The sequence below is a fragment of the Streptomyces sp. NPDC058741 genome (assembly GCF_042746715.1).
Classification (GTDB): domain Bacteria; phylum Actinomycetota; class Actinomycetes; order Streptomycetales; family Streptomycetaceae; genus Streptomyces.
Map to the genome: position 1 here is coordinate 113,122 of NZ_JBHYQH010000008.1, position 55,859 is coordinate 168,980.

Genomic DNA, 55,859 nt, shown 5'->3' on the forward strand with positions numbered 1-55,859 from the left:
GCCGGCGGCGCCGATGCCCACGCCGACGATGTCGTGTCCGGCACGCGCTCCGTCCACGGCCGATGCGATGGCGTCCACGATGCCCTCGGGCGTGCCCGGGGTCGGCACCTTGTGGGTCGAGAGGATGTTGCCTTCCTCGTCGACCACGCCGGCCGCGATCTTCGTGCCGCCGATGTCGACGCCGATGGTGAGTCCCATGAATCCCTCAGTTTCGGTCGAGCCCCGCTAGGGGCAACGGTACCCGAGGCCCTGGGGTCGGGTTCCTGTCGTCCGCACGCTGGGCACACCCGGCGGCCGTGCACCGGGTTCCGCTCGTCCGGGTCCGAGGGGATCAGTCGAGGTCGATGCGCTGCCCGGGACCGGTGCCGTCCCCGGGGTCGCGGCGTTCGTCCTCGTCGCGGGGGTCGTCGTGGTCGTCGCGGCCGGTCCAGCGGCGCTCCTGGCCCTGGACGGCGGAACGGTAGGCCGCGAGCAGTTCGCCGCCGGCGCTCGCCAGGTGGTCGAAGACGTCGGGGTTGCGTTCGATGACCGGTTCCACCGCGGCCCGGGCCTGCTGGACGACCTGCCGCACGGCCTGCTGGGCCGCCGGTCCCGCGACCGCGCCGAACAGCGGGGACTGCAGGGTGGACAGCTTGTCCGCGACGGCGTCGACGAGCTTCTTCAGCTCCTCCGCCGCGGAGCCGGGGGGCGGGCCGTAGCGGGTGCGGCGGCGGGCCTTCTCCGCTTCGAGGTCCTCGGCGCAGGCGGTCGCCCAGGCGTCGGCGTCGGTCACCCGCACCTCGTCGGCGGCATCTTCACGGGCGTCGCCGGACGGGGGGAGCTCTTCGCTCATGACGGACTCCTGACTACGGTTCGTCCCTCCGACGGTACCCGAACGGGCGTACCGGCCGCCGCGTCACCGGGTCTGCGGCCAGAGCCTCGGGTCGGGTGCGAAGCGGACGCGCAGTCCGCCGTCGCGCAGGGCGGCGCCGTCGACGGTGCAGCGGCGCAGCGCGGAGGGCAGCGGGACGATCCGGCGGAACGGGCCCGCGGTGACCACGAGTTCGTCGCCGCGACGCACCAGGTCGAGTTCCTCGCGTATGGCGCCGGGCAGGGGGATGTGCCAGACGAGCACGCCGTCCTCGGCGATCCGGTCGGCCACGGTCCACTCGACGGCGGGGGGCTCCCCGTCGGCGCCGGGGACGTCGAGGGCGGTGAGGTCGTCGGTGCCGCGCGGGTCGCGGCCGAGGTGTGCGACGGTGCGGACGTCGTGCGTCTGGCGCCACTGCTCGAGAGTCTTGCGCTGCTGGGCGACCGGTCCGGCCAGCCAGGCGTCCGGCGAGGCCTCGGGAAGGACGCGGTTGGCGATCACGAGGTCGGTGCCGAGGCCGCGCAGGGCGAGTCCGAGGCCCGCGGTGCGCAGGGCCTCGGCGCCGGCCGGGCCGGGCTCGGCGACCAGCCGGACGGCGGTGTCCCGGTCGGCGAGGAGCGCCTCGACGGCGGCCAGTTCGGTGTCCCAGCGGGCGGCCGTCTCGTACAGCCACTCGGCGGGCGTGGGGACACCGGCGAGCCGGCCCAGGACGGGGCGCAGGGCGCGGGCCGCCTGGCGTTCGGGCGGGAGCAGGCGGCGCAGGTAGCGGCGCAGCTCCCCGGGCAGCGCGAGCAGGGCGAGGGCCCGCGGGGCCGGGGGCAGGTCGACGACGAGGAGGTCGTGCCGCTCCGACAGCGCGGCGTCGCGCAGGGCGCGCAGCAGGGCGAGTTCCTCCGCGCCGGGCAGGGCGGTGAGCTCCTCCGCGTCGAGGCGGGAGGCGCCGAGCAGGCCGAGGGCGGAGGAGGCGCGGTCCTGCAGGGCGGTGAGGTCCTCGCGGAAGTCCCGGGCGGGGTCGGGGCGCCAGGCGGTGAGGTGCTCGGCGGCCTTGACCGGTACGGGCCCGGTCGGCACGCCGAGGGCTGCACCGAGGGAGTCGGCGGGGTCGGTGCCGAGCACGAGGGTGTCCGTGCCCCGCGCCGCCGCGGCCAGGGCGGTCGCGGCCGCGAGCGTGGTACGACCGCTGCCGCCGGGGCCGGTGATCAGGAGGGTGCGCATGGGTCCGAACGGTACCCGGCGTGCGACGGGGGACCCGGTGTCGCCGCCGGGACGGTCACACGCCGGACTCGACGCGCTTCTTCAGACCCGCCAGCGCCCGGTCGATGATGACCTTCTCCGCCTTGCGCTTGATCATGCCGAGCATGGGGATCTTGACGTCGACGGTGAGTGCGTACGTGACCTCCGTGCCGCCCGTGCCCGCCGGCTTGAGCAGGTACGTGCCGTCGAGGGAGCGCAGCATCTGGGACTTCACCAGCGTCCAGGACACCTCGTTGTCGCCGGTCCAGGTGTAGCCGAGGACCTGGTCGTCCTTGATCGCGCCGGCGTCCATGACGAGGCGGACCTGCTCGGCGCGGCCCTGCGCGTCGGTCTTGAGGACCTCCGCCTCCTTCACCTCGCCGGTCCAGTCCGGGTAGCGCGCGAAGTCGGCGATGACCGCCATGACATCGGCCGGGGCCGCCTCGATGGTGATGCTCGAGCTGGTGTGTTCCGCCATCGCTGTGGCTCCTCCAGATGCGGGCCGGTAAGAGGTCGTGGTGCGTGCGTGCAGCGTGAAGGCTACCGCGCACGGGACCGGCCGATCTCACCCGACCTGCGGGGTCGTCACCATTCCAGCGCCCACGGCGTGCCGGTCCCCGCGAAGTGGCCCACGTTCACGCATTCGGTCGCCCCGATCCGCATCCTGCGCACCAGTGGCTGGTGCACGTGCCCGAAGAGGGAGTAGCGGGGGCGGGTGCGGCGGATGGCGTCCAGCAGGGCCCGGCTGCCCCGCTCGAAGCGGCGCGCGACCGTGTCGTAGACCAGCTCGGGCACCTCGGGCGGGATGTGCGTGCACAGCACGTCGACCTCCCCGACCGCCTCGAGCTTGGCCGCGTACTCCTCGTCGCTGATCTCGTAGGGCGTGCGCATCGGCGAGCGCAGGCCGCCGCCGACGAAGCCGAAGACCCGGCCGCCGATCTCCACGCGCTGGCCGTCGACGACGGTCGTGCCGGGGCCGGCGTACTCCTGCCACAGACGCGGGATGTCGACGTTGCCGTAGGTGGCGTACGTCGGAGTGGGGAACGCGGCGAACATCTCGGCGTACTGCTTGCGGACCGCCTTCTCGATCACCGAGGCGCGGTCCTCGCCGACGCCGGCCCACAGCCGGGCGCCGAACGCGCGGGCCTCCTCGAAGCGGCGGGCGGTGCGCAGGGCGACGATGCGGTCGGCGTTCTCGACGCCGAACAGGTCGGGGAAGATCCCGCGCGAGTGGTCGGCGTAGTCGAGGAAGAGGACGAGGTCGCCCAGGCAGATGAGCGCGTCGGCGCCCTCGCCGGCCCGGGCCAGATCACGGGCGTTGCCGTGGACGTCGCTGACCACGTGCACGCGCGTCCTGCTGTTTCCGGCTGGTGTGGGTGCCATGGCGATCAAGGGTAGGCCGGGCGCCGCAGTCGTGAACAGTGGCGGCCCTACCTGCGGTTACTGGCCACTGATTCCGTGGGTGGACTACTGTGCGCGAAGAAGCACCCGATGTGTGACGCAGCGAACATCTCGACGCGACCCCCTGTCGGAGAAGCCATACCGGCGGGTAACGTCCGGGCAGTCCAGTCGTGCCCCGCATCTCAACAAGTGAATGCGGGAGCACCTGCCCGAGCCTTGGACCGCACCGTCGCAGCACACACCGTCGTGGCGCCGGCGCCCTGTGAGGAGCAGCAGTCTTGCGCGAGTTCAGCCTTCCGGCTTTGTACGAGGTCCCCGCGGACGGGAACCTGACCGACATCGTCCGCAGAAACGCCGCGCAGCACCCGGACGTCACCGTGATCGCCCGCAAGGCCGGCGGCGGCTGGCAGGACGTCTCGGCCACGGAGTTCCTCACCGAGGTGCACGCGGCGGCCAAGGGCCTGATCGCCGCCGGGGTCCAGCCGGGCGACCGGGTGGGCCTGATGTCCCGCACGCGCTACGAGTGGACGCTGCTCGACTTCGCGATCTGGAGCGCCGGCGCGGTGACCGTGCCGGTGTACGAGACCAGCTCGCCGGAGCAGGTGCAGTGGATACTCGGCGACTCGGGCGCCACCGCGTGCGTCGTGGAGTCGGGCGGCCACGCGGCCGCCGTCGAGTCGGTGCGCGACCGGCTGCCCGCGCTCAAGCACGTGTGGCAGATCGAGGGCGGCGGCGTGGACGAGCTGCGCCGGCTCGGCCGGGACGTCACGGACGAGACGGTCGAGGAGCGCAGCTCCATCGCCCGGGCCGACGACGCGGCGACCATCGTCTACACCTCCGGCACCACCGGCCGTCCCAAGGGCTGTGTGCTCACCCACCGCAGCTTCTTCGCCGAGTGCGGCAACATCGTGGAGCGGCTGCGCCCGCTGTTCCGCACGGGCGAGTGCTCGGTGCTGCTGTTCCTGCCCCTCGCGCACGTCTTCGGCCGGCTGGTGCAGATCGCGCCGATGATGGCGCCGATCAAGCTCGGCTGCGTCCCGGACATCAAGAACCTCACCGACGAGCTGGCCGCGTTCCGCCCGACCCTGATCCTCGGCGTGCCGCGCGTCTTCGAGAAGGTCTACAACTCGGCGCGCTCCAAGGCCCAGGCCGACGGCAAGGGCAAGATCTTCGACAAGGCCGCCGACACCGCGATCGCCTACAGCAAGGCGCTGGACACCCCCTCGGGCCCGTCCCTCGGCCTGAAGATCAAGCACAAGGCGTTCGACAAGCTCGTCTACGGCAAGCTCCGCGCGGTCCTCGGCGGGCGGGGCGAGTACGCCATCTCCGGCGGCGCCCCGCTCGGCGAGCGCCTGGGGCACTTCTTCCGCGGCATCGGCTTCACGGTCCTGGAGGGCTACGGCCTGACCGAGACCTGCGCCGCCACCGCGTTCAACCCCTGGGACCGGCAGAAGATCGGCACGGTCGGGCAGCCGCTGCCCGGCTCGGTGGTCCGGATCGCCGACGACGGCGAGGTGCTGCTGCACGGGGAGCACCTGTTCAAGGAGTACTGGAACAACCCCGGCGCCACCGCGGAGGCCCTGGCCGACGGCTGGTTCCACACCGGTGACATCGGCACCCTCGACGAGGACGGCTACCTGCGGATCACCGGCCGCAAGAAGGAGATCATCGTCACCGCGGGCGGCAAGAACGTCGCCCCGGCCGTGATCGAGGACCGCATCCGGGCGCACGCGCTGATCGCGGAGTGCATGGTGGTGGGCGACGGGCGGCCCTTCGTGGGCGCGCTGGTCACCGTCGACGAGGAGTTCCTGGGCCGCTGGTGCGCGGACCACGGCAAGCCGGAGGGTTCCACCGCGGCGTCGCTGTGCGAGGACCCGGACCTGCTGGCCGCGATCCAGGCGGCGGTCGACGACGGCAACGCCGCGGTGTCGAAGGCGGAGTCGGTGCGCAAGTTCCGCGTCCTGCCCTCCCAGTTCTCCGAGGATTCGGGCCACCTGACCCCGTCGCTGAAGCTGAAGCGGAACGTGGTGGCCAAGGACTACGCGCACGAGATCGAGGCGCTGTACGCGAAGTGACCCCTCGGGGCGCCCCCGGGATGCTCTAGAGCAGCTCCTCGAGGCGCTCCGCCAGCAGGTCCCAGCGCCATTTCTCCTCGACCCAGGCCCGGCCCCGCTCACCCATCCTGCGGCGCAGCTCGGCGTCGCCCAGGAGCGCGACGACGCGCTCGGCCGCGTCCTCGGGGGAGCCGCCCCGCACGACCCAGCCGGTCTCGCCGTCCAGGACCGCGTCGGGCGCGCCGCCGGAGTCACCGGCGACGACGGGCAGGCCCGTCGCGGAGGCCTCCAGGTAGACGATGCCGAGGCCCTCGACGTCGAGGCCGCCGCGACGGGTCCGGCAGGGCATCGCGAAGACGTCCCCGGCGCCGTAGTGGGCCGGGAGTTCGGACCAGGGCACGGCCCCGGTGAAGCGCACCGCGCAGGCGACGCCGGTCTCGTGCGCGAGGCGCCGCAGGTCCTTCTCGTACGGGCCGCCGCCGACGATCAGCAGCACGGTGTCCGGCTCGGCCGCCAGGATGCGGGGCATGGCCCGGATCAGCGTGTCCTGGCCCTTGCGCCGCACCAGCCGCGAGACGCACACCACGACCGGCCGGTCCGTCAGGCCCAGCCGGGCCCGCACCTCGTCTCCGCCCGACCCGGGGTGGAAGGTCTTCTCGTCGACCCCGGGCGGCAGTCGCACCATGCCTGCGGCCGCCTCCGGGGTCAGGGCGGTCGCGATCCGCGAGCGCGTGTACTCGCCGAGGTAGGTGATCGTGTCCGTGGAGTCGCCGACGCGGCGCAGCAGTCGCCGGGCTGCGGGCAGTTGCGCCCAGCCGGCCTCGTGGCCGTGCGTGGTGGCGACCAGCCGCTCGGCGCCGGCGGCGCGCAGTGCCGGTGCCATCAGCCCGAGCGGGGCGGCCGCCCCGAACCACACCGAGGTGCACCCGTGTTCACGCAGCAGCCCGACGGCCCGCCGGGTCGCGCCCGGGGTCGGCAGCAGCATGGTCGTCCGGTCCCGTACGACGGTGAAGGGCTGCTCGGCGTCGAAGGCGGCGGTCGCCTCGGCGCCCTCCCGGCCGCGTTTCCAGGTGGAGGCGTAGACGACGAGGCGCTGCGGATCCAGCCTCAGCGCCATGTTGTGCAGGAACGCCTGGATGCCCCCGGGCCGGGGCGGGAAGTCGTTGGTCACGATCAGGGTCTTGCGCACGCCGCCGACCCTACCGAACCGCCCCTCGCCGTCCCGCGGGGCGGCCCGTGTGGCACGCTCGCAACCGGCGGGTCCATCATGGCCCTTCGAGACGGCACGCGGACGGGCAGGGATCAGGTGGAGACGACGGGCACGAGGCGGTCCCTGGCGTGGCTGCCGGTGGTCTGGTGTCTCACGCGGCTGGTCCTGCTGCTGTTCGTGCTGAAGGTGTACGTTTTCCCCGGCCCGGACGTCACGAGCGACGTGCACGTCATCTACCAGGGCTGGTACGACGTCCTGCGCACCGGAACGTTCCCCCGGGAGGACGTCACCTGGCAGTACCCGCCCGCCGCCGCGCTGGCGATCCTCTCCCCCGGCCTGCTGCCCTTCTGGGACTACGCGACCGCCTTCTTCGCCCTGGCCTGCGCCACCGACCTGGCCGTGCTGGCCCTGCTGGCCCGGGCCGGCCGGCGCCCGGGCCGGACGCCGCGCGGCGCCTGGGTGTGGGTGGTCGGCGTGCCGCTGCTCGGCCCGACGGTGTACGCGCGCTACGACGTGATGGTCACGGCCGTGGCGGTCGCGGCGCTGCTCGCGGGCGCCCGGCACCCGAGGACGCTCGGGGCTCTGGCGGCCTTCGGGGCCCTGCTGAAGGTATGGCCCGCGATGCTGCTGCTGGCCGCCCGGCGGCGCAGCGCGTGGGTGTCGGCGCTGGTCACGGGCCTCGCGGTGACGGGCGTGTTCGTCCTGGCCATGCCGGGCGCGTTCGCCTTCCTGACCTTCCAGCGCGACCGGGGCACCGAGGTGGAGTCGCTGGGCGCGCTGGTCTTCCACGTCGCCCGGCACTTCGGCTGGGAGGGCACGGTGCTGCTGAACTACGGCTCGATCGAGTTCCTCGGGCCCTACGTGAGCGAGGTGAGCACGGGCGCGCTGTTCCTGACGGGGGCGGCCTTCGGCTGGCTGGTGCTGTGGCGGCTGCTGGCCCGGGAGTTCGAGGAGCACACCCTCGCCGACGCGGCCTTCGTGGCCGTGCTGCTGTTCACCACCACGAGCCGGGTGATCAGCCCGCAGTACATGGTGTGGCTGGTCGGGCTGGCGGCGGTGTGCCTGTGCCTGCCGGGCAGCCGGATGCGGCTGCCGGTCGCCTTGGTGCTGGTGGCGTGCTTGGTGACGGTCCTGGAGTTCCCGCTGTACTTCGCGAGCGTGGTGGCGAGCGACGGCCTCGGCCTGACCCTGCTGTTCGTGCGCAACGGCCTGCTGGTGGCCGCCTCGCTGATCGCGGCCCGGGCGCTGTGGCGCGCGACGGTCCCGGGCGCGGTCCCCGCTCCGCCGCCCTCCCGGCGGGCCCCCGCGGACGAGGCCCCGGTCTCCTCCTGAGGCGGCCGGCCGCCAGGGCATTCGCACCGCCCCGGGATCAGCCCAGCCGGTCGCGCAGGTGCTCCCGCCACTGCCGGGTGAAGGCCTCCGGCGTCGTCCCCAGCACGTCCCGCATCGCCTCCTCCACCGCCCCGCGGCGCTCCCGGTGCTCCCCGACCGCACGGTAGAAGTCCCGCAGTGCGGACTCGCCCCAGCGGTCGGCGATCATCAGGCAGGCCGTCCAGCCGCTCTCGTAGGCCCGGGCCAGGCGGCTCGCGTCGCCGGTGAAGCCGAAGTCCCCGTCGGCCGGGAGGGCGGCCGGGAGCTCTCCCCGGCCCACGGCACGGGTCAGTTCGGGGGCGGCGTCGGCGGGGGTGCGGCCGGCGGCGCGGTAGCCGGCCCAGTCGGCGTACCCCTCGGACAGCCACAGCGGGGTGGCGGGGGTGGTGTGGGCGCGGGTGGCGACATGGGCCGTCTCGTGGGTGACGACGACCTGCTCGCCGACGCTGCCGAGGAGGGCGAAGGCGTCCGGGTTGACGATGATCCGGTCGGCGGGCGTCCGGGCCCCGCCGCCCGTCTCGCCGGCGGTGACCGCCGCGATCCCGCGGTACGAGGAGGCCGGCGAGCCGAGCAGCCCCGCCATCCCCTCCAGCGACTGCGGCACGAGCACGACGACGCGCCGGCTCCAGGCAGTGCCCCACGCGTCCGACACGGCGGGCACGGCACGGTCGGCCAGGCCGGCGAAGTGGCGCAGCGACCGGGCGGACTGCCCGACGCCGAGAACAAGACTGCGCGTGCCCCGGACCAGCCGCACCTCTCCCTGGTCCCACAGCTGCTGCGCGGACTTCGTCGCGGGCCGGTCGGCGTCCACGGACCAGTGCCCGGCCGCGTCCCGGCTCAGCCGCAGGGTGCGGCCGGCGGTCACGGGGGCGCGGTCGTACCCGGCGACGCGGTAGCGCAGTTCCGCGTCGGCGGTGGCCGTGTCGCCGGTGCGGCGCAGCCCGGTGACGCGGTACGACCAGGCGGCCAGGGGGATCGTGCGCAGCCGGGGGAAGTCCGCCTCGCTCCCGGTGCGTCCGTAGGCCCGCTCGTCCCCGTCGAGGACGGCCGCCGCCCGCCGGTCCAGCAGCCGCTGGACGTCGGCCCCGGCGCTGTCGGCCGCGGACGGGCCGCCGCACCCGACCGGGGCGACGAGCAGCAGCACGAGCGCCACCACCGAGGACCCCGACCTTCGACCCGCCACGCTCCCGATCGTACGGGCGCGGGGCGCCGGTGGTCAGACCCTGGTGACCGACGTGACCGGCATCATCCCGACCGGGTCGTAGCGCACCGGCGCGCCGGGGTGGGGCGCGTGGATGACCTGGCCGTTGCCCATGTACATCCCGACGTGGCTGGCGTCGGCCCGGTAGACGACCAGGTCCCCGGGGCGCGCCTGGGACAGCGGGATCTGCCGGCCGGCGTGGCGCTGGGCCTGCGAGGTACGCGGCAGGGCGACCCCGGCCTGGGCGTACGACCACTGCATCAGGCCCGAACAGTCGAATCCGGTGGGGCCGTTGGCGCCCCAGACGTAGGGCTTGCCGAGGGCGCTGCGGGCGGCGGCGACGGCGGCGGCGCCGCGGCCCGAGGCGGCGGTGGCGCCGCCGAGGTCGGGCAGGCCGGTGCGCCCGGAGCGGGAGGCCCGGCCGTAGGCGCCGCGTTCGCTCTCCGGCAGGGAGGCGAGCAGGCGCCGGGCCTCGGCCAGCTTGTGCTCGACGGTCTTCTTGTGGGCGGCGACGGTCCTGCGGGTCCGTTCCAGTTCACGGAGTGCGGCCGTGGCCTCCTCGCGGTGCTGGGCGAGCTCGCGCAGGGCGTCCTGGAGGCCCTTCAGCTCCCCGGCCTGGCGGGCGGTGAGGCGGTCGAGGCGGGAGGCCTTGTCGAGGTAGTCGTCCGGGTCGTCGGAGAACAGCAGGGCGAGCGACGGGTCGAGGCCGCCCGAGCGGTACTGCGCGCCGGCCAGGGAACCGAGCGAATCCCGCAGGGAGTTGACGCGCTGCTGCTGCCGGGCGACCCGGTCCCGGGCGGTGCCGATCTCCTCGCGCAGTTCGTCGGCGCGCTCGTCGGCCGCGTTGTGGGCCTCGGTCGCCTTCTCGGCCTGCTCGTAGAGCCGGTCCACCGTGGCCCGGGTGTCGTCGTGCGGCGCGGCCAGGGCCGGAACAGCGCCCAGGGTGACGGCCGCGACGGACAGGAAGCTGACGGCGGCACCGGCGCCCCGGGCGAACCCGGGTGGTGCAAGGCGGCGATGGGACCCCACGGGAAGCCGCTCTCCTTCCGCTGGCGGACGGTGGAAACGCGCCAGACAGTAGCCCCGCGGCGGGGGACCGCCAACGACCGTCCGTGGGAGGTCACCAGGACGCCCCGCCGCTGACGCAGGTCAAGGGCAGGGCGCGGGCTCACGCGGGGCTGCCGTGATTCGCCCGTTCGGCGGATGCGGCGTCCCGGTCGAGGGGGCTGCGAGGAGGGTGGGTCAGACCCGGACTCCGAACATGAACGGGCCGCCGATGGTGTTCATCGACTCGTAGCGGACGACCGTGCCGGTGCGCGGGGCGTGGATGATCTGCCCGTTGCCGGCGTAGAGGCCCACGTGGTGCAGGTCGTTGAAGAAGAAGACCAGGTCGCCGACCTTGAGCTGGCTGACCGAGTAGATCTTGGTGCCGGCGCCGGTCTGGGCCTCGGAGGTGCGCGGGATCTGGACGCCGGCCGCGGCGTACGCCCGGGAGGTGAGGCCGGAGCAGTCGTAGGAGCTCATGCCGGTGGCGCCGTAGACGTAGGGCTTGCCGAGCTGGCTCTGGGCGAAGGCGAAGGCGGCGGCGGCGCGGCCCGAGCTGGGCGGGGTCTTGGCGGTGAGGGCGTCGCGCTCGGCGGTCCGGCTGGCGCGGTTCTCCTCTTCCTTGAGCTGCGCCTTCTCGGCGGCGGTGAGGGTGTTGAGCAGCTTCTGGGCGGAGGAGAGCTTGCCCTGGACTTCCTTCTTCTTCTCGCCCAGTTCGGCGCGGGTGGAGGCGAGGTCCTTGAGCTTCTCGGACGCCTCGGCGCGCTGCTGGGCGAGTTCGCGCTGCTTCTCCTGGACCTTCTTCAGCGCCTCGACCTGCTGGCTGCTCAACTGGTCGAGCGTGGAGGCCTTGTCGAGGTAGTCGTCCGGGTCCGAGGAGAGGAAGAGCTGGAGCGAGGGGTCGATGGAGCCGGTGCGGTACTGCGACGCGGCGGCCAGGCCCAGGCTGTCGCGCAGCTCGTTGAGCTCCTCCTGGCCGCGGGCGACGTTGTCCTGGATGGTGGAGATCTCCTTCTGGAGCTTCTCCTGCTTCTCCTTGGCCCCGTTGTACTTCTCGGTGGCGTGCTCGGCCTCTTCGTAGAGCTTGTCGACCTTCGCCTTGACCTCGTCCTTGCTCGGCTTCTCGCTGGGGGCCGCGTTGGCGGCCTGCGAGCTGAAGGCGACGGCAGCGGCGGCGGCGGTGGTCAGCACGGTCACACGTGCGCGGCTGGGCTGCTTCGGACGACGGTGGGACGCCACGGGTGAAAAGCTCCTTCTGGCCCCTCCGCCGTCTCTCCCGATGAGTGATCACCCGAGCGGAGGTTCGGGGCCTGACCCTAGTGACCCTCCTGTGATCAGTTCAAATCCTCAGATGAAAAATCGCGTCACAGGTGGCGAACTTTTTCCCGGGACTCACAGGCGGTGCACCGCACTTGACGCAACGTGGCCCACGGGTCCCATCAATTGGGGCATCCCGCCCGGATGTTGCGCATCGCCCGTAGGGTTCCTAGGCGCGCGAAAGGCGCTTGAGGAGCATCGCGGAAGCCACGGGCCGGGCGCCCGCGCGGGCCACCCCGTCGGCGACCTCGCGGTCGGTGGAGGCCACGATGACCGGGCGGCCCGGGGGTTCGGCGCGCACCAGCTGGCGGATGAGCTCGTCGGCGGTGACGCCCGGCTTGGAGAACAGCACCCGGACACCGCGCGGCGGCGCGAGCAGCACCGGCGCGGCCAGTTCCGCGCCGTCGAAGACGCAGGTCACCTCGGCGCCGCTCTGCGCCGCGAGCTGGGAGAGCTGGCCGAGCAGCCTGAGGCGCTGCTTCTCCAGCGGCATCTGCGGATAGCCGGTCTTGGTCACGTTGTAGCCGTCGACGACCAGATGGGCCTGCGGCAGCGCGAGCAGCTGGTCCAGGACCTGCGGATCGTTCTCGGACAGGGCGCGGGCGGCGATGTCCTTGGGGGACATCCGGCCCGGCTCGACGGCGTCGACGGTCTCGGCGGGCCGGATCGACACCGGCGGCAGGGCCAGCTCGCGGCGGAGCCCCTGGGTGGCGTCCAGCAGGGTGTCCAGCAGCAGTCGTACCCGCATGTCCTCGACGCTGCGGCCCTCGCGCGCAGCCCGGCGGGCGGCCTCCAGGGCGGCCTCGCTCTCGCCCAGCCGGGCCTTCAGGCGACGGGTCTCGCTCTCGGCGGCGGACACCTGGGCCTGGCCCTCGGCGCGGACGGCCTCGATCTCGCCCTGCATCTTGCGCAGGGCCGCCTCGCCGCGCTTGACGTCGCTCTGGGCGGCGCGCAGCTTGCGCTGCAGGGACTCGGTCTCCTTCCTTGTCGATTCCAGCTCCGTGCGCAGCCGCTCGGTCTCGGCGCGGGTGTGGTCGCGGGCCCGGGCGAGCTCGGCGCGCAGCCGCTCCAGCTCGGCCCGGCTCTCCTCGTCGGCGCGCTCGGCGTGGGCCCGCTGGGCCTCCTCGCCGGCGGCCGCCACGAGCTTCACCCAGCCCGGCGGCCGCAGTACGTAGGCCGCGGCCGCCACGTCGAGCGGATCCGCGGCCGGGGGCGGCGAGCCGGAGTCGAGGGCGCCGGTCAGTTCCGGCTGGCCCTCTCTGAGTTTCTCCCCGATGCGCTGGCGGAACAGCGGGTCGGTCTCCAGGGCCGCGGCCATGGCGTTGCCGGCGAACTTGGCGCGGCGGTTCGGGGCGAAGCGGGCGTACTGCCTCAGCTGCGCGGGCAGTTCGCCGACCGTCAGCGAGCCGAAGCCGTCGGAGACGATCTGCACCACCTTGCGGCGCACGCCGTCGGGCAGCGGACGGTCGAGCACCTCGGCGGCGCCGTCGCCCGGCCCCCCGCCCGTGGTCTCCACCATCCGTCACACCCCCATGCCTGTGCGGGCCCGGCTCCGCTCAGGAGCCGGCGCCCGGCCTGTCCACGAGTTCCACCTGGTCCACCGCGTTGCACCAGCGGCAGCGCACCGACTCGATGGTCTCACTGAGCACCTCACGCTCCTCGACCCTGGGCTCTCCGGCCAGGTCGAGATGGACGTACTCGACGACCTTCGACGAGCGGGTCACGTCGAACCGCGTGAGGTTGCCGCAGAGGGTGCAGCGCCACCGCGTCTCGGCGGTCGGGAGGGGAACCGTCATCGTGACCTGTTCTCTTTCCTTCTAGTGTCCGTGACGCCACCGGATTCCCCGGTGCGTGTGGTCCGTAACCCTACGGCCTGCCGGGTCCTCGCCGCCCACGCGTCCACGGCGGCGAGGCGGTCTGCACGGATGCGTCCGGTTACGTCATGCTCTGTGTCCATGATCAGCAAGTGGAGAGCGACGCTCGTCCGGGCCGGCGGATCGGTCGGGGGTGCGACGGCGCCGGTGACGTACACCCTGATCGCCCTGTGCTGCGCGGCCTTCCTGGCCGGACCCGCCTCGGGCCTGAATCCGGCGTACGGCTCGGGCGACGAACTGCTCGGAGCGCAGCGGGCCTACTTCCGCCGCTGGGGCGTGATCCCCGCAGAACTGTTCGACGGCTCCGAGGGGGCGGGCGTCTCCGCCCTCACCCCGGTGACCGCTCTGTTCGTCCACGGCAGCTGGGTGCATCTGCTCGGCAACATGCTCTTCCTCTACGTCTTCGGTGCGATGACCGAGGAGCGGATGGGCCGGGTGCAGTTCACCCTGTTCTACGTCGGCTGCGGCTACCTGGCCCTGCTGGGCTACGCCGTCGCCCACGCGCACTCCGGGCAGTCCCTGGTCGGAGCCTCGGGGGCGATCTCGGCGGTCCTCGGCGCGTTCCTGTACCTGTTCCCCAGGGCCCGGGTGACCAGCCTCCTGCCGTTCCTGTTCTTCCTTCCGGTGCGCTTCCCCGCGTGGATCGTGCTGCCGTTCTGGGCGGCGCTGCAGTGGCTGGCGGCCGGGCGGGCCTCGGACGGGCCGGGCGTGGCCTACCTCGCCCATCTGATCGGGTTCGGCCTGGGCTTCGGCTACGCCTCGGTCCGCTACGGCCGCCCGACCGGCCCCACTAGAGTGAAGGCCGCCCCTGCTCCGGCCCCCGAGGGAGAGAACCAGCCGTGATCACCGCGATCGTCCTCATCAAGACCAGCGTGGACCGGATCCCCGAGATCGCCGAGTCGATCGCGGCGCTGGACAACGTCAGCGAGGTCTTCTCCGTCACCGGCACCTACGACCTGATCGCGATGGTCCGGGTCAAGGAGCACGAGGACCTGGCCGAGGTCATCCCGGGCCGGATCAGCAAGATCCCCGGTGTCGAGGGCACGGACACGCACGTGGCCTTCCGCACGTACTCGCAGCACGACCTGGAGGCGGCGTTCTCGATCGGCCTGGACAACTAGGCCCGCCCCCGAGTGCAGGATCCCGGATGAGGAGTTCTTCGTCCGGGCTTCATGCCGCTGTCCGGGTCGCGTCCGCGGGATCGGGCCCATGGGCATCCACCCGTCGTGTGGCCGCCCTGTCCTCGGTCGTGCTGATCCCGCTCCCGGGCCCCCGTCTGCCCCCGGCGGCCGGAAGGGCTCAGGCGGAGGTGTCCGGCACGCAGCGCCCGTCCTCGGTGCGGTAGGTCCAGCGCGCGCCGTCCGTGACGAGCTCCCGCACGGCCCGCACGAACCGCTCCACGTGCTCGTCGGGGGTGCCCGCGCCGAAGCTGACCCGGATCGCGTTGAGCGACTTCTCACCGGGCCCGGCCTCGGGGGCACCGCACGCGCCCTGCGTCTGCGGGTCGCTGCCGAGCAGCGTGCGCACCAGCGGGTGGGCGCAGAACAGCCCGTCCCGCACGCCGATGCCGTATTCGGCGGACAGGGCGGCGGCGAAGTGGGAGCTGTTCCAGCCCTCGACGACGAAGGAGAGCACCCCCACGCGCGGCACGTCGTCCCCGAACAGCGACAGGAACCGCACCTCGGGCACGTCCGCCAGGCCCTCCCGCACCATGCGGAGCAGCTGCCGCTCCCGGGCGACGAGGGTGTCGAAACCGGCCTCGGTCAGCGCCCTGCAGGCCGAGGCGACGGCGTAGGCGCCGATGACGTTGGGCGACCCGGCCTCGTGACGGGCGGCGCCGTCGTGCCACTCGACGTCCACTCCCCCGTCCGCCCGACGGCCGACCCTGCGGCTCGCGCCGCCGCCCGCGAGGTACGGCTCGGCCTCGCGCAGCCAGTCGGCCCGCCCGGCCAGGACACCGGAGCCGAACGGCGCGTACAGCTTGTGCCCGGAGAAGGCGACCCAGTCGACGTCCAGGTCCGCGACCGACACCGGGTGGTGCGGGGCCAGCTGCGCGGCGTCCAGGACGATCCGCGCACCGTGCGCGTGCGCGGCCGCCGCGAGCTCCCGTACGGGCCACAGCTCGCCGGTGACGTTGGAGGCGCCGGTGACGCAGACCAGGGCCGGCCCGTGGGGGTCCCGGGCGGCGAGGGCGCGCTCCAGGGTCTCGACGGCCCGGCGGGGGCTGTCCGGGGCGTCGAGGAAGGTGACGCGGGCGCCGCGCCAGGGCAGCAGGGAGGCGTGGTGCTCGGTCTCGAACACGAAGACCTGGCAGTCCGCCGGGAGCGCGGCGGCGAGGAGGTTGAGCGAGTCGGTGGTGGACCGGGTGAAGACCACCTGGTCGCCGTCCCGGCAGCCGAGGAACTCGAAGACGGTGCGGCGGGCGTTCTCGAACAGGTCGGTGGAGAGCTGGGACAGGTATCCGGCCCCCCGGTGGACGCTGCCGTAGTAGGGCGCGTAGGCGGCGACGTCGTCCCAGACGCGCTGGAGCGCCGGGGCGCTGGCGGCGTAGTCGAGCGCGGCGTAGGTGACCTCGCCGCCGGTGACGAGCGGCACGGTGACGTCCCGTCCCAGAACGGGCAGCGGGGCACGAACGGACTGGACGGCGGCAGCGGTGGAGACGGACATGGCTGAACTCCCGTGAGGGCGAAGGGTGAAGAGAAGAGAAGGGTGCGGAGGCGGGGCTCTGCGGCCCTAGCGCATTCGCTTGCTCACGGGAGACTCCTCGACGACCAGGACCCCTGGTGTGGCGAGGGGTCCGCGCTTGCCGTGGACCTTGCTGACCACGGCCTGGTCTTCACCCGGGGCACCCCGCCACGGACGGAGGGTTGCCGGACAGTCGGCCGGGGCCTCATGACTGTCACTCATGACCTGGTACAGGAACGTACGGGAAGTGATCGGCGTCCCGCAACCCGGTCCGGATCGCGGGACGCACCTCACGCTGCGGGGGTCACGCGTTGCTGGCGGCCACCCAGCGCTCCAGCACCCGCCTGGCGGCACCGGAGTCGACCGACTCGGCCGCCCGCGCGATCCCGGCGCGGATCTGCTCGGCGAGCGTCCCGGTGCCCGGTTCCAGCGCCACCACGGCGGCCGCCGAGTTCAGCAGGACGGCGTCGCGGACGGGGCCGGTCTCGCCGTCCAGCAGCCGCCGGGCGACCTCCGCGTTGTAGGAGGCGTCCGCTCCCCGCAGGGCCGCCACGGGGACCAGGTCGATGCCCACGTCGCGCGGGTCGAAGGCCTCCTCGGCGACCTTGCCGTCCCGGACGATCCACACGCGGGACGTGGAGGTGGTGGTCAGCTCGTCGAGGCCGTCGTCACCCCGGAAGACCAGGGAGGAGTTGCCGCGCTCGGCGAAGACGGCGGCGACGATCGGCGCCATGCGCGGGTCCGCCACACCGACGGCCTGGGCCCGGACCTTCGCGGGGTTGGTCAGGGGTCCCAGCACGTTGAAGATCGTCCGGATGCCCAACTGCCCGCGCGCCGCGCCCGCGTACCGCATCGACGGGTGGAACTTCGCCGCGAAGCAGAAGGTGATCCCGGCCGCCTCGGCCACCGCGGCCACCCGGTGCGTCGGCAGTTCCAGGTTGACGCCGAGCTTCTCCAGGACGTCGGACGCCCCGGACGCCGAGGACGCCGCGCGGTTGCCGTGCTTGACGACCTTGGCGCCCGTGCCGGCGACGACGATCGCCGACATCGTGGAGATGTTGACGGTCCTGGCGCCGTCGCCGCCCGTGCCGACGATGTCGACGGCCGGGCCGGGCACCTCGATCACGTTGGCGTGCTCGTACATCGCCCGGACGAACCCGGTGATCTCCTCGACGGTCTCCCCCTTGGCGCGCAGTGCCACCACGAACCCGGCGATCTGCGCGTCCGTCGCCTCGCCCCGCATGATCAGGTCCATCGCCCAGGCGGTGTCGTCCGCGGTCAGGTCCCGGCCCTCGAGCAGACCGTTCAGCAGCAGGGGCCAGGAGCGGCCCGCCGCGGTGTCGCCTCCAGCGGGGGTCACAGCGCTCATAAGCCGCTCCAGGGTCAGGCGTCCCGCACCGCGGGACAAGAGTCTCGACGTGGTCCACCCTATCCAGCCCGGGGCAGGGCGAAGGGCCCCGTCCGAACACCGGACGGGGCCCCTCGTGTGGCGTGGCGAAGCAGTGATCAGTGGTGGCCGTGACCGCTCGTGATCTCCCTGTACTCCTCGACGGTCGGCTTCGGGATCTGGGAACCCTCGCCGTAGTAGGCGTCGCTGAGCCTGGCACGCAGCTTCTCGGAGGCCTTCAGCTTGCGCTCGACACCGTTCTCGTCGACCGCCGGGCCGAGCTCGGCCGGCTCGTACTGCTCGTGCGCCGTGAGCGTGTACATCTGCTCCTGGCTGAGCGGCTCGTGCACCTCGATGAACTCACCGTGCGGCAGGCGCTTGATGATGCCCGACTCGCGGCCGTGCAGCACCTTCTCCTTGTCCCGGCGCTGCAGGCCGAGGCAGATCCGCTTGGTGACGATGAACGCGATGACCGGTCCGAGGAAGAAGCCGATCCGGACGAACCAGGTGACCGCGTTGATCGACAGGTGGAAGTGGGTGGCGACGATGTCGTTGCCACCGCCGATCAGCATGATGATGTAGGCGGTGACCCAGGCGACACCGAAGCCGGTGCGCGTCGGGGCGTTGCGCGGCCGGTCCAGGATGTGGTGCTCGCGCTTGTCCCCGGTGATCCACGACTCGATGAACGGGTACAGGGCGATGATCGCGAGGAACACGCCGAAGAGCACCAGCGGGATGAACACGCCCAGGACGAGCGTGTGGCCCCAGAGGTTGATCTCCCAGCCGGGCATGGCCCGGATCAGGCCTTCGGCGAAGCCCATGTACCAGTCGGGCTGGGCACCGGTCGACACCTGGTCGGGCCGGTAGGGGCCCAGGACCCAGATCGGGTTGATGGTGGCGATGCCGGCGAGGGCCGTGATGAAACCGAAGACCAGGAAGAAGAAGCCTCCGGCCTTGGCCATGTAGACCGGCAGCAGCGGCATGCCGACGACGTTCTTGTTGGTCCGGCCGGGGCCCGCGAACTGGGTGTGCTTGTGGTAGAAGACCAGGATCAGGTGGCCGACCACGAGCCCGAGCATGATGCCCGGCAGCAGCAGGATGTGGATCGAGTAGAACCGGGCGACGAAGTCGGTGCCCGGGAACTCCCCGCCGAACAGGAACATCGAGATGTACGTGCCGACGATCGGCACGGACAGGATCGCGCCCTGCGTGAAGCGGACACCGGTGCCGGAGAGCAGGTCGTCCGGGAGCGAGTAGCCGGTGAAACCGGTGAACATGCCCAGGACGAACAGCAGGAAGCCGAACAGCCAGTTGATCTCGCGCGGCTTGCGGAACGCGCCGGTGAAGAAGACGCGCATCATGTGCACGAACATGCCGGCGAGGAAGATGATCGCCGCCCAGTGGTGGATCTGCCGGATGAGCAGACCGCCGCGGACGTCGAAGCTGATGTCCATGGTGGAGGCGAACGCCTCGGACATCAGCTGCCCCTGGAGCGGGACGTAGCTGCCGTGGTACTCCACCTCGTTCATCGACGGGTGGAAGAACAGCGTCAGGTACACACCCGTGAGGATGATGATGATGAAGCTGTAGAGGCAGATCTCACCGAGCATGAAGGACCAGTGGTCCGGGAAGATCTTGCGCATGTTGGCCTTGGCCAGGGAGTAGATCCCCAGGCGGCCGTCGGCCCAGTCGGCGACCCGCTCTCCGGCGGGCGCCTTGCGGCGTGTCTGTGCAGTACTCATCCGCGCTCCCAGAAAGCAGGGCCGACGGGCTCTTCGAAGTCGCCGAGCGCCTCGAGGTAGCCCTCGTCGTTCACGCCGATGCGGAGTTGCGGCAGGGCGTGACCGGCGGGACCGAAGATCACTCGGGCACCGTCGGCGAGGTCGAAGGTGGACTGGTGGCAGGGGCAGAGCACGTGGTGCGTCTGCTGCTCGTACAGGGAGATCGGGCAACCGACGTGGGTGCAGATCTTCGAGTACGCGACGATGCCCTCGTGCGACCACTCGAGCTCGCGCTTGTCCTTGATGTTCTCCGGCTGGATCCGGACGATCATCAGAGCGGCCTTGGCGATCTCGTTCTGGAAGTCGTGGTCGTCCTCCTCCAGGCCCTCGGGCTTGGCGAAGGTCAGCGAACCGACCGCGACGTCGGAGGGGCGCAGCGGCTCGTTGGTGTTCATGTTGACGAGCAGCTTGCCCTTGGACCACAGGGTGTGGCGGAGCTTGGTGCCGGGCAGCGGGCCCAGGTCGCGCAGCAGCACGATCCCGGAGAGCGGCACCAGCGTGAGCGCGCCGAGCATGGTGTTGCGGATCAGCTTGCGGCGGCCGAGCGCCGACTCCTTGGCACCCTGCTTGAAGTCCGCGAAGACCTTCTCGCGGACCTCGGGCTCCGCCTCGATCGGGTGGCGCTCGTCGGCGATCTCCACGTCCGACATCAGGGTGCGGGCCCAGTGGACGGCGCCCGCGCCGATGCAGAACAGCGCGATGCCGAGGGTGAGGCCCAGCGCGAAGTTCAGCGCGCTGATGTGGCCCAGCGGGAAGATGAAGACCGACTTGTCGACGGGGATCGCCACGAACGCGGCGATGAAGGCGACGGCGGCCAGCATCGACACCGTGAACAGCAGGGCGACGGTGCGCTCGGACCGCTTGGCGGCCCGCTCGTCGACGTCCTGGATCCGGTGCTCGTGGGGCGGCAGGCCCGGGTCGGCGAACGGGTGCTTCTCGTCCGCCACGCTCACCACGCCGTGCTCGTCACGGCCTGCGGAGTGCGCGGCGGGCAGGTTCTCTTCTGGAATGTCTTGGCTACTCATGACTTCTTGGCCTTTGCGGTCCGGGCGGCGACCCACACGGCGACGGCGATCAGTCCGCCGAGACCGAAGATCCAGCCGAACAGACCCTCGGCGACCGGCCCGAGACCGCCCAGCTCGAGGCCGCCGGGGCTCTCGGTGTTCTCGCCGTTGACCGCGTCGAGGTACGCGATGATGTCCTTCTTGTTCTTCTCCGACAGCGTGCTGTCGGGGAAGGACGGCATGTTCTGCGGGCCCGTCAGCATGGCCTCGTAGATGTGCTTGGGGTCGACGCCTTCCAGGGAGGGCGCGTACTTGCCGCGCGTGAGGGCGCCGCCCTTGCCGGTGAAGTTGTGGCACTGCGCGCAGTTGGTGCGGTACAGCTCACCGCCCTTGGCGATGTCGGCGCCCTCGGGGCTGTACTGCTCCTCCGACGGAATGGCCGGGCCGGCGCCCAGCGAGGCGATGTACGCCGCGAGCTGGTCGATCTCGGCCTGCGAGTAGATGTTCTTCTTCTTCGGGACCTGCGGGCCCTGGGAGGTGGCGGCCGGCATACGGCCCGTCGCCACCTGGAAGTCGACGGCCGCGGCACCCACACCCACCAGGGACGGCCCGTCGGAGGTGCCCTGACCGCCGGTGCCGTGGCAACTGGCGCAGCCGACCGAGTAGAGCTTCTTGCCCTCCTCGATGGCGAGGGACTGGGCGGATGTGTCGGCCTCGGCCTTGCTCGTGGGTGCGAACACGGCGTACAGCCCCCCGCTGAAGACCAGCGCGAGGATGAGGACGACGAGTGCCGCCATCGGGTGGCGTCGTCGTGCGGAGAGCTTTTTCACGGATTACCCCGGTGTCAGGATCTTCTGCGTCGATGCTTCTGGGTTGCGCGCCCGGGCGGGCGCGTGGAGGGCCCGGCTACTTGATCATGTAGATCGTGGCGAAGAGGCCGATCCAGACGACATCGACGAAGTGCCAGTAGTAGGACACGACGATCGCGGCGGTCGCCTGCTCGTGGGTGAACCTCCGCGCCGCGTAGGTCCGGCCCAGGACCAGCAGGAAGGCGATGAGACCGCCCGTCACGTGCAGGCCGTGGAAGCCGGTGGTCAGGTAGAACACCGAGCCGTACGGGTCGGACGAGAGCGACAGGCCCTCGTGCTTGACCAGCTCCGTGTACTCGAAGACCTGACCGCCGACGAAGACGGCACCCATGATGAAGGTCACGATGAACCACATCCTGAGCTTCTTCACATCACCGCGCTCGGCGGCGAAGACGCCGAGCTGGCAGGTGAGGGAGGAGAGCACCAGGATCGTGGTGTTCGTCGCCGAGAACGGGAAGTTCAGGGCGTCGGCCTTCTCGTGCCAGAAGTCAGGCCCGGTCACCGATCGCAGGGTGAAGTACATCGCGAAGAGGGCCGCGAAGAACATCAGCTCGGAACTCAACCAGATGATGGTTCCGACGCTGGTGAGGTTCGGCCGGTTGACCGACGGGTGCGCGTGCCCGGTTTCTACTGTCGTTGCTGTCGCCACGACCGACATTATGTCGGTCGCTTATCCCGCCCTCACTCCGGGGGGTCCCGTTCGGAGTGTCTTTGCCGGTCGTACCGCTGTTGACGTGGTGTTCAAGGGAGTAGCATCCGGCCCAACGGGCCTGTCCTTACGACGCTGACGTCACGGAGGAACAATGCAGCCGACCGCCACGGTGCTGGTCTACAGCGACGACTCCAACACCCGAGCGCAGGTGCGGCTCGCGACCGGCCGGCGGCCGGCCCCCGACGTCCCGGTGGTGGAGTTCGTGGAGTGCGCGACCCCGGCGGCGGTGATCAAGGAGCTGGACCGGGGCGGCATCGACGTCTGCGTGCTGGACGGCGAGGCCGTGCCGATGGGCGGCATGGGCGTCTGCCGGCAGATCAAGGACGAGGTGTTCGACTGCCCGCCGGTGCTCCTGCTGATCGGGCGGCCGCAGGACGCCTGGCTGGCGACCTGGAGCCGCGCGGAGGCGGCGGTGACCCTGCCGGTGGAGCCGGTGGAGTTCGCCTCCGCGCTGGCCTCCCTGCTGCGGGAGAAGGCGGCCCTGCGCGCCTGAGAACCCGGTGCTGCCCGTGGTGTGGCGCCTGCGGGGACGTGGGGGTGTTCGTGCGGTTCCCCGTGCCTCCGGGCGGGTCAGACGCTCTGAGGCCTCAGGCGGGCCCTCTCGGCCTGTCCGGGGCCGTCCGGGGTGCCGAGCAGGGCGCTGCCCGTGCGCCACTTCGCCCAGTCGAGGTTCCAGTCGCCGAAACCGTTGCCGAAGGGGGTCATCATGTCCCCGCCGGAGTTGACGACCTCGACGATGTCGCCCACGCGGATGTTGTCGTAGAACCAGGCGGCGTTCTCGGTGCTCATGCCGGTGCAGCCGTGGCTGACGTTGGCGGCGCCCTGGGAGCCGACGGACCAGGGGGCGGCGTGCACGTACTCGCCGCTGTTGGTGACGCGCACGGAGTGGTGGACGATCAGGTCGTAGAAGTCCGAGGCGCCGATGCTGGCGCTGGTCATGCGGACGGTGCCCTCCTTGGCTAGGACGACCTTGACGCCGTTGCGGGTGTCGTAACCGGGCTTGCCGGTGGTGACGGGCATCTCCCTGACGACCTCGTCGTTCCTGTAGAAGGTCATCCGGTGGGCCGCGGCGTCCGTCACGGCTATGACCTTGTCTGCGGTGGTGATGGTCAGGGGCTTGGCCTTGCCGCCCCACATCCGGTCGCCGATCTTGATGCCCTGCAGGTTGCTGCGGACCTGGACGGTGGCCCGCGCGGGCCAGTAGTCCTTCGGGCGGTAGTGCAGCTTCTTGTCGTCCACCCAGTGCCAGGCGCCGTCGGTGGCGGGCGTGGAGGAGACCTTGAGGCCGCGTTCCACGACGGCCCGCTGCGCCTTGTCCTTGACGGGCCGGCTCAGCTCGGCCGTGATGGGCTGGCCGACGCCGTAGGTGCCGGTCTCCGGGCCGAAGGTGACGTCCAGGCGCTTCTTGGCGGCGGGCTTGCCGGTGTCGAAGGTGAGGACCTTGCGGCCGGGTGCCCCGTCCCCGTCCTCGGTGCTCACACGGACCGTGTAGGTGGCGTTGGCGGCGAGCGGGGAGGTGCTGTGCCAGCGCCCGCCGTCCGCGGCGAGTTCGCCCGCCACGTGGCGTCCTGAGGCGTCGTAGGCCGTGACGTCGGTGATGCGGCCGTCGGAGTCCTCGACCACTTCGAGCGGCTTGTCCGGGTCGGCTTTCCTGTGGTCGCCGTCGGGGGCGTTGAAGGAGATCTGGTCCGCCGCGTCGTAGGGGCGGGCGGCGAGCGGGTTGCCGTCGGAGCCGCAGGCGGTGACGCCCGCGCAGAGGGCGGTGACCAGCAGCGTGCAGCTGACGACGGTGCGGGGGCGGGAGATCGCTGTGTGGCTCATGACCTCACGCTAGGAAGGCTCGTCAACAGCGGCACGCCGACCGACTCGAACGAGTGACATTCTTTGCGGCGTACGCAGGACACGGACAGGGGCCCGGACGCTCCTCTCGGAGTGTCCGGGCCCCTGCGGCGCGCGGCGTGTGCTACTGGGTGCGGTTCTCACCGCGGTAGTACTCGAAGACCCAGCCCCAGATGCCGATCAGGATGATCGGCAGCGAGAAGTACAACAGCCACCAGCCTACGGCGACGGCCAGGAAGGCCAGGGCGCCACCGATGGCCAGGGAGAACGGCTGCCAGCTGTGCGGGCTGAAGAACCCGACCTCGCCGGCGTCGTCCGCGACGTCCGCCTCCTTGTCGTCCTGCGCGCCGACGTCCACCCGCTTGGCCGTGAAGCCCAGGTAGAAGCCGATCATGATCGCGAGACCGAAGGCCAGGAAGAGGGCCGTGGTGCCGGCCGGCTCCTTCGACCACACGCCATAGACGATCGCCATGACGAGCAGGAAGGCGCTCAGCCACATGAACATCTTGCCCTGGATCTTCACTTGCCGGCCTCCTTGCCGCCAGCGAGGGCCTTGTCGCCGTGGCCCACGTTCTCGAGCTGGTCGAGAGCAGCGATCTCAGGGTGGTGCAGGTCGAACGCCGGGGATTCGCTGCGGATCCGCGGCATGGTGATGAAGTTGTGCCGCGGCGGCGGGCAGGAGGTGGCCCACTCCAGGGAGCGGCCGTAGCCCCACGGGTCGTCGACGCCGACCGGCTTGCCGTACTTGGCCGTCTTCCACACGTTGTAGAAGAACGGCAGGATCGACATGCCGAGCAGGAACGAGCTGATCGTCGAGATCGTGTTCAGCGCGGTGAAACCGTCGGCCGCCAGGTAGTCGGCGTAGCGGCGCGGCATGCCCTCGGCGCCCAGCCAGTGCTGGACCAGGAACGTACCGTGGAAGCCGATGAACAGCGTCCAGAAGGTGATCTTGCCGAGGCGCTCGTCCAGCATCTTGCCGGTGAACTTCGGCCACCAGAAGTGGAAGCCGGAGAACATCGCGAAGACCACGGTGCCGAAGACGACGTAGTGGAAGTGCGCCACCACGAAGTACGAGTCCGAGACGTGGAAGTCCATCGGCGGCGAGGCGAGGATGACACCGGTCAGACCACCGAAGGTGAAGGTGATCAGGAAGCCGGTGGCCCAGAGCATCGGCGTCTCGAAGGACAGCGAGCCCTTCCACATGGTGCCGATCCAGTTGAAGAACTTCACACCGGTCGGGACCGCGATCAGGAACGTCATGAAGGAGAAGAACGGCAGCAGCACACCGCCGGTGACGTACATGTGGTGCGCCCACACCGTCACCGACAGGCCGGCGATGGCGATGGTCGCGCCGATCAGACCCGTGTAACCGAACATCGGCTTGCGGGAGAAGACCGGGATGACCTCACTGATGATGCCGAAGAACGGCAGGGCGATGATGTACACCTCGGGGTGCCCGAAGAACCAGAAGAGGTGCTGCCACAGCAGTGCGCCGCCGTTGGACGGGTCGAAGATGTGCGCGCCGAACTTGCGGTCCGCCTCCAGGGCGAACAGGGCCGCGGCCAGGACCGGGAAGGCCAGCAGGACCAGCACACCGGTCAGCAGCACGTTCCAGGTGAAGATCGGCATGCGGAACATCGTCATGCCCGGAGCGCGCATGCAGATGATCGTGGTGATGAAGTTGACCGAGCCGAGGATGGTGCCGAAGCCGGAGAAGGCCAGGCCCATGATCCACATGTCGGCGCCGATGCCCGGGGAGCGGACCGCGTCCGAGAGCGGGCTGTAGGCGAACCAGCCGAAGTCGGCCGCGCCCTGCGGGGTGAGGAAGCCGGCCACCGCGATCAGCGAGCCGAACAGGTACAGCCAGTAGGCGAACATGTTCAGCCGCGGGAACGCCACGTCGGGCGCGCCGATCTGCAGCGGCATGATCCAGTTCGCGAAACCGGCGAACAGCGGCGTCGCGAACATCAGCAGCATGATCGTGCCGTGCATCGTGAACGCCTGGTTGAACTGCTCGTTCGACATGATCTGCAGACCGGGCCGGGCGAGCTCGGCGCGCATGACCAGCGCCATCACGCCACCGATCACGAAGAACGCGAACGACGTGGCCAGGTACAGCGTGCCGATCGTCTTGTGGTCCGTGGTCGTCAGCCACTTGACCACGACACTGCCGCGGTTCTGGCGCCGGACCGGCAGCTCGTCCTCGTAGTGGGACCCAGCTGCCGCGGCACCCTTGGGGTCATTCAGGATGCTCACAGTACGTTCGACTCCCGGTTCTTCTCAGGTCCCGCCTGCTCGATGCCGGCGGGAACGTAACCGGTCTGCCCCTTCTTCACGAGGTCCTTGAGGTGCTGCTCGTAGCGCTCGGGGGAGACGACCTTCACGTTGAACAGCATCCGCGAGTGGTCGACACCGCAGAGCTCGGCGCACTTGCCCAGGAAGGTGCCCTGCTTGTTGGGGGTCACCTCGAAGGCGTTGGTGTGGCCCGGGATGACGTCCTGCTTCATCAGGAACGGCACCACCCAGAAGGAGTGGATGACGTCACGGGACGTCAGGACGAAGCGGACCCTCTTGCCCTCGGGGAGCCAGAGCGTCGGACCCGGGTTGTTCGTCTGCGGGTTCCGGGTGCCCGGGGTACCGCAGTCGTAGGTGCCGCCGGCGTTGGCCGGGAAGTCCTTCTTGAACCGGTCCGGGATCGCGTCCAGGTCCTTGGAGGTCTTCGCGTCACCGGACGTGCCGGCGACGGGCTCGATGTAGTTGAAGCACCAGCTCCACTGGAAGCCGACCACGTTGACCGTGACGTCGGGCTTCTTCTTGAGGCTGAGCAGCTCGGACTCGTCGCGGGCGGTGAAGTAGAACAGCACCGAGACGATGATGAGCGGGACCACGGTGTACAGCGCCTCGATGGGCATGTTGTACCGGGTCTGCGGAGGTACCTCGACCTTGGTGCGGCTGCGCCGGTGGAAGAAAGCACTCCACAGGATCAGACCCCACACCAGCACGCCGACGGCGAGCGCAGCCGCCCAGGACCCCTGCCACAGGGAGAGGATCCGCGGAGCCTCTTCCGTGGTCGGGGTGGGCATACCAAGGCGGGGGAAGTCTTCCCAGTTGTACGAGCAACCGGTGGCTGTCGCCAAGACCAGGCCCGCGGTCAGTGCCTGCAGCAGCTTCCGCCGCATCGGGCGCCGCGGCGAGCGGTCGGAGCCGTTGGGACTCACGTAGCGCCTTCCCGAGAGTCTCGCCCGCGCGGTTCGGCTGCGGCCTGGCCTTCTCGCTGGTCGGTCGCCGCCCTGCGTCGGGCAGGGGTTTGGATGTTTATGCGGACCAAACCCTAGCCGACGCCTTCCAGGGGTTCTCCAGGAGGGGTGCCTACGAGGAGAGGTGGTTCGCTGGTTTGGCGGCCGAGGCCCTCGTCGTGGCCCGTCGCGCCGTTCGACACCCCCTTCGGGGACGTCTTCCCGCCGGACGTTCTAGCGTTGCCGTGTGGCCTACTTCGACGCTGCTTCCAGTTCTCCCCTTCATCCCGTCGCCCGGCAGGCTCTGCTGGCCTCGCTCGACGAGGGGTGGGCGGATCCGGCCCGCCTGTACAGGGAGGGGCGGCGGGCGCGGATGCTGCTCGACGCGGCGCGGGAGACGGCCGCGGAGGCGGTGGGGTGCCGGCCGGACGAGCTGACCTTCACCTCGTCCGGGACCCGTGCCGTGCACACCGGCATCGCGGGGGCGCTGGCCGGGCGGCGCCGGGTCGGGCGCCACCTGATCGTGTCAGCGGTCGAACACTCTTCGGTACTCCATTCGGCGGAAGCGCACGAGGCGGGCGGCGGATCGGTCGGCCGGGTGCCGGTGGACCGGGCCGGGGCCGTGGACCCCGGGGCGTACCGGGACGCCCTGCGCGTGGACACCGCGCTGGCGTGCCTGCAGTCGGCCAACCACGAGGTGGGCACGGAGCAGCCCGTCGCGGCGGTGGCCGAGGTGTGCCGGGAGGCCGGGGTGCCGCTGCTCGTGGATGCCGCGCAGTCGCTGGGGTGGGGGCCGGTGGAGGGCGGCTGGTCGCTGCTCACGGCCAGTGCGCACAAGTGGGGCGGGCCTTCGGGGGTCGGGCTGCTGGCCGTGCGCAAGGGGGTGCGGTTCGCCGCGCAGAGGCCGGCGGACGAGCGGGAGTCGGGGCGGGCGCCCGGCTTCGAGAACATCCCGGCGCTCGTGGCGGCGGCCGCGTCGCTGCGGGCGGTGCGCGCGCAGGCGGCCGAGGAGGCCCGGCGGCTGCGGGAGCTGACGGACCGGATCCGGGCCCGGGTGCCGCGGCTGGTGCCCGACGTCGAGGTGGTCGGCGACCCGGTGCGGCGCCTGCCCGGGGTCGTCACCTTCTCCTGTCTCTACGTCGACGGGGAGGCGCTGCTGCACGAGCTGGACCGGGAGGGCTTCTCCGTCTCGTCCGGATCGTCCTGCACCAGCAGCACGCTGACGCCCAGCCATGTCCTGCGGGCGATGGGGGTGCTGAGTGAGGGCAATGTGCGGGTCTCGCTCCCGCCGGGGGCCGCGGAGGAGGACGTGGAGAGGTTCCTGGCCGTCCTCCCCGGGGCGGTGGCGGCGGTCCGCGAGAAGCTGGGGGCGCCGGCCGGCTCCGCCGTGGCCCGCGAGCAGGACGTCCTGGTCGTGGACTCCCTGGGCAAGCGCTGCCCGATCCCCGTCATCGAGCTGGCCAAGGTCATCGGTGACGTGCCCGTGGGCGGTCTGGTCCGGGTGCTGTCGGACGACGAGGCGGCGCGGCTGGACATCCCGGCGTGGTGCGAGATGCGGGACCAGGAGTACGTGGGCGAGGAGCCCGCGGAGCGGGGAACGGCGTACGTGGTCCGCCGGGCGGGCTGAGGGCGCCGGGGGCCGGGGCGCGGGGAACCGCGCGACCAGCCCCCACGCGCCCGTACCCGCCGGCGGCGGCCGTCAGGGCAGATGCGCCTGCACTTCCGTCGCCGCCTCGTCGCCGTAGGCCTTCGTGAACCGCTCCATGAAGTGCCCGCGCCGCAGCTGGTACTCCTGCGTGCCCACCGTCTCGATGACGAGCGTCGCCAGCATGCAGCCGACCTGCGCGGCACGCTCCAGGGAGACGCCCCAGGCCAGGCCCGAGAGGAAGCCGGCGCGGAAGGCGTCGCCGACGCCGGTCGGGTCGGCCTTGCGCTCCTCGTCCGGCGTACCGACCTCGATCGGGTCCGCGCCGTCCTGCTCGATGCGCACGCCGCGCGCGCCGAGGGTGGTCACCCGGTGGCCGACCCGCGCCAGGATCTCGGCGTCGGTCCAGCCGGTCTTGGTCTCGATCAGGCCCTTCTCGTACTCGTTGGAGAAGAGGTACGTCGCCCCGTCCAGCAGGATGCGGATCTCCTCGCCGTTCATCCGGGCGATCTGCTGGGAGAAGTCGGCGGCGAACGGGATCCGCCGGGAGCGGCACTCCTCGGTGTGCCGGAGCATCGCCTCCGGGTCGTCCGCGCCGACGGAGACCAGGTCGAGGCCGCCGACGCGGTCGGCGACGGTCTTCAGCTCGATGAGGCGGGCCTCGCTCATGGCACCGGTGTAGAAGGAGCCGATCTGGTTGTGGTCGGCGTCGGTGGTGCACACGAAACGGGCGGTGTGCAGCGTGCCGGAGATGCGCACGGAGTCGGTGTCGACGCCGTGCCGCTCCAGCCAGGCCCGGTACTCGTCGAAGTCCGCGCCCGCGGCGCCGACCAGGATCGGCCGGGTGCCGAGCTGCCCCATGCCGAACGCGATGTTCGCGGCGACGCCGCCGCGGCGCACGTCGAGCCTGTCGACGAGGAAGGACAGCGAGACCGTGTGCAGCTGGTCCGCCACGAGCTGGTCGGCGAAGCGGCCGGGGAAGGTCATGAGGTGGTCGGTGGCGATGGAGCCGGTGACTGCGATGCGCACGGCGTGGATTCTCCTGGGGGAGGCGGACCTTGACGCTTCACGCTATCGGGTGGGGAGGCCGCCTTGAAGGCAGTGAAACTACCCGATAGTAGATCTTTCTTCGTGGGCTCGTGCGTGCCTACGGTGCCGCTATGACGAACATCAAGGTCCAAGCCCCCGTTCCCGTCGACCTCGAAGGCGACCTGGCGTCACTGCCGGGCTTCGGCGCACGGATGGCTCCGCACTGGGCCGCGCCCGCCCGGACGGCCTCCCGGCCCGTCTCCCCGGCCCTGATCCACGGCGTGACCGTGCCCCCGGCGTCGGCACGGCTGCTGGACTCCATGTCGGACTACGGGGACTGAACGGCGCACACGCGGGAACCGTGAGCTCCCCCGCTGCGTCCCATCGCCGTCCCCCGTGAAGGGGAGGCGGGATACGACCCACCAGCGGCCCGAATCCGACCGGGCCGGGTCCCCTGGGACAGCTGTGCAGCCGAAGGAGCGATGCGGTGAACACCGAGCGACCCGATCACGACGACGACCCCAGGGAAGCGGGCGCCGCCGGAACCGCCGACGCGCCCGAGGGGCCCGAGGGGGAGGAGCGACGCTCGACGGGGGCCGAGGCTTCGGACGCTGCTCCGGCATCGGATGCGGCGCCGGAGACGGCGCCGGAGTCGGGTTCGGAGGCTGGGGTGTCGGCGGGGGCCGGTGAGGGTGCGGGCGATGAAGCCGCCGACGCCGGGGCCGGTGAGGCCGGGCGCGACGATGCCGCCGAGGCCGGTGCGGCCGGCGGCGACCAAGCCGACGACGCCGGGGCACGTGAAGCGGCCGAGGCCGACGCCGGTGCAGCCGGCGGCGACGAAGCCACCGGGGCAGCCGAAGCCGGGAAGGGCGGCGCCCCCGCCGCGGCCGAGGAACCCGGCCCCGCGCCGGAGCCCGGCCCGGCCCCCCACCACGACGACGAGGACCCGGCACGTCACCCCGGCGGGCGTTCCAGGACGCCCGCGATCATCGCCTCCGTCGCCGCCGCCGTCCTGCTGATCGGCGGTGGTGGGGCCTGGCTCGCCTCCCACGCCTCCGGGGGGTCCGGCGGAGGCACGTCGTCCGGCGCGCCCGGCTCGGGCGGCACTCCCCCGCCGCTCGCCCTCGACGGCTACTCGGACTCGACGGCGGACGACGGCGACGGCATCGCGCCCGGCGAGCCCAACCCCTACGGCGCCACCTACCGCCTCGGCGGCCCGCTGCCGACCGGTCCCCGTGACGCCCCGGTGTACGGGGCCCGGGGCGAGGTCACCGAGGACGACGTGGCCCGGCTGGCGAAGGCGCTCGGGGTCGAGGGCGTGCCGGTGGCGCAGGGCGAGGTGTGGAAGATCGGCGGCCAGGACGGCTCGGGGCCCGCCCTGCAGGTGAACAGGCAGACGCCGGGCACCTGGACGTTCAGCCGTTACGCGCCGGGCACCGACGACTGCAAGGGCGTCGGCTCCTGCAAGGCCCCGCGATCCGGCGGCGAGCCGGTGAGCGAGGACGAGGCGGAGAAGGCCGCCGCTCCCGTGCTCGAGGCGGTGGGTCAGGACGAGGCGAAGCGCGACGCGAGCCAGGTGCTGGGCGCCCAGCGGGTGGTCAACGCCGATCCCGTGGTCGGCGGACTGCCCACCTACGGCTGGACGACCGGGGTCACGGTCGGCTCGGACGGCGCGGTCGTCGGCGGGAGTGGCCGGCTGAAGTCGCCGGTCGAGGGCGACACGTACCCCGTGGTCACCGCGCAGAAGGCGCTGGACCTGATGAACGGGCAGCACAAGGGCGACCACCGGAGGGGCATCGGCGGCTGTGCCCGCCCCGTGCCGCTGCAGGACGGGTCCGGGCAGCAGCCCTGCGACTCGCCGAGCGGCATGCCCGACAAGGATCCCCGGAAGGACACGGTGACGGTCGAGGGCGCGGTGTTCGGTCTGGCGGCGCACGTCGTGGACGGGCGCCAGGCGCTGGTGCCGTCCTGGCTGTTCGAGGTGACGGCGCCGGGCGCCACGGACCCGTTCACGGTGACCTACCCGGCGGTCGACCCGAAGTTCCTGGGCTCCCCCGAGCGGGGCGGGCCGGGTGACGAGCCGACGTCGAAACCGCAGCCGCGGGACGTGAAGGTCGAGGGCCACCGGGCCGAGGGCGCGGAGCTGACCGTCACGTTCACGGGCGGGGTGTGCGCCGACTACGACGTGCGGACGAGCGAGAAGGGCGACGAGGTGACCGTCACGGTGACCTCCACCCCGTGGCCCGACAAGGTCTGCATCATGATCGCCAAGAAGTTCGAGAAGACCGTGCCGCTGGACGGGCCGCTCGGTGACCGCCGGGTCGTGGGCTCGGACGGCAGGACGGTGCCGCTGGCCAAGGAGGGCGCGCGGCTGCCGGCGCCGCCGACGCGGGAGCGGTAGGACCGCGGCGGCACCCGACCTCGCCCAGCACGAAGGCGGCGGCCCCTTGCGGGGACCGCCGCCTTCGTCGTGTTCGCTGCCGCGGGGGCTGCCGGCGGCTCAGCTGAAGGAGTCGCCGCAGGCGCAGGAGCCCGTCGCGTTGGGGTTGTCGATGGTGAAGCCCTGCTTCTCGATGGTGTCCACGAAGTCGATCGTGGCGCCGCCCAGGTACGGGGCGCTCATCCGGTCGGTGACGACCTTCACACCGCCGAAGTCCTTCTCGACGTCGCCGTCGAGCGAGCGCTCGTCGAAGAAGAGCTGGTAGCGCAGGCCGGAGCAGCCGCCGGGCTGGACGGCGACGCGCAGCGCGAGGTCGTCGCGGCCTTCCTGGTCGAGCAGCGCCTTGACCTTGGACGCGGCCGCGTCGGTCAGGATGATGCCGTCGGTGACGGTGCTGGTCTCGTCCGATACGGACATCTACATCTCTCCCGGGTTGTACGGAGACTGCTTGGCGACGGGTGCAACCGGCGGGGCCTCGGATTCATTCCGGGACCGGGCGCTCGGTCTCGGCTCCTTTTCATGCTCGCACACGCGCTGGGAACCCGAAAACGGCTCTTTCCCCGCCTTCCGGGAATGAACGGCGGCCCGCCGGGATTCACGTCACACCGACGCTATGGCCATCGTCAACGTGACGTGAAGCGGTTATGATAGATAGCGTCAAAACGACGAAAAGTCGCGGAACAGAAAGGGTGCGTGTCGTGACCACCGCCCAAACCCAGGAGCTCGACGTACAGCCGACGCCCCTCGCCCTGCTGCTCCTCGGCCGCGAGGCCGACCCGAGGAGCGAGCGCGGCGTGGAGTGTCCCGGCGACCTGCCCTCGCCGTCCGACCCGGACCTGGTGGAGCGCGCCCGCAAGGCGAAGGAGAAGCTCGGGGACAAGGTCTTCGTGCTGGGCCACCACTACCAGCGCGACGAGGTCATCCAGTTCGCCGACGTCACCGGGGACTCCTTCAAGCTGGCCCGGGACGCCGCGGCGCGTCCGGAGGCCGAGTACATCGTGTTCTGCGGTGTGCACTTCATGGCGGAGTCCGCGGACATCCTGACCTCCGACGACCAGAAGGTCGTGCTGCCCGACCTCGCCGCCGGCTGCTCGATGGCCGACATGGCGACGGCCGAGCAGGTCGCCGAGTGCTGGGACGTGCTCACCGAGGCCGGCACGGCCGAGCAGGTCGTGCCCGTCTCGTACATGAACTCGTCCGCCGACATCAAGGCGTTCACGGGCAAGCACGGCGGCACGATCTGCACCTCGTCCAACGCCAGGCGCGCCCTGGACTGGGCCTTCGAGCAGGGCGAGAAGGTGCTCTTCCTGCCCGACCAGCACCTCGGGCGCAACACCGCGGTCCGCGACATGGGCATGTCCCTGGAGGACTGCGTCGTCTACAACCCGCACAAGCCGAACGGCGGCCTGACCGCCGAGGAGCTGCGGGCGGCGAAGATGATCCTGTGGCGCGGCCACTGCTCGGTGCACGGCCGGTTCAGCCTCGACTCGGTGAACGACGTCCGCGAGCGCATCCCGGGCGTGAACGTCCTGGTCCACCCCGAGTGCAGGCACGAGGTCGTGGCCGCGGCGGACCACGTCGGTTCGACGGAGTACATCATCAAGGCCCTGGAGGCCGCGCCCGCCGGCTCCAAGTGGGCCATCGGCACGGAGCTGAACCTGGTCCGCCGCCTGGCGAACCGTTTCGCGCCCGAGGGCAAGGAGATCGTCTTCCTCGACAAGACGGTCTGCTTCTGCTCGACGATGAACCGCATCGACCTCCCCCACCTGGTCTGGACCCTGGAGTCCCTGGCCGAGGGCAACCTCGTCAACCGCATCGAGGTGGACAAGGAGACGGAGGCGTTCGCGAAGCTGGCGCTGGAGCGGATGCTGGCCCTGCCGTAGCGGTCCGTCCGCACCACGAGGGCCCACCCGGACTCCGGGTGGGCCCTCGCCGTCGAACCGCTGGTCAGAGCTGAGCCGGCTCCGGCTCCCGTGCGGGCTCGCCCTCGGTCGGCAGGCCCTTCTTCGCCGCGCGCTTCTTCGCCCGGCGCTCCTTGCGGAGCTCGACCATCGCGTACAGCGTCGGGACCAGCAGCAGGGTGAGGAGCGTCGACGTCACCAGACCGCCGATCACGACCACGGCCAGCGGCTGGGCGATGAAGCCGCCCTCGCCGGTGATGCCGAGGGCCATCGGCATCAGGGCGAAGATCGTCGCCAGGGCGGTCATCAGGATCGGGCGCAGCCGGTGCCGGCCGCCCTCGATCACGGCCTCGACCACGCCGTGGCCCTGCTCGCGGTACTGGTTGATCAGGTCGATCAGCACGATCGCGTTGGTCACGACGATGCCGATCAGCATCAGCATGCCGATCATCGCGGGCACGCCCATCGGGGTACCGGTCGCCACCAGCAGGCCGATCGCGCCGGTGGCGGCGAACGGGATGGAGACGAGCAGGATCAGCGGCTGGATCAGCGACCGGAAGGTGCCGACCAGCAGCATGAAGACGATCGCGATGGCGGCCAGTATCGCCAGGCCCAGGTTGGCGAACGCCTCGTCCTGGTCCTCGGAGACACCTCCGATCGAGGCCGTGGCGCCGTCCGGGAGCTTCAGCGCGTCGATCTCGGACTGCAGCCGGGCGCTGACCGCGCCGGTGTTGTCGCCGGTCGGCTTCGCGGTGATGGTGGCCGCGCGCTGGCCGTCGATGCGGGTCATCGACACCGGCCCGTCGACCAGCTCCACCGTGGCGATGTCGCCGAGCCTCACCTTGCCGCCCAGGCGCAGGTCCTGGAGCTGCTTCAGCGTCCGGGCGGGCTGCGCGGAGCGGATGACGACGTCGCGCTCGGTGTCGTCGAGGACCGCCTTGGCCGCCGGGGTGCCGCGGACGGCCTGGGCGACGACGACGCCGAGTGTCTGGTCGTCGAAGCCGGCCGCGGCCGCCTTGTCACCTGCCCTGACCGAGATGCGCGGCACGCTCTGCGCGAGGTCGCTGGAGACGTCCGTGACGTCGTCGAGCGAGGCGACGGCTTCGCGGACCTCCTCGGATGCCCGGCGCAGCACGTCGGCGTCGGCGGCCTTCACGACCACGCTGAGGTCCTGGGCGCCGAAGCCGTCACCGGCGGTGAGGGTGGTCGTGCCGATGCCCTTCAGCCCGGCCAGGCCCTTCTCGATGCGGTCCTGGACGTCCTCGGCCGACGCCGAGTCCTCCAGGCTCACCTGGTAGGACGCCTGGTTGGTGTCCGTGCCACCGCCGAAGGCGGCCATGAAGCCGGACGAGCCGATGGTGACCTGGTAGTCCTTCACGCCCTCGGTGCCGGCGAGCAGCCGCTCGACCTTCCGGGCCTGGGCGTCCGTCGCCGCGAGGCTGGTGCCGGGCTTCAGCTCCTGCTTGACGGTGAGGACCTGGACCTCGCCCTGGTCGAAGAAGTTCGTCTTCAGCAGGGGTGCCATGCCGAAGGTGCCGGCCAGGACGACGACCGCGAGGGCCACGCTGGTGAGGCGGCGGCGGGTCGCGAACCGCAGGACCGGGACGTAGAGGCGCTGCAGGCGGCTCCTGGCCTCCTTCTCCTCGGCCACCCGGCGGGCCTCGGCCGCGTCCTCGGGGGTGCCCTTCGGGGGCCGCAGGAACCAGTACGACAGGACCGGAACGACCGTCAGGGAGACCAGGAGGGACGCCAGCAGGGCGGCCGTGACGGTGAGGCTGAACGAGCCGAACAGCTCGCCCACCACGCCGCCGACCAGGCCGATCGGCAGGAACACGGCGACCGTGGTGAGCGTGGAGGACGTCACCGCGCCCGCGACCTCGCGGACGGCGTCGAGGATGGCCGACCTGCGTTCCTCGCCGTAGCCGAGGTGGCGCTTGATGTTCTCCAGGACCACGATCGAGTCGTCGACGACGCGGCCGATGGCGATGGTGAGGGCGCCCAGGGTGAGGACGTTGAGCGACAGGTCGCGCGTCCACAGCACGAGCAGCGCGAGGACCACGGACAGCGGGATGGACACCGCCGTCACGAGGGTGGAGCGGACCGAGGCCAGGAAGACGAGGATCACCAGGACCGCGAAGAGCAGTCCGAGTCCGCCCTCGGTGGTCAGGCCCTTGATGGACTTCGACACGGCCGGGCCCTGGTCGCTGACGACCGTGAGGGTCGCGCCGGAGCCGAGGTCCTCGCGCAGGCCGGGGAGCTTTTCCTGGACGGCGTCGGAGATGGCCACCGCGCTGCCGTCGCGGTCCATGGTCACGGCGACCGCGAGGCTGGGCTTGCCGTCGGTGCGGGTGAGGGAGTCGGCCGGGGCCTCCTGCTGCTTCACCTCGGCGACGTCGCCGAGGCGCACCGGCCGGCCCTTGCCGGGCTCGCCCTTGACCATCAGGTCACGGATCTGCTCGATCGAGGTGAGGCCGCCGCCGACCTGGACGGTGCGGTTGGCGCCGTCCTCGTCGAAGGAGCCGGCCGGGACGGTCGCGCCGCCCGCCTTCAGGGCCTCGGCGAGGGACTGCGAGGTCAGGCCCGCCTTCGCGAGCTCGGCGTCGTCGGGCGTGACGGTGACCTGGAGGTCGCGCACCCCGTCGACGGTGACCTGGCCGACGCCGTCGATGCTCCTGAGGTCCGGCACGACCGTCCTGTCGAGCTGGTCGGCCAGGGCCTGCTGGTCGCGGTCGGAGGCGGCGGCGAGGACGACGGTCGGGATGTCGTCCGTCGAACCGGCGACGACCTGCGGGTCCACGACGTCGGGGAGCTGCGCGCGCACCCGGTTGACGGCCTGCTGGACGTCGGCGACCAGTTGCTCGGTGTCGTTGCCGTAGTCGAAGGACGCCATGATCACGGCGTTGCCCTCGCTGGCGGTGGAGGTGACGCCGCTGATGCCGTCGACCGCCTCGAGACCGTCCTCGATGGGTTCGACGACCTGCTTCTCGACCACGTCCGGGGACGCGCCCTGGTACGGCGCCAGCACGGACACCATGGGCAGTTCGATGGTGGGCAGCAGCTGCTGTTTGAGCTGGGGTATGGCGATCGCCCCGAAGACGAGCGCGATGATCGACATCAGCCCTATCAGGGCCCTTTGCGCGAGACTGAATCTCGACAGCCAGGACATGGGTCAGGGTCTCTCTTCTGTTCAACGGCAGAAGCGGCAGCGCGCGCGGATGAGCGCCCGCCCTAACACCCTGGGCCATGGCGGACGGCGCCCCGTAAGCCCCAGGTCCCGTTCCTCGCCCGGCGCCTACTCCGGGCGCAGTACGCCCGGGCCGGGCTCACTCCACCCTCGGACGGACCAGCCCGGTCTCGTAGGCGGTGACCACGAGCTGGGCGCGGTCGCGGGCACCCAGCTTGGCCATGGCCCGGTTGACGTGCGTCTTCACCGTCAGCGGGCTGACCTCCAGCCGCTCGGCGATCTCGTCGTTGGAGTGGCCGCCGGCGACCAGGACGAGCACCTCGCGCTCCCGGACGGTGAGCGAGTCGAGCCGCTCACCGCGGGCCGGGTCGCGGTCGCCGTCGGCGGGGTCCTCCTGGGCGAGGAAGCGGGCGATCAGGCCGGTGGTGGCCGCCGGGGACAGCAGGGCCTGGCCCCCCGCGGCGATGCGGATGGCGTTCAGCAGTTCCTCGGGCTCGGAGCCCTTGCCGAGGAACCCGGAGGCGCCGGCGCGCAGCGACCGTACGACGTAGTCGTCGACCTCGAACGTCGTCAGGATGACCACGCGGACGTCGGACAGCTCCGGGTCGGCGCTGATCATGCGGGTCGCCGCGAGTCCGTCGGTGCCGGGCATGCGGATGTCCATGAGGACGACGTCGGCGCGCTGCTCCTTGGTCAGCCGCACCGCCTCCGCGCCGTCGGAGGCCTCCCCGACCACCTCCATGTCGGGCTCGGAGTCGACGAGCACACGAAAGGCGCTGCGGAGCAGCGCCTGGTCGTCGGCGAGCAGGACACGGATGGTCATGCGGGGTCCTCCCCGGTCGGTGTGCGGCTCTTGACGGGCAGGATCGCATGGACGCGGAAGCCGCCGCCGTAGCGGGGACCGGTGGTCAGGGTGCCGCGCAGGGCGGTGACGCGCTCGCGCATCCCGAGCAGGCCGTGGCCGCCGCCGGCGGCCGGGGCCTCGTCCTCGCCGCCGCCGTCGTCGAGGACGGTGATCTCGATGCCAGGTCCGACGCGGACGACGCTGACCTCGGCCTTGGCCCGGGACCCGGCGTGCTTCTGCACGTTGGTGAGGGCTTCCTGGATGATCCGGTAGGCGGCCAGGTCGACGGCGGCGGGCAGGGTGGTGTCCTGGTCGGCTCGGGCGACCTCGATGTGCAGGCCGGCGTGGCGGAAGGTGCCGGTGAGTTCGTCGAGGCGGTCCAGGCCGGGAGCCGGTTCGGTGGGGGCCTCGGGGTCGCCCGACTGCCGCAGCAGGCCGACGGTGGCGCGCAGTTCGTTGAGCGCGGAGCGGCTGGCCTCACGGACGTGCCCGAGGGCCTCCTTGGCCTGGTCGGGGCGCTTGTCCATGACGTGCGCGGCGACGCCGGCCTGCACGTTGACCAGGGCGATGTGGTGGGCGACGACGTCGTGCAGGTCCCGGGCGATGCGCAGGCGCTCCTCGGCGACCCGGCGGCGGGCCTCCTCCTCGCGGGTGCGTTCGGCGCGTTCGGCGCGTTCGCGGATGGCCTGGACGAAGGCGCGGCGGCTGCGGACGGCGTCCCCGGCGGTGGCGCCGATGCCCGTCCAGGCGAGGATCGCGAGGTTCTCCTGGGCGTACCAGGGCAGGCTGCCGGCGGCCATCGCCGAGCCGGTCAGCACGGTCGTGGTGAGCAGGCCGACGCGCCAGGTGGTGGGGCGGTCGGTGGTGGAGGCGACGGTGTAGAGGGCGATGACGGCGGACATCGCGACCGGGGCGCGGGGGTCGCCGGTGACGGACTCGGTCACGGAGAAGGCTCCGGTGAGGGCGAGGACCGTCAGGGGCGCGTGGCGGCGGAAGGCCAGGGCCGCGGCGCCGAGGGCCATGAGGAGGAGGCTGAGGAGGTCCGGTGTGCGCAGGACCCAGCTGACGCTGTCGCGGTGCCGTGGTTCCATGAAGGAGCCGGCGACCATGCAGACCAGGACGGCGGCGGACAGGGCCGCGTCCACGGCCAGCGGGTGCGCCTTGGCCCGGCATCTGGCCCGCGCGAGTGTGCTCACGGGGGTTCACGGTAGCCGGGGTGGGTGTGCGGGGGTATGGGACGGGGGCCGGAAGGCCGGGCGGCACGAGGCCCGGGGTCAGGGACCCGGGTCAGGAACCCGGGATCAGGCCGTCGTCGCTGAGGAGCTCCCGGACGTCCTCCAGGGTGGCGTCCGGGGACGGCAGGATCAGCTCCGACGGCTCCAGGGAGTCGTCGGGGAGGGGGTCGCCCAGGTCGCGGACCCTCGTCAGGAGGGCCTGGAGGGTGCGGCGGAAACCACGGCCGTCGCCGTTGTCCATTTCCGCGAGGAGCTCGTCGTCCAGCTTGTTCAGCTCGGCGAGGTGGCTGTCGGCCAGCCTCACCTGGCCCTCCCCCATGATCCGTACGATCATGTCGCCCTCCTAGGCGTGGACCCCTACTGGCCGTCTACTGCTTGTCGAAGCGCGGAGTGTCCTGCGGCTGCTGCCGGGACTGCTGCTCGCCGGTGCCGCCCTCGATGGCCTGCTGCCCGCCGCCGGTGCCCCCGGCCAGCTCGGCCTTCATACGCTGCAGCTCCAGCTCCACATCCGTACCACCGGAGAGCCGGTCCAGCTCGGCCTGGATGTCGTCCTTGTGCATGCCGGACTGGTCATCGAGGGCGCCGGAGGCGAGCAGCTCGTCGATGGCGCCGGCGCGGGCCTGGAGCTGGGCCGTCTTGTCCTCGGCGCGCTGGATGGCCAGGCCGACGTCGCCCATCTCCTCGGAGATGCCGGAGAAGGCCTCGCCGATCCGGGTCTGCGCCTGGGCGGCCGTGTAGGTCGCCTTGATGGTCTCCTTCTTCGTGCGGAAGGCGTCGACCTTGGCCTGGAGCCGCTGGGCCGCGAGGGTGAGCTTCTCCTCCTCGCCCTGGAGCGTGGCGTGCTGGGTCTCCAGGTCGGTCACCTGCTGCTGGAGGGCGGCCCGGCGCGAGAGCGCCTCGCGGGCCAGGTCCTCCCGGCCGAGCGCGAGCGCCTTGCGGCCCTGGTCCTCCAACTTGGTGGACTGCGACTGCAGCTGGTTCAGCTGGAGCTCCAGGCGCTTGCGGCTGGTCGCCACGTCGGCGACGCCGCGGCGCACCTTCTGGAGCAGCTCCAGCTGCTTCTGGTACGAGTAATCGAGGGTCTCGCGCGGGTCCTCGGCCCGGTCCAGGGCCTTGTTGGCCTTCGCGCGGAAGATCATCCCCATACGCTTCATGACACCGCTCATGGGCTTCGCGCGCCCCCTTCTGACCGACTCCGGCTCGAGCTCCTGCGACAGAACCCACAGTACGGGCCCTGCATCCATTACCGCACTGTTCGGGGACGGATGCGCTCATCCCCGAGGACGACTGCGTGCGCTGCCGCTCCGGCGTAGGGAGTAGGTGGTCCCCGGGGTCGCCGGGGGTCCTCGTCCCGTGGGAACGGGCGGTGCGTACACAACGTCCCCTCTGTCCCCTTACTGACGTCTGGTGTTGCCGGATCGTTCCCCACGGGGCTTCGGTCCATGCCGGGAAGCCCTTACCCTTGGGTTTTGTGTTTCGTAGCCGTGCCAAGGACGAGAAGGACCGGGCCGCCGACAAGGCGCCGGTGACCGACTCCAGTCAGCCCCGTCACCCCGAGGCCCCCAAGGGCCGCCCCACGCCCAAGCGCAGTGCGGCCCAGTCGCAGCGCCGCAGCGTGGCCAACACGTCGACGACGCGCAAGGACGCCGCCAAGCGGCAGCGCGAGGAGCGCCGTGCCGCGCTGGAGCGGCAGCGCCAGGCGCTGGCCTCCGGCGACGAGCGGTACCTGCCCGCGCGGGACAAGGGACCGGTCCGCCGGTTCGCGCGCGACTTCGTCGACTCGCGGTTCAACATCGCGGAGTTCTTCCTGCCCATGGCGGTGGTCATCCTCGTGCTGAGCATGGTGCGGGTGGCCTCGCTGCAGAACATCGCGCTGCTGCTGTGGCTCGTGGTGATCGTGCTGATCGTGCTCGACTCGTTCGTCACGGCCTTCCGCCTGAAGAAGCAGCTGAACGAGCGCTTCGCCGGGGAGAACAAGCGCGGCGCCATCGCCTACGCCCTGATGCGCTCCCTCCAGATGCGCCGGCTCCGGCTGCCGAAGCCGCAGGTCAAGCGCGGAGAGCGACCCTGACCACGACGTCGTTGCCCGGGGATGCGGCACCGGCCCGGCCGGCCGAGCCGGGCGGGCTGCGCGATGTCGTCCGCCAGGAACTGGTGACGCGTCAGCTGGACGAGCAGATCGTCGGGCGGTTCCCGGTCGGGCGGCGGCTGCGCGTGCTCGATGTGGGGATGGGCCGGGGCACGCAGGCGCTGCGGCTGGCACGGGGCGGGCACCAGGTGACCGGTCTGGAGCAGGACACGACGATGGTCGCCGCCGCCCGGGAGTACCTGGCGGGGGAACCTGAGGGCATCCGCAAGCGGATGCGGATCATCGAGGGCGACGGCCGGGACACCGGCGTGCACTTCCTGCCGGGCAGTTTCGACGTGGTGCTGTGCCACGGCGTGCTCATGCACGCCGAGGAGGCGGATCCGCTGCTGGCGGGGCTGGCCCGGATGCTCGCGCCCGGCGGGCTGCTGTCCCTGCTGGTGCGCAACGGGGACGCGCCGGCGATGCGGCCGGGGCTGTCCGGCGACTGGGCGGGCGCGCTGGCCGCGTTCGACACGGGACGGGCCGACCGGCTGAAGGACCTGACGGCGACGCTCGCGGGGATCGGGGCGCCGCTGCACGCCTGGTACGGGGTGCGCGTGTTCACGGACACCGCGCGGGACGGCGCGCCGGTCCCGGCCGGCCTGGAGGCGCTGCTCGCCGTGGAGGACAAGGCCGGGCGGACGGATCCGTACCGCGGGGTGGCCGCGCTGCTGCACCTGTGCGGCGTGCGGGGCTGACTCCGCGGAAGGGGCTGACCCCACGGAAGAGGGGGTGGGCGGGGGCCGCCGGCCCCCGCCCCGGGCTCACGCCTCGGCGGCGTGCAGGCTCATCGGCCCGTAGATCTCCGTGGCGTCCTCGAACAGCCGCACCTGGTCGGCGCCGCCCTCCTGCAGGGCCTTCCAGTGCTCCCCGATCCAGGACTCGGCGTCCCCCTGGGTGGGGAACTCCTCGGGCGGCACCGCGGGCTGGACCTCCGTCCCGTCCGTCTTCTCGAACCGCCACGACCATGCCGCCATGTACGCCTCCCATGTGTGTGAGCACCCTGCACAGCGAAAGCCGGATCTTGGTCCGGCCCGGGTCCCGAGCCTATGCGCTCCGCCGGGCGGGGCGGGACAGCCGGTCGAGGGCCCCACGCCCCTTGCGGGGGTGTCTCCAGCACGCATGCCCCCTTGCGGCGGGTGAGAATCGGGGCGTGGAACTCACTCTGCTCGGCACCGGCGCCCCCGCGGGCCTCCCCCGTCCCGACTGTCCCTGCGCGGCCTGCGCCGCCGCGATCGGCCCGGCCGCCCGGGCGGCCACCGCGCTGCTCGTGGACGGGGTGCTGCTGCTCGACCTGACGCCAGGGGCCGCGTTCTCGGCGGCGCGGGCGGGGCGCTCGCTGACCGGCGTACGGCAGGTGCTGCTGTCGCATCCGCACGAGGGGCCAGCGGTGGAGGTGCCGGCCGGGCTGCCGCAGCCGGGGCGGGTGCCGGACGGGCGGGAGCTGACGCTGCTGACGGGGCACCGGGTGCGGGCGGTGGCGCTGGACGCGCCGGGCACGGGGTACGCGGTGACCGGGCCGGGGGGGCAGCGGCTGCTGTACCTGCCGCCGGGCGGGGCACCGGCGGGGCTGGAGGGGCCCGCCGAGGTCTACGACATGGTCCTGCTGGACGTCGTGGGGCGGCCGGACGCGCTGGCGAAGCTGCGGGCGGTTGGCGCGGTGGGGCCGGCGACCGACGTCGTCGCCGTGCACCTGGACCACGACGTGCCGCCGGGCCCGGAGCTCGGGCGGCGGCTCGCGGCGGCCGGGGCACGGGCCGTGCCGGACGGGACGACGCCGGCCGTGGGGGCCTACGGGGACGTCCCGGACGTGCCGCGGCGGACGCTGGTGCTGGGCGGGGCGCGCTCGGGGAAGTCGGTGGAGGCCGAGCGCCGGCTGGAGTCCTTCCCGGACGTGCTCTACGTGGCGACGGGCGGCTCGCGCAACGGGGACACCGAGTGGTCCGGGCGGGTGGCGGCGCACCGGGAGCGGCGGCCCGGGTCGTGGCAGACGGTCGAGACGTGCGATCTGGTGCCGTTGCTGGAGGCCGAGGGGCCACCCCTGCTCATCGACTGCCTGTCGCTGTGGCTGACGGACGCCATGGACGCCGCCGGGGCGTGGGACGACGCGGTGTGGGCGGAGCGGGGGGAGAAGGTGCTGCGGGAACGGGTGCGGGAGCTGACCGAGGCGGTGCGGGCGACGCGGCGGACCGTGGTCGCGGTGTCGAACGAGGTGGGCTCGGGGATCGTGCCGGCGACCGCGTCGGGACGGCGGTACCGGGACGAACTCGGGCGGCTGAACGCGGGGTTCGCGGACGAGTGCGAGCACGTGGTGCTGGTGGTGGCGGGGCAGGCGGTGGTCCTGCGGGGGTGAGGTGGACCCGTGCGGGGGGCGGGGCGCAGCGGTCCCGCACCCCGCGAGCGCCCCGGCACCGCCCGGCGGGGACCGGGTAGACGGGCTGGGCAGGCTGGACGGCCTAAAGGGGCTGAACGGGCTGGACGGGCTTGCGGGCGATCAGCCGGTAGGTGTTCGCGCAGCGGGTGCGGCGGGCCAGCGGGGCGATCAGGTGGTCCGCCGCCGCTGCCAGGGCCACCAGGGGGACGCCCGCGCGCAGCAGGACCGCGCGGAGGTACTGGTGGGTGCGGGGCGGGGGGATCGCCCGCCAGGGGGTGTCGGGGGCCGGGATGCTGTGGGAGAGGGCCAGGGCCATCGCGCCGGAGAGGTCGTGGGCGAGGTGGACCGGGCGGTGGTCCAGCGTCAGGATCTCGCAGCCGGACGCCTCCAGTTCCGCGCGCAGGTTGTGCGGGGGCAGCAGGTGGAGGTGGCGCGGCTGGTCGTAGGGCAGCCACCAGCGGCCCAGGAGCCTGGCGAAGACGCTGCGCGGGTCCAGGGTCTCGACGAGGAGGTGGCCGCCGGGCCGCAGCACGGTGAGGGCCGCGCGGAGTTCGGCCCGGGGGTCGGGCGTGCCCTCCAGGTGGTGGAGCATGCTGACCACGTCGTAGCGGGCGCGCAGCGGGGTCGCGACGCGCGGGTCCGTCAGGCGGCCCACGTGCGCCTCCTCCACGCGGTCGGCGGTGCGGGCGCGCACCACGCGCGGGGTGGGGTCCAGGCCGTCGAACGCGGTGTAGGGGAAGACCTCGCGGGCCGCGGCGGGGAAGCGGGCGTGCCCCGTGCCCACGTCCAGCCAGCTCTCCGGTTCGCCGAGGCGGCGCATCGCGCGGGCGGCGGAGCGGTGGCGGCGGCGGCCGGCGCGCAGCGCCAGCAGGCCGTCACTGGCCGCGTCGCGCGGCGCCCCGTGCACGGTCCGGTGGTAGCGGGCGAGGCCCTCGGCCGTGAGACGGGGGTTCTGGAAGGTGTGGCCGCAGTCGCGGCACTCGTCGACGGTGAAGCTGCCCGGCTGGAACTGCCGCAGGTCGCCCGTGCGCAGCCGGTTGCGCAGCCGGGCGGAGCCGCACCAGGGGCAGTCCTCGCGGCGGGGTTCGTGGACCCGGGTGGTCGCCTGGGGAGCGGGGTGCGCGGACGGGGCGGGCTGGGAGGGGCGGCGTGCGGGCATGGGCGGCTCCCGGGCAAGGGCGTACGGCAGGGACGTACCGGCGGGACGGCGAGCGAACCGTGTACGACAATCCGCTGCAAACCGGAACGTATGGGATGCCGATGCCGGGTGCAACGACGTCGCCCCGGCGGTGCGGTGATGTGGCGCCCTGCTGTTCGACCGCTGCCGGTACTGTTCGGCGAATGAGCTCGCTTAATCTCGACGACTTCACCGATCTGATCGAGCGTCCGGACGGCGGGGTGCGCCGTGACGCGGAGGCGCGCCGGGAGCGGCAGGTCGTGCCGCCGGGGTCGCTGGGCCGTCTCGACGAACTGGGTGAGTGGCTGGCGGCGGCGCAGTCGGCCGTGCCGGTGCGGCCGGTCGAGCAGCCGCGGGTGGTGCTCTTCGCCGGTGACCACGGCGTCGCCGAGCTGGGCGTCTCGGCCCGTGCGGCGGGCAGCGCGGAAGAGCTGGTGCGCGAGGTGCTCGCGGGCGGCCGGCCGGTGTCGGTGCTCGCCCGGCGCCTCGGCGTGTCGGTGCGGGTCGTCGACATGGCCCTGGACTGCGACCCCGGGGCCCTGCCGAAGGACGTCGTACGGCACCGGGTGCGGCGGGGCAGCGGACGGATCGACGTCGAGGACGCGCTGACCCCGGAGGAGGCCGAGGCGGCGTTCCGGGCCGGGGTGGCGGTGGCCGACGAGGAGGCCGACTCCGGCACGGACCTGGTGGTGCTGGGCGACGTGAGCGTCGGCGGGACCACGGCGGCGGGTGTGCTGGTCGCGGCGCTGTGCGGGGTCGACGCGTCGGTCGTCACCGGGCGGGGCGGGCTGGTGATCGACGACCTGGCGTGGATGCGCAAGTGCGCGGCGATCCGCGACGCGCTGCGCCGGGCCCGGCCGGTGCTGGGGGACCAGCTGCGGCTGCTGGCGACGGTGGGCGGGGCCGACCTCACGGCGATGACGGGGTTCCTGCTGCAGTGCGCGGTGCGGAAGCTGCCGGTGGTGCTCGACGGGGTCGTGGCGGCGGCGTGCGCGCTGGTCGGGCAGCGGATCGCGTTCCGGGCGCCGGACTGGTGGCTGGCCGCGCACGACAGCGGGGAGCCCGGGCAGGCGAAGGCGCTGGACCGGATGGCCCTGGAGCCGCTGCTCGGCCATGGCGTGACCGTCGGGGAGGGCACCGGAGGCCTGCTGGCACTGCCGCTCGTGCAGGCCGCCGCCGCCCTGGCGGCCGAACTGCCCGAGAAGCCGGAGGAGCCGGACAAGCCGGAGGAGCCTGAAGAGCCGAAGGAGCCTGAAGAGCCGGAGGCGCCCGAAGAGTCCGGGCCGTCGCAGAAGCTTGACGGCTCCGGGGCATCGCAGAAGCCCGAGCAGTCCGGAGCGTCACAGAAGCCCGAGGAGTCCGGGCCGTCGCAGAAGCCCGAGCAGTCCGGGCCGTCGCAGAAGCCCGAGCAGTCCGGGCCGTCGCAGAAGCCCGAGCAGTCCGGGCCGTCGCAGAAGCTTGACGGCTCCGGGGCATCGCAGAAGCCCGAGCAGTCCGGGCCGTCGCAGAAGCCCGAGCAGTCCGGGCCGTCGCAGAAGCCCGAGGAGTCCGGGCCGTCGCAGAAGCTTGACGGCTCCGGGGCATCGCAGAAGCCCGAGCAGTCCGGGCCGTCGCAGAAGCCCGACGGGCAGGATGTCGCCGGGGTTCCCTCCGAGCGCTGACGCGCCGGAGATCCTGATCACCCGCTCCCGGGTCAACTCCGTCCCGTCCTGACCGGGCCCTGGAACGTGGTGCCGGTTCGACGGAGTCGCCGGCCCCGCAGACGGACCGGCGCACCGACGAGGACGACCCGATGAGCACGCTCGCCCGCTGGGCCCGCGCCGACCGGGGGCCGCTGTACGCGGCGGTGCGCGGACCGCTGGTGCGGCGGCGGCGGGCGGTGCCCCTGGCGGTCGCTGGCGTGCGCCTGACGGCCGCGCTGCACGCCGTGCACACCCAGCCGTGGGGCTACCGGTTCGTGCGGGACGCGGGCGCCGTGCGGGCCGCGGACCCGCTGTGGCTCGCGCTGCTGCGCACGCCACCGTCGCTGTTCGTGCCCGCGCTGGATCTGCCGGTGTGGGGTGCGCCGGCGCGGATCCTGCCGGCCGTCGGCCTCGCGGAGCTGTGTCTGGGCCGGCGGCGCCTGCTCGCCCTGGCCCCCGCCGCCACGCTCGCGGGCACGCTGTACGCGCGGCTGGGCGTCCGGCTCGGCCCCGCGCACGCGCCGCCGGGCCTGCCCGCCCCGGACCGGTGGGTCGTGGACACCGGGCCGTCGGCGGCGGTGGTGGTGGCTCTGGCCGTCTTCCTGACCTGCCGCCACCGGGCGTACGTCACGGCGTCGGCTGTGGTCGCCGCGCTGGTGTTCGAGGTCGTCCTGAAGGGGAACCTCGTGGGCAAGGAGCACCTCGCCGTGATCGGGGCGGTGCTGGTGCTGTGCGCGGCCGGTGAGGTGCGTCAGCGGTGTTCGAGGGAGCGCGTCGGGTCGGGGTCGGGAGCGCCGCCGATCCAGTCCTGGACGGCACGTCTGGGTCCGGCCCAGCGCCGGTCGTGATGGTAGGCGCGCAGCGTCGACCGGGCCCGGGCCCTGGGGCGGTTGCGGTAGAACCGCTTGGCCCACAGGGAGGCGGGGCGGGCCAGCCGTACGGCGCCGATCAGGGCGATGAGGGGGATGACGACGCCCAGGACGGCCATGCGGACCTTGCCCTTGAACAGGGTGACGAGGGCGAAGGCGAAGTTCACGAGGATGGTCGCGAGGACGACGGCGCGGTTCTGCTGCTGGTCCTGGTTGAGGTCGTTCACGCCGAGGGGCGAGAAGCCGAGCAGGAGCAGGCCGACCAGGGAGGCGGTCAGGACGACCATCTCGACGCTCTTGCGGCCTTCGGGGGACCAGTAGACGTCGGCCAGGTGCAGCACCAGGGCGAACTCGTCGAGGACGAGTCCGGCGCCGATACCGAAGACCACCGCCGCCAGGTAGGAGCCCCAGCCGTACTGGCTGCCGGCCACCGCGCCGAAACCGCCGACGATCGTCAGGATGATCCCGGGGACCACGTGGTGGACGTGCACCCCGCCGCTGCTGATGTTGCCGAACGGGCCCTTGCCCGCGCGGATGAGGCGGGTGATGGCCCGGGTGATCAGGAAGGTCAGCACGAAGGCGACGAGGGCGAGGAGCAGGGGCATTTTGCCGGGTTCGACGATGTTCCGCTCCAGCCATCCCATAAGTGAACTCTATCCGCGGCTGCCGTCCCCGCCCTCCCGGGCTGCCGGTAGCCTGCGCCGGTGCCCAGAACCTCACCGCTCGACGGACTCCGCTTCGCCTTCGGCACGCTCACGGTGATCCCGGTCCGGGTGACCCGGTGGGACAGGGAGGCGGCGCGCGGCGGCATGTTGTGCGCCCCGGTGGCCGGGCTGGCGGCCGGCGCCGCCTCGGCCGCCGCCGGGCTGGCGCTGCTGTTCCTCGGCGCGGGCGCCCCGCTCGCCGCCGTGGCCTCGGTGGCCGTGCCGGCGGTGCTCACCCGGGGGCTGCATCTCGACGGCCTCGCGGACACCGCCGACGGGCTGGGCAGCGGCAAGCCCGCCGAGGACGCACTGCGGATCATGAAGCAGTCGGACATCGGCCCGTTCGGTGTGATCACCCTCGTCCTGGTGCTGCTCGCCCAGGTCGCCGCGCTCACCCAGGCCTACGGCGCCTCCTGGGCCTGGGGCGCCTTCGCGGCCGTCGTGGGCGCGACGGCGGCCCGGCTGGCCCTGACCCTGGCGGCCCGGTCCGGGGTGCCCGCAGCGCGGCCGGAGGGGCTGGGAGCGGCGGTGGCGGGCGTGGTGCCGTCGCGGGGTGCGCTGGCCGCGGCGGCCGCCGTCGTCGGGGTGACGGCGGCGGGGGGCGCCGTGTTCGGGCCGGGCGGCGTGATCCGGGCCGTGCTCGCGGTCGTCGTCGCCCTGGCCGCCGCCGAGGCGCTCCTGCGGCACTGCACGCGCCGCTTCGGCGGGGTCACCGGGGACGTCTTCGGCGGCCTGGCGGAGACGGCGGCGACCGTGACCCTGACCGGTCTGGCACTTGGCTGAAACCGTCTTCGCGTTCCCCTCCTGCCCGCGCCGCCCAGCCGCTATTTTCCTGCCCGGACACACAAGCGATCGGGGGACGTCCATGCCTATGCTGCGCCGTGCCGTGGCCTGGTTCATCGACTTCGCGCTGGTGGTGGCACTCGCCTCGGCGCTCGCGGTACTCACCTTCCACCGGGTCTCGGCACTCGTCACCGAGGTGCCCGAGCTGGCCACCCGGGGCGGCTTCGACCTGCTGACCTCGCGCGGCGACGTCCTCGAGGCCTCCCAGGACCTCGGGCTGCGGCTGTGGGACACGTCGGTGCTGTACGTCGAGCAGGCCTTCGGGCTGCTGGTGCTGACGGTGTTCCTCTACCAGTGGGCGTGCCTGGCGCTGGCCGGGCGCACGGTGGGCAAGGCCCTGGTCGGGCTGAAGGTCACCACGGCCTCCCCGCGCCGGGTCAGGGCGGCGCGGCGGGCCGCCGTCACCACCACCGTGGACGTCGCCGTGTACGCCGTCGCCTGCGTGCTGCTGGTGGAGGGGCAGGTCGTGCTGTCGGTGCTGGTGTGGGCGGTCGCGGTGGTGCTGTTCCTGCTGAACGCGCTGCCGGTCCTCTCCCCCGCCCGGCGGTCGCTGGCCGACCGGGTGGCGGGCACGTCGGTGACGGGGATCGGCCTCAGCATGCCTGCCGCCACGCCCCCAGTTCGTACTTCTTGAGCAGTGAACTGAGCTTCAGGCGGCGGGAGTCGGCGCAGAACCGGCGGGTGGGGACCTCGTACTCGACGTGGAAGACGGCCTTGCCCGCCGCCACGAACGGCTTCAGGGCCGCGCACTCGCCGTACTGGGCGCACTGCTCGTTGACCGCGAAGTCGAAGTCTTCGACCAGTTCCGGGATCTGGTCCAGGTCGTTCTTCAGTCCGACGGCCAGGCCCCGCTCGTGGGCGAGGCGGGCGACGAGGCGGTTGTAGCGGAGCTGGTCGGCGGCGGTGAGGGGGAAACCGGTGTCGTTGCGGTAGCCGTCCATGTTGTCGGGCTCGACCGCGTCGAAGCCCTTGTCGCGGCACATGTCGATCCGGGCGGCCATGAGCGGCTCCAGGACGTCGGTGCGGCGGATGTCGAGCCAGCGTTCGCCCTTCCAGCCGTTGCCCCGGCCGAGGACCTTCTCCGGGAACTCCCCGGCGTCCGGACGGAACTCCTCCCAGGCGCCGGTGGACAGGTAGCAGATGACCTTGCGGCCGTCGTCGTGCAGGCCGGCGACCGTGTCCGCGGAGTGGTCGAAGCCGTCGATGTCGTAGACGGGCACGTCGACGGAGGTGTCCAGGCGTCCGCTGAGCTGCCACTGCCAAGCGGTGCCGGGGCGGGGCTGCCAGCGGGGGCCGGGCTCGTCGTCGCCGGCCCTGGTGCAGCCCGCGAGCAGCACGGCGATCAGGGCGGCGGCGAGCGGGAAGGGGCGTCTCACGGGGTGTTCTCCAGGGGGTACGGCAGGGTGCCCCAAGGATGATCTCCCGAGGACCACGCCGTACGGGCGCGGGGCCGCCGCGGCGATCGCGTCCCACTGGGCGGGGCGGACGGACGGGTGCTCGTAGTACGGGACCAGGAGAGTGCTCATCGGTGGGCGGTTGCCCTTCCCAGGAGAGTGCTCATCGGTGGGCGGTTGCCCTTCCCAGGAGAGTGCTCATCGGTGGGCGGTTGCCCTTCCCAGGAGGGTGCACACCAGGGCGGCCTGGACGGCGGCGGTGCCGTACACGAGCGCACCGGCCAGGTGCGGATCGCCGGTGCGGGTGGTGAGGAGCGGGGTCTGGGCGAGGGCGGCGGCGCAGCACACCGCGGCCGCGCCGGTCACCGCGCCGAACGACTGGAGCAGCAGGCCGGTCCACAGGAGCACGCCGAGCAGCAGCAGCCCGGCCGGCCGGACACCGCCGGGGACCGGGGCGCCGGGCCACAGGGCGGCGGCGAGGCTCAGCGCGAGCAGGGCGACGAGGGAGACGGCCAGGCACCGCACGAGGGTGAGGACGGTGACGTGCCGGAAGGCGCGGGCGCTGCCGCTGGCGCGCAGCCCGGCGAGACTGGCGCTGCGAAAGCGGTGCGGCAGAACGACTCGGTGATCCTGGGGCGGCCGGCGTCGTTCAGGTCGATCGTCGTGTACGGGACGCCCGTGCTCCTGAGCTGGGCGGTGACGGCCCGGACGGGGCTGTCGCCGTTGTCGACCACCAGCACCCTCAGGTCGACGCGCGGGTCTTCCGCGGCCGCCGCTCCCGGGGCCACCGCCCCGGCCGTGATCTGCCGTGTCCAGTCCCAGCACCCGCCACGCCCCGCCCCGCCCCGGAACGCCTCCCCGACGGTCCGCCCCTCCAGCGCGGCCGCACCGGGCGGGCGTACGGCGCGGCCTCCAGGTTCGTCGTGTCCGCGCTGGTCAGCGCCTGGTGTGGGCTCTGCCTCCCACGTATGTGCTCGGGGCGCCTGCCGCCGTCATCGCGGCGGCCGTGCCTCTCCGTCCGCGCGCACGCTGCGCCATGGTCCCTCCCCCTTGAAGATCCCCCGGCTCCCCTTGCGGCCGAACGCAGGAGGATCCGTGGAGATCACGCAAAGCGGCGAGCAGGGCGCTCACCGGATCACGCCGAGTGTGACCCAGTTCACCGGCGTGAGGGATCAAGAAGTGGCCACCGTGCCACCGGCCGGTGAACGCCCGCAGGAATGAGCGAAACGGGCCACGCGCGTAGTCTCGTCGTCGAGTGTTCGCCGCACCGGGGATGGCCCCGCTGCATCCGCGCCCTGAGGTCCGCATAGGGTCGGCTGTCGGGCCCGGTCGACCCACACCGTTCGACCACCGCAACTTCACATCGGAAGCGAGATTTCACCACCGTGACTGCTCTCACTCTCAGCACCTCCGCGGCGCCCGGCCTGCGGGCCGACGCGATTGTTATCGGTGTCGCCAAGGGTGCCCAGGGGCCGGTCGTCGCACCGGGCGCCGAGGCCGTGGACAAGGCGTACGACGGCCGGCTGGCCGGCGTCCTGGAGACGCTCGGCGCCTCGGGTGCCGAGGGCGAGGTGACGAAGGTCCCGGCACCGTCCGGTTTCAAGGCCCCGCTCGTGCTGGCGGTTGGCCTCGGCGCGGTGCCCGAGAAGGACGGCGGCTACGACGCCGACGTCCTGCGCAAGGCAGCCGGCGTGGCCGCCCGTGCCCTGGCCGGCGCGAAGAAGGCCGCCTTCGCCCTGCCCCTGGCCGACGCCGCGGACGCCACCGCGATCGGCGAGGGCGCGCTGCTCGGCGCGTACACCTTCGACGCGTACAAGGCCGACGGCAAGGACCCCGTGGCGAAGAACGGCAAGGCCCCCCTCGCCGAGGTCGCCCTGCTCGGCGGCAAGCCCCGCGACAAGGCGTACAAGGCCGCCGTCGAGCGTGCCGTCGCCGTGTCCGAGGAACTCAACCGCGCCCGCGACCTGGTCAACACCCCGCCCAACGACCTGAACCCCGAGTCCTTCGCCGCGATCGCGCAGGCCGCTGCCAAGGAGCACGGCATCAAGGTGCAGGTGCTCGACGAGAAGGCCCTGGCCAAGGGCGGCTACGGCGGCATCCTCGGCGTCGGCGCCGGCTCGGCCGCCACCCCGCGCCTGGTGAAGCTGTCGTACACCTCCTCCAAGGCCAAGAAGCACCTCGCCTTCGTCGGCAAGGGCATCACCTACGACTCGGGCGGCATCTCGCTGAAGCCGGCCGGTCACAACGAGACGATGAAGTGCGACATGAGCGGCGCCGCCGCGGTGTTCGCCGCCGTCGTCGCCGCCGCGCGGCTCGGCCTGGAGGTCAACGTCACCGGCTGGCTCGCCCTGGCGGAGAACATGCCCTCCGGCTCCGCGACCCGTCCGGGTGACGTGCTGCGGATGTACAGCGGCAAGACGGTGGAGGTGCTCAACACCGACGCCGAGGGCCGCCTGGTCCTGGCCGACGCGCTGTGGGCCGCGTCCCGGGAGAAGCCGGACGCGATCGTGGACGTGGCGACGCTGACCGGCGCGATGGTCCTGGCGCTGGGCAACCGGACGTTCGGGATCATGGCCAACGACGACTCCTTCCGCGCGGCGCTGCACGAGGCGGCCGAGGAGGTCGGCGAGCCGGCGTGGCCGATGCCGCTGCCGGAGCACCTGCGCAAGGGGATGGACTCGGCCACGGCCGACATCGCGAACATGGGCGAGCGGATGGGCGGCGGCCTGGTCGCCGGTCTCTTCCTGCGCGAGTTCGTCGGCGAGGGCATCACGTGGGCGCACCTCGACATCGCCGGACCGGCCTTCAATGAGGGCGGGCCCTTCGGGTACACGCCGAAGGGCGGCACCGGCAGCGGTGTGCGGACGCTGGTGCGGCTGGCGGAGCTCACGGCTGCCGGGGACCTGGGCTGACCTTCGTCTGAGAGCCCGCCCTCTTCCGTCGCACGGCGACTGCGGGGGGCGTGGGGACTGTTCGCGCAGCTCCCCGCGCCCCCGGCGGAAGTGGGGCGTCTCACACAGCAGCCCGGCGTCTCCTTGTGTGCCGACAAGTGCGAAGATGGGCCACGGCAGGACAGGGCCCCACCGAAGGGCCGAAGAACGAGCGGCCGGACACCAGCCGCCTGCCGGTCGGTGACGACCGGCGTACGGCGCACATGCATGGAGGACGTGACGTGGCGAACGACGCCAGCACCGTTTTCGACCTAGTGATCCTCGGCGGTGGCAGCGGTGGATACGCCGCGGCCCTGCGCGGGGCGCAGCTGGGCCTGGACGTCGCCCTGATCGAGAAGGACAAGGTCGGCGGCACCTGCCTGCACAAGGGTTGCATTCCCACCAAGGCCCTGCTGCACGCGGGCGAGATCGCCGACCAGGCCCGCGGGAGCGAGCAGTTCGGTGTGAAGGCCTCGTTCGAGGGCATCGACATCGCCGGGGTCCACAAGTACAAGGACGGCGTGATCGCCGGTCTGTACAAGGGCCTGCAGGGCCTGATCGCCTCCCGGAAGGTGACGTACATCGAGGGCGAGGGACGCCTGTCCTCCCCGACCTCCGTCGACGTGAACGGACAGCGGATCCAGGGCCGTCACGTGCTGCTCGCGACCGGCTCCGTGCCCAAGTCGCTGCCCGGCCTGGAGATCGACGGCAACCGGATCATCTCCTCCGACCACGCCCTCGTGCTGGACCGCGTGCCGAAGTCCGCGATCATCCTCGGCGGCGGTGTCATCGGCGTCGAGTTCGCCTCCGCCTGGAAGTCCTTCGGCACCGAGGTCACGATCATCGAGGGCCTGAAGCACCTCGTCCCGGTCGAGGACGAGAACTCCTCCAAGCTCCTGGAGCGCGCGTTCCGCAAGCGCGGCATCAAGTTCAACCTGGGCACGTTCTTCCAGAGCGCCGAGTACACCCAGGACGGCGTCAAGGTCACCCTCGCCGACGGCAAGCAGTTCGAGGCCGAGATCCTGCTGGTGGCCATCGGCCGCGGCCCGGTCTCGCAGGGCCTGGGCTACGAGGAGCAGGGCGTCGCGATGGACCGCGGCTACGTCCTGGTCGACGAGTACATGCGCACGAACGTGCCGACCGTCTCCGCCGTCGGCGACCTCGTCCCGACGCTGCAGCTCGCGCACGTCGGCTTCGCCGAGGGCATCCTGGTGGCGGAGCGCCTGGCCGGCCTGAAGACCGTCCCGATCGACTACGACGGTGTCCCGCGGGTGACGTACTGCCACCCCGAGGTCGCCTCCGTCGGCATCACCGAGGCCAAGGCCAAGGAGATCTACGGTGCGGACAAGGTCGTCGCCCTGAAGTACAACCTGGCCGGAAACGGCAAGAGCAAGATCCTGAACACCGCGGGCGAGATCAAGCTCGTCCAGGTCAAGGACGGTGCCGTCGTCGGCGTCCACATGGTCGGCGACCGCATGGGCGAGCAGGTCGGCGAAGCCCAGCTGATCTACAACTGGGAGGCGCTGCCCGCCGAGGTCGCGCAGCTCATCCACGCCCACCCGACGCAGAACGAGGCGATGGGCGAGGCCCACCTGGCCCTGGCCGGCAAGCCGCTCCACGCGCACGACTGACCCCTCGGTCGACGAACGCGACGACACAGACTTCCGCACTTCCCGTAAGGAGCAACCGAAACCATGGCGGTTTCCGTAACCCTTCCGGCGCTCGGCGAGAGCGTCACCGAGGGCACCGTCACCCGCTGGCTGAAGGCCGAGGGTGAGCGCGTCGAGGCCGACGAGCCACTGCTCGAGGTCTCCACCGACAAGGTCGACACCGAGATCCCCTCCCCCGCCTCCGGCGTGCTGTCCTCCATCAAGGTCGCCGAGGACGAGACGGTCGAGGTCGGCGCCGAGCTGGCCCTGATCGACGACGGCAGCGGCGCGCCCCCTGCTGAGGCCCCGCAGGCCGAGCAGACCGCCGCGCCCGCTCCCGAGCCGGCCGCGGCCGCACCGTCCACCGAGCAGGCCGCCCCGGCGCCCGCTCCCAGCGCCGAAGCCGCCGCCGGCGGCGGTTCCGCAGAGGGCACGGACGTCGTCCTGCCCGCGCTCGGCGAGTCCGTCACCGAGGGCACCGTCACCCGCTGGCTGAAGTCGGTGGGCGACACCGTCGAGGCCGACGAGCCGCTGCTGGAGGTGTCGACGGACAAGGTCGACACCGAGATCCCCGCCCCCGCCTCCGGCACGCTGCTGGAGATCGTGGTCGGCGAGGACGAGACCGCCGAGGTCGGCGCCAAGCTGGCCGTCATCGGCGAGGCGTGTGCCGCTCCGGCCGCCGCCCCCGCGCAGGAGGCCCCGGCCCCCCCGGCCCAGCCCGAGCCCACCCCGGCTCCGGCCCCGGCGCAGCCCGCCCCGGCCC

Annotated in this window: 52 protein-coding genes, 1 pseudogene and 1 riboswitch (2 of these 54 only partly in view); of the genes and pseudogenes, 20 read left to right on the forward strand and 33 right to left on the reverse strand. The window is 72.3% G+C overall.

Going from position 1 to position 55,859, the window contains the following annotated elements; genetic code table 11:
- The 5 genes from ACFW6P_RS09340 to ACFW6P_RS09360 form a co-directional block, all read right to left on the reverse strand.
- Nucleotides 1-198, reverse strand: partial view of an ROK family glucokinase gene (locus ACFW6P_RS09340; protein WP_386355148.1) — the start only. It extends 756 nt beyond the left edge of the window; the window shows 198 of its 954 coding nt (coding positions 1-198); its start codon is at nt 196-198; the stop codon falls past the left edge of the window.
- A 133-nt stretch (nt 199-331) separates the two neighbouring features.
- The gene (locus ACFW6P_RS09345) at nt 332-832 is read right to left on the reverse strand and encodes a DUF5304 domain-containing protein (RefSeq protein WP_386355145.1); all 501 of its coding nucleotides are present in this window, start codon (nt 830-832) and stop codon (nt 332-334) included.
- Nucleotides 833-895: 63 nt separating this feature from the next.
- Nucleotides 896-2,065 (reverse strand): ArsA family ATPase, encoded by a 1,170-nt coding sequence (locus tag ACFW6P_RS09350; protein WP_386355142.1) that lies wholly within the window; start codon nt 2,063-2,065, stop codon nt 896-898.
- A 55-nt stretch (nt 2,066-2,120) separates the two neighbouring features.
- The gene (locus ACFW6P_RS09355; RefSeq protein ID WP_386355139.1) at nt 2,121-2,561 is read right to left on the reverse strand and encodes an SRPBCC family protein; all 441 of its coding nucleotides are present in this window, start codon (nt 2,559-2,561) and stop codon (nt 2,121-2,123) included.
- A gap of 107 nt (nt 2,562-2,668) precedes the next feature.
- A complete protein-coding gene (locus ACFW6P_RS09360; protein ID WP_386355137.1) occupies nt 2,669-3,466 on the reverse strand; it encodes a metallophosphoesterase in 798 nt (265 codons plus the stop codon).
- A gap of 296 nt (nt 3,467-3,762) precedes the next feature.
- On the opposite strand from ACFW6P_RS09360, the gene ACFW6P_RS09365 reads away from it, so the two are divergent.
- Nucleotides 3,763-5,559 (forward strand): AMP-dependent synthetase/ligase, encoded by a 1,797-nt coding sequence (locus ACFW6P_RS09365; protein WP_386355134.1) that lies wholly within the window; start codon nt 3,763-3,765, stop codon nt 5,557-5,559.
- Between the two features lie 25 nt (nt 5,560-5,584).
- Here ACFW6P_RS09365 and ACFW6P_RS09370 read toward each other — a convergent pair whose 3' ends face one another.
- A complete protein-coding gene (locus ACFW6P_RS09370; protein ID WP_386355131.1) occupies nt 5,585-6,727 on the reverse strand; it encodes a glycosyltransferase family 4 protein in 1,143 nt (380 codons plus the stop codon).
- A 117-nt stretch (nt 6,728-6,844) separates the two neighbouring features.
- Between ACFW6P_RS09370 and ACFW6P_RS09375 the strand changes: the two genes are divergently transcribed.
- Complete coding sequence (locus tag ACFW6P_RS09375; protein WP_386355128.1) at nt 6,845-8,080, forward strand: glycosyltransferase 87 family protein; 1,236 nt, start codon at nt 6,845-6,847, stop codon at nt 8,078-8,080.
- Between the two features lie 37 nt (nt 8,081-8,117).
- Here the strand turns inward: ACFW6P_RS09375 and ACFW6P_RS09380 are convergent, their stop codons facing one another.
- The 5 genes from ACFW6P_RS09380 to ACFW6P_RS09400 form a co-directional block, all read right to left on the reverse strand.
- A complete protein-coding gene (locus tag ACFW6P_RS09380) occupies nt 8,118-9,302 on the reverse strand; it encodes a hypothetical protein (RefSeq protein WP_386355125.1) in 1,185 nt (394 codons plus the stop codon).
- A 33-nt stretch (nt 9,303-9,335) separates the two neighbouring features.
- Nucleotides 9,336-10,349 carry an NlpC/P60 family protein gene (locus tag ACFW6P_RS09385; RefSeq protein WP_386355122.1) on the reverse strand — a complete coding sequence of 338 codons (1,014 nt, stop codon included), beginning with the start codon at nt 10,347-10,349 and terminating at the stop codon, nt 9,336-9,338.
- 213 nt (nt 10,350-10,562) lie between these two features.
- A complete protein-coding gene (locus ACFW6P_RS09390) occupies nt 10,563-11,603 on the reverse strand; it encodes an NlpC/P60 family protein (RefSeq protein ID WP_386423294.1) in 1,041 nt (346 codons plus the stop codon).
- Between the two features lie 247 nt (nt 11,604-11,850).
- Nucleotides 11,851-13,200, reverse strand: coding sequence for an NYN domain-containing protein (locus tag ACFW6P_RS09395; RefSeq protein ID WP_386355116.1), 1,350 nt, complete (start codon nt 13,198-13,200; stop codon nt 11,851-11,853).
- A gap of 37 nt (nt 13,201-13,237) precedes the next feature.
- A complete protein-coding gene (locus ACFW6P_RS09400; RefSeq protein WP_386355113.1) occupies nt 13,238-13,477 on the reverse strand; it encodes a hypothetical protein in 240 nt (79 codons plus the stop codon).
- A gap of 159 nt (nt 13,478-13,636) precedes the next feature.
- On the opposite strand from ACFW6P_RS09400, the gene ACFW6P_RS09405 reads away from it, so the two are divergent.
- Both ACFW6P_RS09405 and ACFW6P_RS09410 read left to right on the forward strand, forming a co-directional pair.
- A complete protein-coding gene (locus ACFW6P_RS09405; protein ID WP_386355110.1) occupies nt 13,637-14,398 on the forward strand; it encodes a rhomboid family intramembrane serine protease in 762 nt (253 codons plus the stop codon).
- The gene (locus tag ACFW6P_RS09410) at nt 14,395-14,676 is read left to right on the forward strand and encodes an Lrp/AsnC family transcriptional regulator (protein WP_274815696.1); all 282 of its coding nucleotides are present in this window, start codon (nt 14,395-14,397) and stop codon (nt 14,674-14,676) included. The genes ACFW6P_RS09405 and ACFW6P_RS09410 overlap by 4 nt, the downstream gene beginning before the upstream one ends.
- Nucleotides 14,677-14,854: 178 nt before the next feature.
- Here ACFW6P_RS09410 and ACFW6P_RS09415 read toward each other — a convergent pair whose 3' ends face one another.
- The 6 genes from ACFW6P_RS09415 to ACFW6P_RS09440 all read right to left on the reverse strand — a co-directional run bounded on the left by ACFW6P_RS09415 (nt 14,855) and on the right by ACFW6P_RS09440 (nt 21,939).
- Nucleotides 14,855-16,222 carry an aminotransferase class V-fold PLP-dependent enzyme gene (locus tag ACFW6P_RS09415; protein WP_386423296.1) on the reverse strand — a complete coding sequence of 456 codons (1,368 nt, stop codon included), beginning with the start codon at nt 16,220-16,222 and terminating at the stop codon, nt 14,855-14,857.
- A 127-nt stretch (nt 16,223-16,349) separates the two neighbouring features.
- Nucleotides 16,350-16,466: riboswitch (SAM riboswitch) on the reverse strand.
- Nucleotides 16,467-16,544: 78 nt separating this feature from the next.
- Nucleotides 16,545-17,609: an anthranilate phosphoribosyltransferase gene (trpD, locus tag ACFW6P_RS09420; protein WP_386423297.1), complete on the reverse strand. Its 1,065-nt coding sequence runs from the start codon at nt 17,607-17,609 to the stop codon at nt 16,545-16,547.
- 137 nt (nt 17,610-17,746) lie between these two features.
- Complete coding sequence (locus ACFW6P_RS09425; RefSeq protein WP_386423299.1) at nt 17,747-19,369, reverse strand: cytochrome bc complex cytochrome b subunit; 1,623 nt, start codon at nt 19,367-19,369, stop codon at nt 17,747-17,749.
- On the reverse strand, nt 19,366-20,433 hold the full coding sequence (locus ACFW6P_RS09430) for a Rieske 2Fe-2S domain-containing protein (protein ID WP_386423301.1): 1,068 nt from the start codon (nt 20,431-20,433) through the stop codon (nt 19,366-19,368). The genes ACFW6P_RS09425 and ACFW6P_RS09430 overlap by 4 nt, the downstream gene beginning before the upstream one ends.
- Complete coding sequence (locus tag ACFW6P_RS09435) at nt 20,430-21,242, reverse strand: c-type cytochrome (RefSeq protein ID WP_386423304.1); 813 nt, start codon at nt 21,240-21,242, stop codon at nt 20,430-20,432. The genes ACFW6P_RS09430 and ACFW6P_RS09435 overlap by 4 nt, the downstream gene beginning before the upstream one ends.
- Before the next feature lie 76 nt (nt 21,243-21,318).
- On the reverse strand, nt 21,319-21,939 hold the full coding sequence (locus ACFW6P_RS09440) for a heme-copper oxidase subunit III (protein WP_386423306.1): 621 nt from the start codon (nt 21,937-21,939) through the stop codon (nt 21,319-21,321).
- A gap of 145 nt (nt 21,940-22,084) precedes the next feature.
- Between ACFW6P_RS09440 and ACFW6P_RS09445 the strand changes: the two genes are divergently transcribed.
- Nucleotides 22,085-22,486, forward strand: coding sequence for a hypothetical protein (locus ACFW6P_RS09445; RefSeq protein ID WP_386355089.1), 402 nt, complete (start codon nt 22,085-22,087; stop codon nt 22,484-22,486).
- Nucleotides 22,487-22,563: 77 nt separating this feature from the next.
- Here ACFW6P_RS09445 and ACFW6P_RS09450 read toward each other — a convergent pair whose 3' ends face one another.
- From ACFW6P_RS09450 to coxB, 4 genes are all read right to left on the reverse strand, one after another.
- Nucleotides 22,564-23,814, reverse strand: coding sequence for an Ig-like domain-containing protein (locus tag ACFW6P_RS09450; RefSeq protein ID WP_386423308.1), 1,251 nt, complete (start codon nt 23,812-23,814; stop codon nt 22,564-22,566).
- A 142-nt stretch (nt 23,815-23,956) separates the two neighbouring features.
- Entirely contained in the window at nt 23,957-24,355 is a 399-nt protein-coding gene (locus tag ACFW6P_RS09455) for a cytochrome c oxidase subunit 4 (RefSeq protein WP_386355084.1), read from the reverse strand.
- Nucleotides 24,352-26,088 carry a cytochrome c oxidase subunit I gene (gene ctaD / locus ACFW6P_RS09460; RefSeq protein WP_386355081.1) on the reverse strand — a complete coding sequence of 579 codons (1,737 nt, stop codon included), beginning with the start codon at nt 26,086-26,088 and terminating at the stop codon, nt 24,352-24,354. The genes ACFW6P_RS09455 and ctaD overlap by 4 nt, the downstream gene beginning before the upstream one ends.
- Nucleotides 26,085-27,050: a cytochrome c oxidase subunit II gene (gene coxB / locus ACFW6P_RS09465; RefSeq protein ID WP_386423310.1), complete on the reverse strand. Its 966-nt coding sequence runs from the start codon at nt 27,048-27,050 to the stop codon at nt 26,085-26,087. Before coxB ends, ctaD begins: the two co-directional genes overlap by 4 nt.
- Nucleotides 27,051-27,315: 265 nt before the next feature.
- Between coxB and ACFW6P_RS09470 the strand changes: the two genes are divergently transcribed.
- Nucleotides 27,316-28,695 carry a cysteine desulfurase/sulfurtransferase TusA family protein gene (locus tag ACFW6P_RS09470; RefSeq protein ID WP_386423312.1) on the forward strand — a complete coding sequence of 460 codons (1,380 nt, stop codon included), beginning with the start codon at nt 27,316-27,318 and terminating at the stop codon, nt 28,693-28,695.
- A 72-nt stretch (nt 28,696-28,767) separates the two neighbouring features.
- Here the strand turns inward: ACFW6P_RS09470 and ACFW6P_RS09475 are convergent, their stop codons facing one another.
- The gene (locus ACFW6P_RS09475) at nt 28,768-29,742 is read right to left on the reverse strand and encodes a carbohydrate kinase family protein (RefSeq protein WP_386355073.1); all 975 of its coding nucleotides are present in this window, start codon (nt 29,740-29,742) and stop codon (nt 28,768-28,770) included.
- 131 nt (nt 29,743-29,873) lie between these two features.
- Between ACFW6P_RS09475 and ACFW6P_RS09480 the strand changes: the two genes are divergently transcribed.
- Complete coding sequence (locus tag ACFW6P_RS09480) at nt 29,874-30,083, forward strand: hypothetical protein (protein ID WP_386423314.1); 210 nt, start codon at nt 29,874-29,876, stop codon at nt 30,081-30,083.
- Between the two features lie 146 nt (nt 30,084-30,229).
- Nucleotides 30,230-32,143 (forward strand): hypothetical protein, encoded by a 1,914-nt coding sequence (locus tag ACFW6P_RS09485; protein WP_386423316.1) that lies wholly within the window; start codon nt 30,230-30,232, stop codon nt 32,141-32,143.
- A gap of 99 nt (nt 32,144-32,242) precedes the next feature.
- Here the strand turns inward: ACFW6P_RS09485 and ACFW6P_RS09490 are convergent, their stop codons facing one another.
- Complete coding sequence (locus ACFW6P_RS09490) at nt 32,243-32,599, reverse strand: iron-sulfur cluster assembly accessory protein (protein WP_010037217.1); 357 nt, start codon at nt 32,597-32,599, stop codon at nt 32,243-32,245.
- A gap of 281 nt (nt 32,600-32,880) precedes the next feature.
- On the opposite strand from ACFW6P_RS09490, the gene nadA reads away from it, so the two are divergent.
- Nucleotides 32,881-34,065: a quinolinate synthase NadA gene (gene nadA, locus ACFW6P_RS09495; protein WP_386355065.1), complete on the forward strand. Its 1,185-nt coding sequence runs from the start codon at nt 32,881-32,883 to the stop codon at nt 34,063-34,065.
- A gap of 64 nt (nt 34,066-34,129) precedes the next feature.
- On the opposite strand, the gene ACFW6P_RS09500 is transcribed toward nadA, so the two are convergent.
- From ACFW6P_RS09500 to ACFW6P_RS09520, 5 genes are all read right to left on the reverse strand, one after another.
- Complete coding sequence (locus ACFW6P_RS09500) at nt 34,130-37,249, reverse strand: efflux RND transporter permease subunit (protein WP_386355062.1); 3,120 nt, start codon at nt 37,247-37,249, stop codon at nt 34,130-34,132.
- 157 nt (nt 37,250-37,406) lie between these two features.
- Nucleotides 37,407-38,090 (reverse strand): response regulator, encoded by a 684-nt coding sequence (locus ACFW6P_RS09505; protein WP_386355060.1) that lies wholly within the window; start codon nt 38,088-38,090, stop codon nt 37,407-37,409.
- Complete coding sequence (locus ACFW6P_RS09510) at nt 38,087-39,307, reverse strand: sensor histidine kinase (RefSeq protein ID WP_386355057.1); 1,221 nt, start codon at nt 39,305-39,307, stop codon at nt 38,087-38,089. Before ACFW6P_RS09510 ends, ACFW6P_RS09505 begins: the two co-directional genes overlap by 4 nt.
- A 91-nt stretch (nt 39,308-39,398) precedes the next feature.
- Complete coding sequence (locus ACFW6P_RS09515; protein ID WP_386355054.1) at nt 39,399-39,680, reverse strand: hypothetical protein; 282 nt, start codon at nt 39,678-39,680, stop codon at nt 39,399-39,401.
- Nucleotides 39,681-39,714: 34 nt separating this feature from the next.
- A complete protein-coding gene (locus ACFW6P_RS09520) occupies nt 39,715-40,500 on the reverse strand; it encodes a PspA/IM30 family protein (protein WP_386355052.1) in 786 nt (261 codons plus the stop codon).
- 317 nt (nt 40,501-40,817) lie between these two features.
- Between ACFW6P_RS09520 and ACFW6P_RS09525 the strand changes: the two genes are divergently transcribed.
- Together ACFW6P_RS09525 and ACFW6P_RS09530 are read left to right on the forward strand one after the other, a co-directional pair.
- Nucleotides 40,818-41,417: a DUF3043 domain-containing protein gene (locus tag ACFW6P_RS09525; protein ID WP_386355050.1), complete on the forward strand. Its 600-nt coding sequence runs from the start codon at nt 40,818-40,820 to the stop codon at nt 41,415-41,417.
- 83 nt (nt 41,418-41,500) lie between these two features.
- A complete protein-coding gene (locus ACFW6P_RS09530; protein WP_386355201.1) occupies nt 41,501-42,172 on the forward strand; it encodes a class I SAM-dependent methyltransferase in 672 nt (223 codons plus the stop codon).
- Nucleotides 42,173-42,238: 66 nt separating this feature from the next.
- Here the strand turns inward: ACFW6P_RS09530 and ACFW6P_RS09535 are convergent, their stop codons facing one another.
- Nucleotides 42,239-42,451: a hypothetical protein gene (locus tag ACFW6P_RS09535; protein WP_386355048.1), complete on the reverse strand. Its 213-nt coding sequence runs from the start codon at nt 42,449-42,451 to the stop codon at nt 42,239-42,241.
- 176 nt (nt 42,452-42,627) lie between these two features.
- Here ACFW6P_RS09535 and ACFW6P_RS09540 point away from each other — a divergent pair, with 176 nt between their 5' ends.
- On the forward strand, nt 42,628-43,827 hold the full coding sequence (locus ACFW6P_RS09540) for a bifunctional adenosylcobinamide kinase/adenosylcobinamide-phosphate guanylyltransferase (protein WP_386423318.1): 1,200 nt from the start codon (nt 42,628-42,630) through the stop codon (nt 43,825-43,827).
- 103 nt (nt 43,828-43,930) lie between these two features.
- Here ACFW6P_RS09540 and ACFW6P_RS09545 read toward each other — a convergent pair whose 3' ends face one another.
- Nucleotides 43,931-45,007, reverse strand: coding sequence for a class I SAM-dependent methyltransferase (locus ACFW6P_RS09545; RefSeq protein WP_386355043.1), 1,077 nt, complete (start codon nt 45,005-45,007; stop codon nt 43,931-43,933).
- A 182-nt stretch (nt 45,008-45,189) separates the two neighbouring features.
- Between ACFW6P_RS09545 and cobT the strand changes: the two are divergent.
- A pseudogene (cobT, locus tag ACFW6P_RS09550) lies at nt 45,190-46,263 on the forward strand (nicotinate-nucleotide--dimethylbenzimidazole phosphoribosyltransferase); the annotation flags it as partial.
- Between the two features lie 554 nt (nt 46,264-46,817).
- On the forward strand, nt 46,818-47,555 hold the full coding sequence (locus ACFW6P_RS09555) for a hypothetical protein (protein ID WP_386423320.1): 738 nt from the start codon (nt 46,818-46,820) through the stop codon (nt 47,553-47,555).
- Here the strand turns inward: ACFW6P_RS09555 and ACFW6P_RS09560 are convergent.
- On the reverse strand, nt 47,459-48,220 hold the full coding sequence (locus ACFW6P_RS09560) for a hypothetical protein (protein ID WP_386423322.1): 762 nt from the start codon (nt 48,218-48,220) through the stop codon (nt 47,459-47,461). The genes ACFW6P_RS09555 and ACFW6P_RS09560 overlap by 97 nt on opposite strands.
- A gap of 60 nt (nt 48,221-48,280) precedes the next feature.
- Here ACFW6P_RS09560 and ACFW6P_RS09565 point away from each other — a divergent pair, with 60 nt between their 5' ends.
- Entirely contained in the window at nt 48,281-49,063 is a 783-nt protein-coding gene (locus ACFW6P_RS09565; protein WP_386355034.1) for an adenosylcobinamide-GDP ribazoletransferase, read from the forward strand.
- 82 nt (nt 49,064-49,145) lie between these two features.
- Nucleotides 49,146-49,757: an RDD family protein gene (locus tag ACFW6P_RS09570; protein ID WP_386355031.1), complete on the forward strand. Its 612-nt coding sequence runs from the start codon at nt 49,146-49,148 to the stop codon at nt 49,755-49,757.
- Here the strand turns inward: ACFW6P_RS09570 and ACFW6P_RS09575 are convergent.
- Together ACFW6P_RS09575 and ACFW6P_RS09580 are read right to left on the reverse strand one after the other, a co-directional pair.
- Nucleotides 49,717-50,649 (reverse strand): endo alpha-1,4 polygalactosaminidase, encoded by a 933-nt coding sequence (locus ACFW6P_RS09575; RefSeq protein ID WP_386355028.1) that lies wholly within the window; start codon nt 50,647-50,649, stop codon nt 49,717-49,719. The two genes, ACFW6P_RS09570 and ACFW6P_RS09575, sit on opposite strands and share 41 nt — an antisense overlap.
- Nucleotides 50,650-50,715: 66 nt before the next feature.
- A complete protein-coding gene (locus tag ACFW6P_RS09580; RefSeq protein ID WP_386423324.1) occupies nt 50,716-51,042 on the reverse strand; it encodes a hypothetical protein in 327 nt (108 codons plus the stop codon).
- A 570-nt stretch (nt 51,043-51,612) separates the two neighbouring features.
- Here ACFW6P_RS09580 and ACFW6P_RS09585 point away from each other — a divergent pair.
- The 4 genes from ACFW6P_RS09585 to sucB form a co-directional block, all read left to right on the forward strand.
- The gene (locus tag ACFW6P_RS09585) at nt 51,613-51,738 is read left to right on the forward strand and encodes a hypothetical protein (RefSeq protein WP_386355023.1); all 126 of its coding nucleotides are present in this window, start codon (nt 51,613-51,615) and stop codon (nt 51,736-51,738) included.
- 164 nt (nt 51,739-51,902) lie between these two features.
- A complete protein-coding gene (locus ACFW6P_RS09590; protein ID WP_386423326.1) occupies nt 51,903-53,429 on the forward strand; it encodes a leucyl aminopeptidase in 1,527 nt (508 codons plus the stop codon).
- A gap of 260 nt (nt 53,430-53,689) precedes the next feature.
- Complete coding sequence (gene lpdA / locus ACFW6P_RS09595) at nt 53,690-55,078, forward strand: dihydrolipoyl dehydrogenase (RefSeq protein ID WP_386423328.1); 1,389 nt, start codon at nt 53,690-53,692, stop codon at nt 55,076-55,078.
- A 63-nt stretch (nt 55,079-55,141) separates the two neighbouring features.
- Nucleotides 55,142-55,859, forward strand: partial view of a 2-oxoglutarate dehydrogenase, E2 component, dihydrolipoamide succinyltransferase gene (sucB, locus tag ACFW6P_RS09600; RefSeq protein ID WP_386423330.1) — the start only. It continues 1,067 nt past the right edge of the window; only the first 718 of its 1,785 coding nucleotides appear in the window; the start codon lies at nt 55,142-55,144; its stop codon lies beyond the right edge, outside the window.

What these genes read in the sequence shown, in the direction of transcription:
- ACFW6P_RS09555 (WP_386423320.1), top strand. Translation starts at nt 46,818, where the DNA reads ATGAGCACGCTCGCCCGCTGGGCCCGCGCCGACCGGGGGCCGCTGTAC.
- ACFW6P_RS09505 (WP_386355060.1), bottom strand. Translation starts at nt 38,090, where the DNA reads ATGACCATCCGTGTCCTGCTCGCCGACGACCAGGCGCTGCTCCGCAGC.
- trpD (WP_386423297.1), bottom strand. Translation starts at nt 17,609, where the DNA reads ATGAGCGCTGTGACCCCCGCTGGAGGCGACACCGCGGCGGGCCGCTCC.
- ACFW6P_RS09535 (WP_386355048.1), bottom strand. Translation starts at nt 42,451, where the DNA reads ATGGCGGCATGGTCGTGGCGGTTCGAGAAGACGGACGGGACGGAGGTC.
- ACFW6P_RS09575 (WP_386355028.1), bottom strand. Translation starts at nt 50,649, where the DNA reads ATGAGCACTCTCCTGGTCCCGTACTACGAGCACCCGTCCGTCCGCCCC.
- ACFW6P_RS09355 (WP_386355139.1), bottom strand. Translation starts at nt 2,561, where the DNA reads ATGGCGGAACACACCAGCTCGAGCATCACCATCGAGGCGGCCCCGGCC.
- ACFW6P_RS09345 (WP_386355145.1), bottom strand. Translation starts at nt 832, where the DNA reads ATGAGCGAAGAGCTCCCCCCGTCCGGCGACGCCCGTGAAGATGCCGCC.
- ACFW6P_RS09480 (WP_386423314.1), top strand. Translation starts at nt 29,874, where the DNA reads ATGACGAACATCAAGGTCCAAGCCCCCGTTCCCGTCGACCTCGAAGGC.
- ACFW6P_RS09515 (WP_386355054.1), bottom strand. Translation starts at nt 39,680, where the DNA reads ATGATCGTACGGATCATGGGGGAGGGCCAGGTGAGGCTGGCCGACAGC.
- ACFW6P_RS09545 (WP_386355043.1), bottom strand. Translation starts at nt 45,007, where the DNA reads ATGCCCGCACGCCGCCCCTCCCAGCCCGCCCCGTCCGCGCACCCCGCT.
- ACFW6P_RS09415 (WP_386423296.1), bottom strand. Translation starts at nt 16,222, where the DNA reads ATGTCCGTCTCCACCGCTGCCGCCGTCCAGTCCGTTCGTGCCCCGCTG.
- ACFW6P_RS09490 (WP_010037217.1), bottom strand. Translation starts at nt 32,599, where the DNA reads ATGTCCGTATCGGACGAGACCAGCACCGTCACCGACGGCATCATCCTG.
- ACFW6P_RS09570 (WP_386355031.1), top strand. Translation starts at nt 49,146, where the DNA reads ATGCCTATGCTGCGCCGTGCCGTGGCCTGGTTCATCGACTTCGCGCTG.
- ACFW6P_RS09400 (WP_386355113.1), bottom strand. Translation starts at nt 13,477, where the DNA reads ATGACGGTTCCCCTCCCGACCGCCGAGACGCGGTGGCGCTGCACCCTC.
- ACFW6P_RS09350 (WP_386355142.1), bottom strand. Translation starts at nt 2,065, where the DNA reads ATGCGCACCCTCCTGATCACCGGCCCCGGCGGCAGCGGTCGTACCACG.
- ACFW6P_RS09425 (WP_386423299.1), bottom strand. Translation starts at nt 19,369, where the DNA reads ATGAGTACTGCACAGACACGCCGCAAGGCGCCCGCCGGAGAGCGGGTC.
- ACFW6P_RS09430 (WP_386423301.1), bottom strand. Translation starts at nt 20,433, where the DNA reads ATGAGTAGCCAAGACATTCCAGAAGAGAACCTGCCCGCCGCGCACTCC.
- ACFW6P_RS09440 (WP_386423306.1), bottom strand. Translation starts at nt 21,939, where the DNA reads ATGTCGGTCGTGGCGACAGCAACGACAGTAGAAACCGGGCACGCGCAC.
- ACFW6P_RS09560 (WP_386423322.1), bottom strand. Translation starts at nt 48,220, where the DNA reads ATGGGATGGCTGGAGCGGAACATCGTCGAACCCGGCAAAATGCCCCTG.
- ACFW6P_RS09450 (WP_386423308.1), bottom strand. Translation starts at nt 23,814, where the DNA reads ATGAGCCACACAGCGATCTCCCGCCCCCGCACCGTCGTCAGCTGCACG.
- ACFW6P_RS09500 (WP_386355062.1), bottom strand. Translation starts at nt 37,249, where the DNA reads ATGTCCTGGCTGTCGAGATTCAGTCTCGCGCAAAGGGCCCTGATAGGG.
- ACFW6P_RS09520 (WP_386355052.1), bottom strand. Translation starts at nt 40,500, where the DNA reads ATGAAGCGTATGGGGATGATCTTCCGCGCGAAGGCCAACAAGGCCCTG.
- ACFW6P_RS09445 (WP_386355089.1), top strand. Translation starts at nt 22,085, where the DNA reads ATGCAGCCGACCGCCACGGTGCTGGTCTACAGCGACGACTCCAACACC.
- ACFW6P_RS09360 (WP_386355137.1), bottom strand. Translation starts at nt 3,466, where the DNA reads ATGGCACCCACACCAGCCGGAAACAGCAGGACGCGCGTGCACGTGGTC.
- ACFW6P_RS09395 (WP_386355116.1), bottom strand. Translation starts at nt 13,200, where the DNA reads ATGGTGGAGACCACGGGCGGGGGGCCGGGCGACGGCGCCGCCGAGGTG.
- ACFW6P_RS09405 (WP_386355110.1), top strand. Translation starts at nt 13,637, where the DNA reads ATGATCAGCAAGTGGAGAGCGACGCTCGTCCGGGCCGGCGGATCGGTC.